The following is a 50,869-nucleotide window of genomic DNA, read 5'->3' on the forward strand; positions in this document are numbered from 1 at the left end:
GCTGGGCGACCTCCTGCACCTCACGGCGCGCGGTGTCGGTGTCGGCGAGGATCTGGCGGGCCAGCGGAAGCAGCGCCTCCCCCGCGTCGGTGAGGGCGATGTGGCCGCGCGCGCGGTGGAACAGCTCGGCGCCCAGCTCCCGCTCCAGCGCCCTGATCTGCTGGGACAGCGACGGCTGGGCGACATGGAGCCGCTGCGCGGCGCGGGTGAAGTGGCGGGTGTCCGCGACGGCGGCGAAATACCGGAGCTGCTGCAGCTGCACGCAGCGATAATAGGCATGGGCTATGGAATCCAGCCACAGCATGTCTTGGACTGATCACCCGGCCGCTGCCTAGCGTCAAGGACATGGCACTGGCGACACGGACGGACACGGGCCACGACCGGCGGCCCGGCCAGAAGCGGAAGCCGCCGCGGAAGCCGTCCTTCATCGGCTCCGTGTGGCGGTCGACCATCGGCAAGAAGGCCGTGATGGCCGTCACCGGGCTGATCATGCTGGCCTATCTGGTGGCCCACATGCTGGGCAACCTGAAGGTCTTCTTCGGTCCCGGCGACCTCAACGGCTACGCGCACTGGCTGCGCACCCTCGGCGAGCCGTTCCTCCCGTACGAGGGGTTCCTGTGGCTGGCCCGGATCGGGCTGCTGGCCTCCGTCGTGCTGCACGGGGTGGCCGCGTACCAGCTCAGCCGCCGGGATCTGGCGGCCCGGCCGCGCGGTTACGCACACCAGCGGCGGCGGGCGAGCTACGCGACCCGCACGATGCGCTGGGGCGGGGTGATCCTCGGGCTGTTCATCGTCTGGCACATCCTGGACCTGACGACGCTCACGGTGAACGAGCGCGCCGAGCCCGGCCATCCGTACGAGAACGTCGTGGCGACCTTCTCCACCTGGTACGGCAACACCGTCTACATCGTGGCGATGCTCGCCCTCGGCCTGCACATCCGGCACGGCTTCTGGAGCGCCGCCCAGACCCTCGGGGCGGGCCGGCCGCGCCGCGACCGGGCCCTCAAACGGGCAGCGAACGCCCTGGCCGCCATCCTGACCTGCGGCTTCATCGCCGTACCCGTCGGCGTGATGACTGGAGTGGTGAGCTGAGATGAACGCGTACACGGACTATGCGACCGGTGAGCCGATCGCCGACACCAAGGCCCCGGACGGACCCGTGGAGCAGCGCTGGGACCGCCGCCGCTTCGAGGCGAAGCTGGTCAACCCGGCCAACCGCCGCAAGTACACGGTCATCGTGGTCGGTACGGGGCTGGCGGGCGGGGCGGCCGGGGCGACGCTGGCCGAACAGGGCTATCACGTGGTGCAGTTCTGCTACCAGGACTCGCCGCGCCGGGCGCACTCCATCGCCGCCCAGGGCGGGATCAACGCCGCCAAGAACTACCGCAACGACGGCGATTCCATCCGCCGCCTGTTCTACGACACCGTCAAGGGCGGCGACTTCCGCGCCCGCGAGTCGAACGTCCACCGGCTCGCCCAGGTGTCGGTGGAGATCATCGACCAGTGCGTGGCGCAGGGCGTGCCGTTCGCCCGTGAGTACGGCGGTCTGCTGGACACCCGCTCGTTCGGCGGCGTCCAGGTCTCCCGTACCTTCTACGCCCGCGGCCAGACCGGTCAGCAGCTGCTGCTCGGCGCGTATCAGGCGCTCAGCCGTCAGATCGCGGCCGGGAACGTGGAGATGCACGCGCGCACCGAGATGCTCGACCTGATCGTGGTCGGCGGGCGGGCCCGCGGCATCGTGGCCCGCGATCTGCTCACGGGCCGGATCTCCACCCACTTCGCGGACGCCGTGGTGCTGGCCTCCGGCGGCTACGGCAACGTGTTCTACCTGTCCACGAACGCCAAGAACTCCAACGCCACCGCGATCTGGCGGGCCCACCGGCGCGGCGCGTACTTCGCCAACCCCTGTTTCACCCAGATCCACCCCACGTGCATCCCGCGCTCCGGCGACCACCAGTCGAAGCTGACGCTGATGAGCGAGTCGCTGCGCAACGACGGCCGCATCTGGGTGCCGAAGGCGAAGGGCGACACGCGCCCGCCCGCCGAGATCCCGGAGGACGAGCGCGACTACTACCTGGAGCGCGTCTATCCGGCGTTCGGCAACCTGGTGCCGCGCGACATCGCCTCCCGGGCCGCGAAGAACGTGTGCGACGAGGGACGCGGGGTGGGCCCCGGCGGACAGGGCGTCTATCTGGACTTCGCGGACGCCATCGGACGGATGGGCCGGGCGGCGGTCGAGGAGAAGTACGGCAACCTCTTCGAGATGTACCAGCTGATCACTGCGGAGAACCCGTACGAGGTGCCGATGCGCATCTACCCCGCCCTCCACTACACGATGGGCGGACTGTGGGTGGACTACGACCTGCAGACCACGGTGCCCGGGCTGTTCGCGATCGGCGAGGCCAACTTCTCCGACCACGGCGCCAACCGGCTCGGCGCCTCCGCCCTGATGCAGGGCCTGGCCGACGGCTACTTCGTCCTCCCGGCCACCATCAACGACTATCTCGCCCGCCATCCGCACGACGAGGTCGACCCGGCCCATCCGGCCGTGACCGAGGCCGTGGTGGCGGTGACCGACCGGCTGCGGCGGCTGCTGGAGAACGACGGCGACCGCACCCCGGACTCCTTCCACCGGGAGCTGGGCGAGCTGCTGTGGGACGAGTGCGGCATGGCCCGCACCGAGACCGGGCTGCGCAAGGCGTTGGACCGCATCCCGGCGCTGCGCGAGGAGTTCTGGCGGCGGATCAAGGTGCCGGGCAGTGGCGAGCAGCTGAACCAGTCGCTGGAGAAGGCGAACCGGATCGTCGACTATCTGGAACTGGCCGAGCTGATGTGCCTGGACGCGCTGCACCGCACCGAGTCCTGCGGCGGCCACTTCCGTGAGGAGAGCCAGACCCCGGACGGCGAGGCGGCCCGCGACGACGAGGCGTTCTCGTACGTGGCGGCCTGGCAGTTCCGTGGCACGGGCAACGCTCCCGTGCTGCACCGCGAGGACCTGGTCTTCGCCGATGTCCACCCCACCCAGCGGAGTTACGCATGAGGCTCACCCTGCGGATCTGGCGCCAGCGCGGCCCCGAGCAGCCGGGCGCCATGACCGCTTACGAGATCGAGGACATCTCGCCCGAGATGTCCTTCCTGGAAATGCTCGACACGCTCAACGAGCGGCTGATCCTGCGCGGGGAGGAGCCCGTCGCGTTCGACCACGACTGCCGCGAGGGCATCTGCGGGGCGTGCGGCATGGTGATCAACGGGCAGGCGCACGGCCCGGAGCGCACCACCACCTGTCAGCTGCACATGCGGCACTTCCACGACGGCGACACCATCGACGTGGAGCCGTGGCGCGCCGCCGCCTTCCCGGTGGTCAAGGATCTGGTGGTGGACCGGTCGGCGTTCGACCGGATCATCGGATCGGGTGGTTTCATCTCCGCCCCGACCGGGAGTGCTCCGGACGCGCACGCCACGCCCGTGCCGAAGCCGGTCGCGGACACCGCGTTCGAACACGCGGAGTGCATCGGGTGCGGGGCGTGCGTGGCGGCCTGCCCCAATGGTTCGGCGATGTTGTTCACCTCGGCGAAGGTGACGCATCTGAACGTGCTGCCGCAGGGGCAGCCCGAGCGCGAGTCCCGGGTGCTGGACATGGTCGGCACGATGGACGAGGAGGGCTTCGGCGGCTGCACCAACACCGGTGAGTGCGCGGTGGCCTGCCCGAAGGGCATCCCGCTCCAGTCGATCTCGACCATGAACCGGGAGTTCCTGCGAGCGAGCCTCAAGAACGGCGGCCACGGGGCTCGTTGAGGAGCCGGTCCCGAAAAGGGAGAACGGGACACGCGCCCGGCAGCGGCCTCCGGCGGGGCCGTTGCCGGGCGACACGTGTGTTACGGGTGGGCGGCCAGGGCCTTCGTCCCCGGGGCGCAGGCGTCGAGCAGCGCGGCCCGCTCCTCCTCGGGCAGCTTCAGCGCGTTACCGCGCCGGCCGCTGTCGAGCAGCGCGGTCGCCGCGTCCAGCCAGGCCGGGAGCGGTTCCACACCGATGAATTCGGCGAGCCGGACGAGTTCCTTCTCCGGCTCGTCGAGCAGGGTCTCGAAGGACATCGCGGTGCGCTGGGAGGCCGGGACCTCTTCCAGCTTCGCCAGACCGTCGATGATCGTCTCGGACCACAGGGTGCCGAACGCGGCGAGCGGGATGGGGCGTTCGGTCACCAGGGCGGGGTCGTACCGCTCGGTCAGCAGCGGGGCGAGGTCGGGCGGGAGCTGGGCCGCGTGGGCCGGGGTCAGCAGGTGCGGCGAGTCCAGGCCGCAGCGGTCCGCCATCTCCCTCAGCAGCGGAATCATGCGGAAGCTGTAGTGGCGGCTCATGGAGACGGCGCAGTCCGGGCCCTCGCGGTAGAGGTGGAGGTAGCGCGCCTCGGGGAAGCACCGGCGCATCTCCGGCACCCGGCCGATGGACAGACCGGTCCGCTCCACGACGGCGCCGGGGTTGCCGAACCGGGCGGCGAGGGTGGCGAACAGGGCCCGCCAGTGGTCCGCCGGGGCGCGGGTGGGCCAGGCCGTGACCAAGGGCTCCAGCTCGTCCAGAAGGGCGTCGGGGTCATCGGTCAGATGCGGCAGGACCATGACGCTGATGGCGGGGATACCGGTGGTCTCGGCGTCGTACCGCCGCCTGGACAGTCTGGGGTAGAGGAACTCGGGTGTCGTCGCCCCATTCTTGATCATGCTGTTGGTCACCGGATTGGGGCGACGGAGATACCCCCAGAACTCCGGTCCGCTCAGGGGCGCCTCGCTCAGCAGTTCGGGGTTGGGAATACTGGCGAACAATTCACTGATACTCAGCACGTCCGGGTGAAGATTGACGACCTGAGACATGGCCGTCGAGCCACATCGGCCGGTCCCGACGATGAACGTCAAGTTCTGGTTGACCACGCGTACTTTCCTCCCGTTCGGTCGAACTCCATTGGACACCATCGGCGCGGTCGGACCTGCGCGGTGTCCACTTAGTTGAAACACGCACAACGGGACACCGTGGGGCGTGAGTCGAGCACGAACTCCCCCGCACCTTCGCGCAACCTTCACATCCTCGAACAACGTTACCCCAGGTCACCCCGCTTCTACCTGCGAGGGGGCGCAAACCTAGATGTACGTCGCAGCTTCACAACCCCAGGAGACAGGAACGACCGTAATCGAACGCAATCACCCGTGGCACCTCCGTCATCTTTTCGTACCAACAGCACTGCTAGAGTTCCCATCCGGCAGCCCACCGGCGGGGGTTGGGGATTGACCCGCGAGCCGTCCGGGCCGACGACCACAGCGACGCGACGACGCCAGCGCGTCCACACCGCCGCAGCGGGTGCGATAGGGGAAAGGAACGGGGGCGCACCCAGCGGCAAGACATTTCCACATCGGGGGATAAAGCAATGGCACGCCGTGCACCGAACGGCGCGTTGCTTTCACCACCCCTGTGCAGAAGTTGAATTCGGGGAAGGTGTTTCTCAAGTGTTGGTGGAGCGCGACCAGGAGACAGACCGGCTCATGCGGCTCCTGTTCGGCGGCGCCCGCGAAGGAAACCGACTCGCTGTCATCAGCGGTGCGGTGGCCTCCGGAAAGACCGCGCTTCTGCACCAGGTGACGGATACCGCGAGAGCGCGTGACGTCCGGGTGCTGAACGCGGTGGCCTCCGCCTTCGAGCAGGAATTCCCGTACGCCGTCATCGAACAGCTCTACCAGGGCATGCCGGCCCGCCATCAGGACGACCGCCCCCGGCCGGGCCTCGACACACCGCACAGCCCGCACGGCCCCCACCAGGCCGATCTGCCGCTGCTCCAGGCCTTCCACCGGGCCCTGGACGAACTCACCGCCGACGCACCGCTGCTGATCGCCATCGACGACGTCCAGTACGCCGATGCGCCCTCCCTGCGCGCCCTCGCCTACGGCATCCGCCGCTGCCGCTCCGAGGCACTGTCCGTCGTGATGACCCGCGGATCGCTGACCGGGGCCGCCACCCCGGCCCTGGACGAACTGCTGCACCGGCCGAACGTGGGCCACGTACGGCTCGCGCCGCTCACCGTCGCGGGCGTCACCACCCTGCTGACCGAGGAACTGGGCCCCGCGGAGGCCGGGCGGCACGCCGCCGCGTTCCACGAACTGACCGGCGGCAACCTGCTGCTGCTGCGCGGCCTGCTGGACGACCGGTTCTCCCGGCTCACCTGCGATCCCCTCGACACCGCGCCCGGCACCGGCACCCCGGCGCCCGGCGAGCTGTTCCGGCAGGCGGCGCTGTCCTGCGTCTACCGCGGCGGCCCGGTCCACCACCGGGTCGCCCAGGGCACCGCCCTGCTGGGCGACGCCTCGTCCGTCCCCCTGCTGAGCAAGCTCGTCGCGGTCGAGGAGCGCCAGGTGCGGCAGGCCGTCGCGGCGCTCACCGAGGTCGGCATTCTCTACGACGCGCACTTCAGGAGCGAGGAGGTGCGCACCGTACTGCTGGACGACCTGCCCGCGGACGAACTCGGCACCCTGCACCACCGGGCCGCGCGGCTGCTGCACGAGGAGGGCGCCTGTCCCCTCCAGGTGGCCGGTCATCTGCTCCACCACGAACCGGCCGAGCCGGTCGAGGAGTGGATCCCCGACACCCTGCGCGACGCCGCCCGGCACGCGGTCGCCGCGGACCGCATGGAACTGGCCGTCAACTGCCTCCAGATGGCCCACCGATGTACCACCGATGAGCTGGAGACGCTCATCCTCCAGGTCACGATGGTGGAAGCCATGTGGGCGTTCAATCCGCTCTCCCAGCTGCGCCGCCTCCAGTCGCTGGCCGGTCCCGCCGGCAGCGGGCAGCTGCCGCCGGAGTACGCCATCCCGGTCCTCCTGCGGCTGCTGGCGCTCGGTCAGACGGCCGAAGCCGCCGCCGCCCTCGACCGGATCGACCGGGCCGCGACCCCCGGCTCGGAACTCGACACCACCCTGCGGACCATCGACCTCGCGCTGGCCACCACCTTCCCCGGCTCCCCCGCGCTGCGGCCCTACCTGCATCGGGCCGAGCCGGACGGCCCCGGCGCCGGCGGCCCGCCGGCGGCCGAGCAGACGCCCGAGTCGCCCCTGCTCACCGTGGGCAAGGCGCTGCGGACCGTGCTGCGCCACGGCGCCGACGACCGTGCCGTACAGGCCGTGGAGCGGGTGCTGGAGACCACCCGGCTCACCGACGCGACCCAGGCGACGGTGTACGTGGCGATGGAGACCCTCGTCTACGCGGACCGGCCCACCGCCACCACTTGGTGCGACCAGCTGATCGAGCAGTGCGAGCGGCGCGGCGCCAAGGGGGTGCTGGCCGCCTTCCTCGCCCTGCGGGCCCAGATCGCGGTGCGGGCCGGCCGGCTGCCGGACGCGGTGCGCCACGCGGAGCGGGCACTGGAGGAGCTTCCGGCCCGCGGCTGGGGTGTCTCCGTCGGCATGCCGCTCGCGATGCTGGTCAACGCGCACACCGCGATGGGCCACCACGACACCGCCGCCGAGATCCTGGCGCGGCCGGTGCCGGAGGAGATGTTCCAGAGCCGGTACGGGCTCCACTACCTGTACGCACGCGCCTGCCACCAGCTGGCCACCGGGCGCCAGCACGCCGCCCTCACCGGCTTCCGGGCCTGCGGCGAGAAGATGACCGCCTGGGGCCTGGACTCGCCCGCCGTGCTGCCCTGGCGGCTCGGCGCCGCCGAGACCTGGCTGACCCTCGGCAGCCAGGACCGGGCCGCGCGGCTGGCCCAGGAGCAGTTGGAGCTGACCGGCGACACGTCCTCGCGCGCCCGCGGCGCCGCGCTGCGCGTGCTGGCCGCCACCCGGCCGGTGGGCGAGCGGCCCGCCCTGCTCCAGCAGGCCGCGACGGTGCTCCAGGAGCGGGGCAGCTGGTACGAGATGGCGCGGGCGCTGGCCGATCTCGCGGAGACCCACAAGCACCTCGGCGACCTGGACACCAGCCGGCTGATGACCCGGCGCGCCCTGCGGCTCGCCGACGGGTGCGGCGCCGAGGAGCTGTCCCGCTCGCTGCAGCGCACCCCGGGCCGCTCGGCCCTGTCGGAGGCGGCGCGCACCGGCGAGGACACCTCCACGTTCTCCGAACTCTCCGACGCCGAGAGCCGGGTGGCCGCCCTCGCGGCCTCGGGCTACACCAACCGGGAGATCGCGGCCAAGCTCTACATCACGATCTCCACGGTGGAGCAGCACCTCACCCGGGTCTACCGGAAGATCAACATCAGTCAGCGGCGCGATCTGCCCGCGAGCCTCGATTTCGACGTCGCCCACACCGCCTGATATCCCCGCGATTCCGCACGGCCCCAAGAGGTTGTTTCCATGACGTCTGCGCCCGCGTCTCCCCTGACGATGCTGGTACCGGACTTTCCCTTTTCGTACGACAATTGGCTGACCCATCCAGCCGGTCTGGGCGCGGTGCCGGGTGAACGGCACGGCACCGAAGTCGCGGTCATCGGCGGCGGAATGTCCGGGATGACGGCGGCGTATGAACTTCTGCGCCTGGGACTGCGTCCGGTCGTCTACGAAGCGGAGCAATTGGGCGGCCGGATGCGTTCCACGCCCTTTCCCGGGAATCCGGGTTATGTGGCGGAAATGGGCGCCATGCGATTTCCCGTCTCCGCGACCGCGCTGTTCCACTACATCGGCACGCTCGGACTGGACACCCGGCCCTTCCCCAACCCCCTGGCGCCGTCCACCCCGAGCACCCTGATCGACCTGAACGGCGGGCGCCGCCGGGCCCGTACCCCCGACGACCTCCCGTCCGTCTACCAGGAGGTCGCCGACGCCTGGGAGAAGGCGCTCCAGGAGCGGGCCGAGCTGTCCACCGTGCGGGACGCCATCCAGCGGCGGGACACCGCCACGCTGAAGGCCGTCTGGGACCGGCTGGTCAGGGAGTTCGACGACCAGTCCTTCTACGGCTTCCTCGCCACCTCCTCCACCTTCCAGTCGTTCCGCCACCGGGAGATCTTCGGCCAGGTCGGCTTCGGCACCGGCGGCTGGGACACCGACTTCCCCAACTCGGTGCTGGAGATCCTGCGCGTCGTCGTCACCGACGCCGACGACCACCAGGTCGGCATCGTCGGCGGCTCCCAGCAGCTGCCGCGCGGCCTGTGGGAGCACGCCCCGGCCGCGCCCGCCCACTGGCCGGAGGGCACCTCGCTGGCGTCGCTGCACGGCGGCCGGCCGCGCCCCGCGGTCACCCGGCTGCGGCGGGCCGGGGACGGCGTCCGGGTACGGGACGAGAGCGGCGAGGAGCGCGAGTTCCCCGCGGTGGTCTTCAGCCCGCACGTCTGGACCCTGCTGAACCGGATCGACTGCGACCCGGAGCTGCTGCCCGCCCCACTGTGGACGGCGGTCGAGCGCACCCACTACATGGGCGCCTCCAAGCTGTTCGTCCTGGTCGACCGGCCGTTCTGGCGGGACACCGACCCGGCGACCGGCCAGGACGTGATGAGCATGACGCTCACCGACCGGATGCCGCGCGGGGTCTACCTGTTCGACGACGGGCCCGACCGGCCCGGGGTGATGTGCCTGTCGTACACCTGGAACGACGACTCGCTGAAGGTCGCCACCCTCTCGGCCGAGGACCGGCTGGAGCGGCTGCTGGGCCAGCTGGGCGCGATCTACCCGGACGTCGACATCCGCTCCCACATCGTCGCGGGGCCGCTGACCGTCACCTGGGAGACCGAGCCGCGCTTCATGGGCGCGTTCAAGTCCAACCTGCCCGGCCACTACCGCTACCAGCGGCGGCTGTTCACCCAGTTCATGCAGGAGGACATGGCGCCGGAGCAGCGCGGCTTCTTCCTGTGCGGGGACGACGTCTCCTGGACGGCCGGATTCGCCGAGGGGGCGGTGACCACGGCGCTCAACGCGGTGTGGGGGGTGCTCAACCACCTGGGCGGCGCCACGCACCCGGCCAACCCGGGCCCGGGCGACCGCTTCCACGACCTGGCCCCCATAGAGCTGCCGTACGACTAGGGGCTCCCCGGAAACGCCGAGGGGGCCGGTGCTCAGCACCGGCCCCCCTTGTCATGCTTGCCGCGCTGGTCGCGCGTGCCGTCAGCCTCGCGCGATCTCTTCCAGGCGGCGCTTGTCCGGCTTGCCGTTGCGGTTGAGCGGGAAGGCGTCCAGCACCTCGACCCGGTTGGGCTGCTCGTAGACCGGCAGCACCTCGCACAGCCGCTCGCGCCAGTACTTGGCGTCCCGCCCCTCGTCGTCCTCGACGAAGAAGACCAGCTGCACATCGCCGCGGCGGCGCTCGTCGGGGAGCGGCACGATCCGGGTGGAGATCCGGGCGACGGCGGCCTTGCGCTCGACCAGCTCGGGGTAGAGCAGATAGCCGTAGCGGTGCACCGCGAACTTCCGGCCCAGGACGAACAGGTTGTCGTCCTCGTCGAGGTAGCCCAGGTCGCCGGTGGCGTGCCAGCCGGTCGGCATGGCGTCGATGGTGCCGTCCTCGGCGAGGTGGCCCTCCAGCGCGTCCGGGGTGTCGACCTCGATCTCACCGGCCTGTCCGGGGGCGGCCGGGACGCCGGACTCGTCGATGACGCGCAGCTTGATGCCGTCCATGGCGCGGCCGCAGGAGACCGGGTTCTCCAGGGTGGCGAAGGCGATGTTGCCCAGCTCGGTGCTGCCGTAGCTGTCCAGCAGCGGCAGTCCGAACTCGGCGACGTAGCCGTCGGAGAGCGCGCCGTCGAGCGGTGCCGCGCCCGAGCAGAACATGCGGACCTGCTCCAGCCGCGCCCGCAGCGAGGGCTTCCGGCCGACCAGGTTGAGCATGGTGCGGTAGCTGGAGGGGGTGGCGTCGAGCACGGTCGCACCGGTCCGCCCGGCCATCTGCACGGCGCGGTCGAGGCGCTTGTAGGGGGCGATCACCAGGGAGCAGCGGGTGAGCCAGGCGATGAGCACCATGGACAGCCCGTACTGGTGGGCGAAGGGCAGCAGCGGGAGCAGGACGTCGTCCTCCCGGTGCCCCACCTGGGCGGCGTTGCGCTCCAGGTTGGTCAGGAACTTGCGGCCGGACTTGACGGCGCCCTTGGGCTCGCCGGTGGAGCCGGACGTCCACATGATGAGGCCGTCCTGCCGGTCGGCCCAGGCGTCGAAGGACAGCTCATGGGTGCTGAGCGGGCGTCCGGCGGCCGGGGCGATCAGCTCGTAGAGGTTCACCGCACGGGCGTCGTCGTGGATCGGGGAGTCGTCGTCGACGAAGGCGATCCCGGCGCCGGTGCGCCGGGCTATCCGCCGGGTCTCGTCCGGGTGCTCCTGCTGGTCGATCAGGACGATGGAGGCGCCGACGTGCATGAGGGCGAACAACACGCTCACGTAGGCGGCGGAGTTGCCCGCCTTGAGGATGACGCGGTCGCCCGGGGCGACCCCGTGCTCGCGGATCACATCGGCGACGCGGATGGCGTCCAGCTCGAAGTCGGCAAGGGTCTGCACCGAGTCGAGCGCGTAGATCTTCGCGGTCATCGAACGTACTCTTTCCTTTTCCCTGAGGAGTGCCTGAGGAGTACGGGCAGCCGCGGGCGTGGGGTGCCTAGGCGCCCTTGTCTTCGGCGCCGAGCTCCCACTCGGCGTCGACGGGGACTTGCGAGAGCAGCTGGTCGTGCACCAGGTTCACGACCTCTCTGCGGCTCGAATCGAGGTAGCCGCGGGAGCCGGGAAACACCTCGAGGTCGAACCGTCCGCTCGTACGCCGCCGCCAGGCCCGTACGCCGCGCAGCGGGGCCTTGGGGTCGCCCTCGCCGGCGAGGGCGACGATGCGGCAGCCGAGGGCCGGCGGGCCCAGGTCCATGTCCCAGTGCGCGGTCCGGCCGGAGACGAACAGGGTCAGCAGCGGCGTCCCGGTCTCCCGCTCCAGGCGCTCGGCCACGCGGTAGGCGAGGTCGGCCCCGGCCCGGTGGCCGAAGAAGGCGATCGGGCGGTCCATCCACTCGCCCAGCGCGCCGAAGATCCGGTCGACCAGCTCCGGGGAGCCGGTCAGCCGCTCGCCGTCCTCGCCGTCCTCGCCGTCCTCCACGCCGCTGTGGAGGGGGTATTGGATCGCCAGGACCTCCACGGTGGGCAGCAGGAGTTCGGACAGGGAGAGGTAGTACGCGGTGGAGTGGGCGGACTCCGGGAAGCAGATCAGCCGGAAACTGCTGGGAGTTTCCGTTTGCAATATCCGAATAAGGCCCACATCATCGGGCTTGACCTGGCTCAAGGAGTACATCCCCGCGATTGCACTGAGGGGGCCGGGCACGAGTGCACGGATGGGGCGTGTCGACCGTGTTCGATCGAGGCGCTGACTCCGTGAGGTTATGGCCCCGCTGTGGTGGTCACAACCCCTAGCAACCGCTATCCGGTGTACGTGTTATTTGCGGGGTACCACGGCATCCATAGGTGGCGCGGGGCACAACCGGGGACCCCCTTATGCCCCCTGACTTCTCCCCCTACCCCCTAACGTACGGGCGGGCTCCGACCTGGAGTCAAGCAGCCGTGTTAGACATGGCGAAAGCATGTTCTCCATAAGCCAATTAAATCGGTGCGACGACAGCGATGAACACAACACGTCCTATTGATTTCGCCGTCGTTGTCGACGGCTTGGTCAAGCAGTATCCGGGTCGGCCCGCCCCGGCGGTCGACGATCTCAGCTTCACCGTCAACCATGGCGAGGTCTTCGGGTTCCTCGGCCCCAACGGGGCGGGCAAGACCACCACGATCGGGATCCTGACCACCCGGGTCGCTCCCAGCGGCGGACGTGCGTTCGTACAGGGCGTCGATGTGGTGGCGAAGCCCGCGGTGGCACGGCAGTCCTTCGCCGTCGTCCCGCAGCGCAACAACCTCGACCGGTCCCTGACCATCCGTCAGAACCTTACCTTCCACGCCGGTTACCACGGTCTGTCCCGCGGCGAGCGCAACCGGCTCGCGGACGAGAGCCTGGAGTGGGTGGGCCTGGGCGACCATGCGAAGGCCCGGGCGGACCAGGTCTCCGGCGGCCAGGCGCAGCGCGTGATGATCGCGCGGGCCCTGATGCACCGCCCCCGGGTGCTGTTCCTCGACGAACCGGCCACCGGCCTGGACCCGCAGTCGCAGCTGTTCGTGCGCGACCGGGTCGCCGAACTCAAGCTGCGCGGCGTCACGGTGGTCATCACCACGCACGACATGGACGAGGCGGCCAAGCTGTGTGACCGGATCGGGATCGTGGACCACGGCAAGCTGCTCGCCCTGGACACCCCGGAGGCGCTGACGAGCAGGCTCAGCAACACCGCGCTGTCGGTCACGGTGCAGCCGCCGCCCAGCGGGCTCGACGGGGTACTCGGCATGGTGCGCGGCCTCGGGGTGGTCGAGCGGGTCGAGGTGATCCAGCAGGACGACAAGGACCTGGTCGAGTCCATCCTCGGCGGCGGAGCCGCGGAAGGCAGCGACGGCAGCGCCCGGTTGAAGGTCTACAGCGATGCCCCCTCCTCGGTGCTCCTTCCCACCTGCCTCAAGGTCCTGACCGACGCCGGCTGCGAGATCAAGGACCTGAGCGTGAGCCAGGCGAGCCTGGAAGACGTCTTCGTCGAGCTGACAGGGAAAGAGCTGCGATGACCACCTCCACACGACCCACGCCCGACGGAGAGGCGAACTCCGGCGGCAAGGCCGCGGGAGACACGTCCACCGGCCGCCGGGACGGCGAGCACCCGCGCGTCGACCGCCGCCCCGGCGCGGGCACGGTGATCGACGGCACGGTGGTCTCCGAGAAGAGCGGCGGTGGCAAGGGCGGCGCCGGGAAGAGCGACATCGGCGACACCCTGACCCTGACCGTCACACCGCCCAAGCCGGGCGCGCAGGGCTCCGGCAAGCGGACCGGGCCCACGGGTCCCACCAATCCCGCGGCCGCCGCGAAGGCACCGGCTCCGGCCCCCGGGCCCGCCGCGGCCCCCGCCCCCGCTCCGGCGCCCGCTCCGGCCGGGGCCGTCGCCGTACGGGAGCCCGCTGCCGGCCCGGCCACCGCCGCGTCGGCCACCCTCGCCGTGCCGGAGCAGCACTCCGGTCCCTCCACGGAGATCGTGCCCGCGAGGTCCGCGAAGGGGTCCGGCGGGCGTCACCGGCGGCGCGCCAACCGGTGGCGGACGTTCTTCTTCATCCTGTGGCGGGACGTCTTCGTCACCGGCCGGGAGATGGGCCCGTTCCTGGGCCAGGTCATCGTGGAGCCGTTCTTCATGCTGTTCGTCTTCGGCAAGGTGCTCGGCGAGATCGGCTTCACCCAGCCCGGCTTCCAGCAGGTGCTGCTGCCCGGTGTGGTGGCGCTCAACAGCTTCCTGGTGGCCCTGCAGAACACCGCCCTGCCGCTGGCCATCGACTTCTCCTGGACCAAGGAGATCGAGGACCGGCTGCTCGCCCCCATCCCGGTCTCGCTGGTCGCGGTGGAGAAGGCGGTCTTCGGCGCGATGCGCGGTCTGATCGGCTCCCTGGTCATGATCCCGATCGGTCTGGCGCTGCTGGACGACGTCTCCTGGCCGCTGTCGAAAATGCCGGAGACGCTGGGCATCCTCAGCCTCGGCGGCCTGGTCGGCGGCTGCGTCGGCCTCACCCTGGGCACCCTGGCGCCCGCGCGCCACATCTCCATCGTCTTCGCCATGACGCTCACCCCGATCATGTTCACCGGGGCCACGCAGTTCCCGTGGCGGAGCCTGGACGGCGTCCGCTGGTTCCAGATCCTGTGCACCTTCAACCCGCTGACCTACATCACCGAGGCGATGCGCGGGCTGCTGCTGACCCCCGGGCCCAAGACACCGGAGTCGATCCCGCTGTGGATCTGCTTCTCCGCCATCGCGGCGGCCATCCTGATCTACGGGTTCATCGGCATCCGCGGCTTCAACAAGCGGGCGCAGGACTGAGCGCCGACCGTACCGAGAACGAAGGCACGACAGCATGACGGCATCCGAGCGGATGGCATCCGCGCAGACGGCTCCCGAGCAGACGGCTTCCGGGCGGACGGCTTCCGGGCGGACGGCTTCCGGGCGGACGAAGAAGGCCATCGTCTTCCCGGGCATGGGACCCTCCGGCTTCTCCGAGGTGGGCAGGTTCCTCACGCTCGACCCGTTCGCCCGCAAGCGGCTGGCCGAGGCCGACGAAGCCCTCGGCTACTCGGTCTTCGACCGGCTCCGCGACTCGGAGGACGACTACTCCGAGGCGACCCAGATCGCCTTCCTGGTCAACTCGATGGCGTCGGCGGACCGGGCCGAGCAGGAGCACGGGCTCGTCCCGGACCTGTGCGTCGGGCCCAGCTTCGGGCAGAAGGCGGCCGCGGCGTACGTCGGTTCGCTCCCCTTCCCCGAGGTGGTGCGGCTCACCGCGGAGCTGGCGCGCTGTGAGCACGCGTACTTCACGGAGGAGTACCAGGACGCGGTCACCCACACCTTCGTCCGCACCCCGCAGGAGAAGCTGACCGGGATCCTCGACGAGCTGGGCGAGCGCGGCGAGTGGTACGACTACTCCGGCTATCTCGACGACGGCTTCTTCATGGTGTCGCTGCGCGAGAAGGAGCTGGAGGGCTTCAAGCAGAGCATCAGCCGGGCCGGCGGGTACTCGATGTACACCATGGTCCCGGCGGTGCACGCGCCCGCGTTCGCGGAGCTGCGGCGCCGGGCCGCGGAGGAGATCCTGCCGCGATACGAGATCCTCGACCCGAAGCTGCCCGTGGTCGCCGACCAGGACGGCTCCCTGGTGACGACGGCCGACGAGCTGCGCACGATGCTGCTGGACACCTTCGACCTGCCGATCCACTGGCCCAAGGTCGTGGACGCGCTCAAGAACGCCGGGGTGTCCACGATGTACATCACCGGGCCCGACAACCTCTTCCACCGGCTGGACCGCACCAAGTCCACCTTCGAGGTGGTGACGGTGGGCCCGGGCAAGCGGCAGCGCCCCCCGCGCAAGCGCTGACCACTTCCGTACGGAGAAACGGGCCGGGCCCCGCACCCTGGAGGGGGTGCGGGGCCCGGCCCCTTCGCGTACGCGCCCGTCAGCCGGACAGCCAGTCCCGGACGGCCCGCGCCGTCGTCCCGGCGTGCTCCTCCATCATCGTGAAGTGGTTGCCCGGCACGTCGATCGCGGTGTGCGGCAGCTCCCAGTACGACCGCCAGTCGCCGTCGCGGGACCAGTCGAAGAGCCGTTCCCCGGCCCGGACCAGCAGCGTCGGCGTCTTGACCTCGGTGGGCCGCCACTCGCCGAACAGCCGGAAGTACGCGCCCATGGCCAGCAGCCGGGTGTCGTCCACCGGCACATGGCTCGCGCTCCGCTCGTCCACCCCGGCGCTCAGCCCCGGCTGGAGGCCCACCGCCGCGTCCCGGTCGTGCGAGTAGATGTCCAGCAGGACGACCGCCTCCGGGAACACCCCGGTGGACTCCAGCCGCGTGGCCACCTCGTGCGCCAGCACACCGCCCGAGGAGTGCCCCAGCAGCACGAACGGCGCCCCGTCGGTCTGTCGCAGCACCGCCTCGGCCTGCGCCTCGATCACCGCCTCCGGGTTCGCCGGAAGCCGCTCCCCGGCGACGAAACCGGGGTTGCCCAGCGCCCAGACGTCCTGCTCGCCGCGGAATCCGGCGGCGAACCGCGCGTACTGGTGCGGGCCGCCGATCGACAGGATCGAGGAGAAGCACACCACGGCGGGCCGTGTCTCACCGCGCGACAGCCGCACCGGCGCGGGCGCCTTGCGCAGCTCAGCGGCGCTGCCGAACGAGGGCCGGAACCGGGAGACGTCCATCAGCAGCCGCGTGAACTCCTCCTGCCGGCCCAGCTGCCCGGCCTCCCGCATCATCGCGCCGAACACGTCCGACGGCTCCGCGACCGACGCGTCGTCGTGCGGTGTGCCCGTACCGCCGTCGGCGGCCATCTCGGGCGCCAGGGCCTCCAGCAGCTGCCGGGCGACCCGCGCGGGCGTCGGGTGGTCGAAGAGCAGTGTCGGGGGCAGCCGCAGCCCGCTGGCGGCGTTGATCCGGTTGCGCAGTTCGACCGCGGTGAGCGAGTCGAAGCCCAGCTCCAGGAAGCCGCGGGTGGCGCCCACGGCGTCCGCGTCCGCGAACCCGAGGACGGCGGCGGCCTGCGTACGGACCACCTCCAGCAGGACGTTCTCCCGCTCCGCCGCGCCCAGCCCGGCCAGCCGCCGCGCCAGCGACGGCCCACCGGCGTCGGCCGGTGCGCCGGAGGCGGTGCGCCGCCGGGCCGGGGTGCGGACCAGGCCGCGGAACACGGCGGGCAGCGCCCCCTCGGCGGCCTGCTCCCGCAGCGGCGCGGTGTCCAGGTGGAGCGGTACGAGCACCGCCTCACCGCCGACCGCGCACGCCGCGTCGAACAGCTCCAGGCCGTCCCGCGAGGACAGCGGCGCCATCCCGGAGCGGGCCATGCGCCGCACATCCGCGTCCGCCATGTCGCCGGTCATCGCGCTGCGCTGCTCCCACAGGCCCCAGGCCAGCGAGAGCGCGGGCAGCCCGGCGGCGCGGCGGTGCGCGGCGAGGGCGTCCAGGAAGACGTTGGCCGCCGCGTAGTTGGCCTGCCCCGGCGCGCCGAAGGTGCCGGCTGCGGAGGAGAACAGCACGAACGCCCTGAGGCCGAGGTCGCTCGTCAGCTCGTGCAGGTGGTGCGCCGCGTCCGCCTTCGGCCGGAGGACCGTGTCGATCCGGTCCGGGGTGAGCGCGGACACCAGCCCGTCGTCCAGCACACCGGCGGTGTGCACGACGGCGGTCAGCGGATGCGCCGGGTCCACCTCGGCCAGCAGCCGCGCCAGCGCCTCACGGTCGGCCACGTCGCACGCCGCGACGCTCACCGTGGCTCCCTGCCCGGTCAGTTCGGCGGCCAGCTCCGGCATGCCCTCGGCCCGCTGTCCGCGGCGGCCGGCCAGCAGCAGATGCCGTACGCCGCGCTCGGCCACCAGATGGCGGGCGAGCTGCCCGCCGAGGACACCGGTGGCGCCGGTGATCAGGACCGTGCCGTCCGGGTCGAACTCCGGCAGCGTCTCCTCCGGCTCCGGATCGGTGGCGACCCTGGCCAGGCGGGGCGCGTGGAGGGCGCCCTCGCGGACGGCGAGCTGCGGCTCGCCGCTCGCGACGGCCGCCACCAGCCCGTCGGCCGAGGCCTCGTCGTGGTCCAGGTCGAGCAGCAGGAAGCGGTCCGGGTTCTCGGTCTGGGCGGTGCGGATCAGCCCCCATACGGGCGCGTGCACCAGGCCGGACACCTCGGCGTCCGGGGACGTGGCGACCGCCCTGCGGGTGACGAACGCCAACCGCGCCCCGGCGAAGACCTCCTCCGCGAGCCACGCCTGCGCGCTCTCCAGCGCGGCGTGCGCGGCCAGCCGAGCCCCCTCCGCCAGATGGGCGCCGCCGTCCCCGGCGGGGCCGGTGAGCGGGAGGAGGACCACGTCGGGCCGGGGTCCGCCCCCGGCCACCACGGCCGCCAGCTCGGCCAGACCGGGGAAGACGGCGCAGTCGGCGCCGGTGGACTCAAGCGCGGTGACGAGCCCGAAGGCGTCCGTGCCGTCGCTCGCGGCCTGCCGGCCGACCAGGGCCCAGCGGGTGGCCGCGGGGGCCGCCGAGGGCGTCGGCACCGGCACCCACTCCAGCCGGAACAGCGAGTCGTGGTACGTCACCTGGGCCGCGCGCAGCTGCTCCGGCGCGACACGCCGCAGCACCAGGGAGTCCACCGACGCGACCGCGCCGCCGTTCTCGTCCGCGACCGTCAATGCCACCGCGTCCGGCCCGGCCGGTGCGATCCGTACGCGCAGCGCCGTGGCGCCCGCCGCGTGGAGGGCCACACCGCTCCAGGAGAACGGCAGCCGTACGCCCTCGGCCTCCGTGCCCAGGAAGTCGCCCAGCGCCACGCCGTGCAGCGCGGCGTCCAGCAGCGCCGGGTGGAGCCCGAACAGCGCCGCGTCGGCGTGCTGCTTCCCCGGCAGCCGGAGTTCGGCGAACACCTCCTCGCCGCGCCGCCAGGCGGCCGTCAGCCCCTGGAACGCCGGGCCGTAGCCGAAGCCGCCCGCCGCGAACCGCTCGTACAGGTCGTCCACGTCGAGCGCGACCGCGTCGGCGGGCGGCCAGACGGACAGCCCCTCGGCGGGCTCGCCCCGTGTTCCGGCCACGAGCACACCGCTGGCGTTGCGGCTCCAGGGCTGGGTGGCGAGATCCCCCTGGTCGGCGGCGGGCTCCGGGCGGGAGTGGACCTCCAGCGTCCGGCGCCCCTCCGCGTCGGGGGCGCCGACGGTCAGCCGCAGCTGGACCCCGCCACGCTCGGGCAGGATCAGCGGCGTCTCCAGGGTCAGCTCCTCCAGCACACCGTGGCCGACCTGGTCACCGGCCCGGATCGCCAGCTCCACGAAGGCCGTCCCCGGGAGCAGCACCGTGCCGGACACGGCGTGGTCGGCGAGCCAGGGATGGGTCTGCAGGGACAGCCGCCCGGTGAGCAGGAAGCCGTCGGAGTCGGGGAGTTCGACGGCCGCTCCGAGAAGGGGATGCCCGGCCGCGCCGAGCCCGGCGGAGGCGACGTCGCCCACCGAGAGGGGCACCTCGATCCAGTAGCGCTCGTGCTGGAAGGCGTACGTGGGCAGCTCGACGCGCTGCGCGCCGGTGCCGTCGTACACCGCGCTCCAATCGACCTGGACGCCGCGTGTCCACGCCTCACCGAGCGACGCCCAGAAGCGGTCCAACCCGCCCTCGTCGCGGCGCAGCGAGCCGATCGCCGCAGCGTCCAGACCGGCGTCCTCGGCCGTCTCCTGCACGGCCATCATCAGGACGGGGTGGGCGCTGGACTCGATGAACGCCCCGAAGCCCTCGTCGAGGAGGCGGCGTACCGCGCTCTCCAGCTCGACGGTACGGCGCAGGTTGGTGAACCAGTACGCGGCGTCCAGCTCCGGACCCTCGACCCACTCCCCCGTCACCGTCGACAGGAACGGCACCTGAGCGGCCTGCGGCCGCACCGGGGCGAGGAGCTTCAGCAGCTCATCGCGCAACAGCTCCACCTGGGCGGAGTGAGACGCGTAATCCACCGGCACCCGGCGCGCCCGGACCCCGTCCGCCTCGCACGAGCCGACCAGCTCATCGAGCGCGGCCGGCTCACCGGAGACCACCACGGCCGACGGACCGTTGACGGCCGCCACCGAAACGCGCTCCTCCCCCCACGCCGCGATCCGCTCCCGTACCTCGGACACCGGCAGCGCCACGGACACCATGCCGCCCTTACCCGCCAGCACCCGGCCAATCGCCTGACTGCGCAACGCCACCACACGCGCCGCGTCCCGCAGCGACAGAATCCCCGCCACACACGCGGCCGCGATCTCACCCTGCGAGTGGCCCACCACGGCGGCCGGTTCAACACCGAAGGAACGCCACAGCTCCGCCAGCGACACCATCACCGAGAACAGCACCGGCTGGACCACATCGACGCGCTCCAGCGACGGCGCACCCTCCGCGCCGCGCAGCACCTCCACCAACGACCAATCGGTGAACTCCGCGAGCGCCGCCGCGCACTCCTCGACCCGGGCGGCGAACACCGGGGAGGCGTCCATCAGCCCCACCGCCATGCCCGCCCACTGCGAGCCCTGCCCCGGGAACACGAAGGCCGTCTTCTCGGCCGTGCCCGTGCCCGTGCCCTGGACCAGGCGGGGTGCCGCCTCGCCCCGGGCCAGCGCGGTCAGGGTGGTGGTGAAGTCGTCGCGGTCCGTGCCGACCAGCACGGCGCGCTGGTCCAGGGGTGCGCGGGTGGTGGCCAGGGAGTAGCCGATGTCGACGGGGTGCGGCGCCGGTTCGCCGTGAAGGCGGTCCAGCAGCCGCTGGGCCTGGGCGCGCAGCGCCGCCTCGCTCTTCGCCGACACCACCCACGGCACCGCGCCCGGCCGCTGCTCCTGCCGCGCGTGCGGCTCCTGGGCGGGCGCCTGCTCGATGATGGTGTGCGCGTTGGTGCCGCTGATGCCGAACGAGGACACGGCGGCACGGCGCGGGCGGCCCGTGTCCGGCCACGTCCGCTGCTCGGTCAGCAGCGACACCGCGCCCGCCGACCAGTCCACATGGGCGGACGGCTCGTCCACGTGCAGGGTCTTCGGCAGGACGCCGTGCTCGATGGCCTTGACCATCTTGATGATCCCGGCGACACCGGCGGCGGCCTGGGTGTGACCGAAGTTGGACTTCACCGAGCCCAGCCACAGCGGCGTGTCCTCGGTGTGCTCCTGACCGTACGTGGCGAGCAGCGCCTGCGCCTCGATCGGATCGCCCAGCCGGGTGCCGGTGCCGTGCGCCTCGACGACGTCGACCTCGGTGGCGGAGAGCCGCGCCCCGGCCAGGGCCTGGCGGATGACGCGCTGCTGGGACGGGCCGTTGGGGGCGGTCAGGCCGTTGCTCGCGCCGTCCTGGTTGATGGCCGAGCCACGGACGACCGCGAGGACCGGGTGGCCGTTCTTGCGCGCGTCCGACAGCCGCTCCACCAGCAGCATGCCGACGCCCTCGCCCCAGGCCGTGCCGTCGGCGGCGTCGGCGAACGGCTTGCAGCGGCCGTCGGTCGCGAGGCCACGCTGCTTGCTGAACGCCACGAAGGTGCCGGGGGTCGCCATGACGGTCACGCCTCCGGCGAGCGCCAGCGAGCATTCGCCGTTGCGCAGCGCCTGCACCGCCATGTGCAGGGTGACCAAAGAGGAGGAGCACGCCGTGTCGACGGTGACGGCCGGGCCCTCCAGGCCGAAGGTGTACGACACCCGGCCCGAGGCGACACTGCCGGAGCTGGCGGTGCCCATATAGCCCTCGAGGCCGTCGGGCGCGCGGTGCAGCAGCGTGCCGTAGTCGTTGTACATCACGCCGGTGTAGACGCCGGTCCGGCTGCCGCGCACCGTCGCCGGGTCGATGCCCGCGCGCTCGAACGCCTCCCAGGTGGTCTCCAGCAGCAGCCGCTGCTGCGGGTCCATCGCGAGGGCTTCGCGTGGCGAGATCCCGAAGAAGACGGGGTCGAAGTGGTGGGCGTCGTGGAGGAAGCCGCCGTTGCGGGCGTAGCTGGTGCCCTGCTGGTCGGGGTCGTCGGCGTACAGCGACTCGATGTCCCAGCCACGGTCGGTGGGCATGTCGGTGATGGCGTCCGTGCCCTCGGTGACCAGCTTCCACAGGTCGTCGGGCGAGGCCACCCCGCCGGGGAAACGGCAGCTCATCGCGACGATGGCGATGGGGTCGTCGTGGTGGTGTGGGGTGACGGTGGCGGTGGGCGTCGCTGCGTCGGGCTCGCTGCCCCGGGCCTCGGTCTTGAGGTACGTGGCGAGGGCGGCGGGGGTCGGGTAGTCGAAGATCAGCGTGGCCGGGAGCCGGACGCCGGTGACCGCGGTGAGGCGGTTGCGCAGCTCGACGGCGGTGAGCGAGTCGAAGCCGACCTCGCTGAACGCCCGCTGCGGTTCCACCGCTTCGGGCCCCGCGTAGCCGAGTACGGCCGCCACCTGCGTACGGACCAGCGCGAGGACGATCGCCTCGGCCTCGGCGTCGGCCACCCCGGCCAGCTGCTGGGCGAGCGCGCCGTCCTGCGCGGCGGCGGCCGCTTGGGCCGCGCGGCGCGGGGGGACGCGGACCAGGCCGCGGAAGAGGGGCGGCAGCATCCCGACGCTCGCCTGGGTGCGGAGGGCCGCCATGTGGAGGGGCATGGGGACCAGCAGCGGTTCGTCCATGGGGTTCGCGGCGTCGAAGAGTTCGCGGCCCTGGTCGGCGGTGATGGGGGCGATGCCGCCGCGCTGGAGGCGGGCGAGTTCGGCCTCGTCCAGGTCCCCGGCCATGCCGCCGGGCTCGGCCCACAGGCCCCAGGCGAGGGAGGTGGCGGGGAGGCCGTGCGCTGTGCGGTGCTGGGCGAGGGCGTCGAGGAAGGCGTTCGCCGCCGCGTAGTTGCCCTGCCCGGCACCGCCGAAGACGCCTGCGGCTGAGCTGAACAGGATGAACGCGGCGAGGTCCTGATCCTGGGTCAGCTCGTGGAGGTTCCACGCCGCGTCCGCCTTCGGGCGGAGGGTCTTGGCCAGCCGGTCGGGCGTGAGGGAGGCGATCACGCCGTCGTCCAGCACGCCCGCGGTGTGGACGATGGCGGTGAGGGGGTGGGCGGTGGGAATTGCCGCCAGGGTTTCGGCCAGGGCGGTGCGGTCCGCCACGTCGCAGGCCGACCAGCTCACGTTGGCGCCCAACTCGGTCAGTTCGGCGGTCAGTTCCTGCGCGCCGGGGGCCCGGTCGCCACGGCGGCTGACCAGGAGGAGGCGGCGTACACCGCGCTCGGCCACCAAGTGGCGGGCGAACAGGCCACCCAGAGTGCCGGACGCGCCGGTCAGCAGGACCGTGCCCTCCGGGTCCCACTCGGGGGCTTCGTCCTGCGTCGACGCGGTGGCGCGGGCCAGTCGGGGGGCCCTCAGCTCGCCTTGCCGTACCGCGATTTCCTGCTCGCCGGATGCCAGGGCGGCCGGCAGTGCGTCGCGTGATGCCGCGTGGCTGTCCATGTCCACGAGCAGGATGCGGTCCGGGTTCTCCGACTGGGCGGAGCGGGTCAGGCCGCGGGCTGCGGCGTGAGCGAGGTCGGTGGCGGAGGTGAGGATGGCCAGGCGGGTGTTCGCGAAGCGGTCGTCGCCCAGCCACGTTTGCAGCAGGGTGAGGGCTTGGGCTGTGGCGTTGTGTGCGGCTTCGGCGGGCGAGGGCTTGTTCCCCACCCCGCCCCTTCCCGCAACCATGGGCTCCGCCCCTGGACCCCGGTCCTCAAGCGCCGGACGGGCTTGAGTTTCCGCAGCGTCCTCAAGCGACACCACCACGTACGCCGGAGCCTCCGCGCCCGCGTCCAGGGCGGCCGCCAGCGCCGCCAGGTCCGGGTGGGGGGTGTTGGGGCCCAGCGTCGTCCAGGCCGACGGGGGAACCGGCTCGGACGGGGGCGGGATCGGGGTCCAGTCCACCTGGAACAGGGCCTCGGACGCACCGCCCGCAGGCGGGGCGTCCAGCTGGTCCGGGGACACCGTACGCAGCGCCAGGCGGTCCACCGAGGCCACCGGTGCGCCCGTTACGTCGGCGAGCTGGAGCGACACCGTGCCGTTTCCGGCCGACGACAGGCGGACCCGTACCGTGTCCGCGCCCACCGAGTGGACGCGGACGCCGGTCCAGGAGAAGGGCAGTCCGCCCTGGCCCGGGGTCTCCGTCAGGTCGCTGAGGCCGATGGTGTGCAGCACCGCGTCCAGCAGGGCCGGGTGGAGGCCGAAGAGGGCGGCACCAGGTTCCGTGCCCTCGGGGAGCGCGACCTCGGCGTACACCTCGCCGTCGGACCGCCAGGCGGTCCGCAGGCCCTGGAAGGCCGGGCCGTAGGAGAATCCGGCCGCCTCCAGGCCCTCGTACAGCTCCTCGGTGTCGATGCGCTCCGCCCCGGCGGGCGGCCAGGCGCTCAGGTCGAACGGCGCGGTCGGCGCGGTCGGCGTGCTCTGCGCGAGCAGGCCCATGGCGTGGCGTACCCACGGCTCGTCGTCGGTGGCCGCGTCGGGGCGTGAGTGGAGTGCCAGGGTGCGGCGGCCGGTGTCGTCCTGGGCGCCCACGGCGATCTGGAGCCGGACCCCGCCCTGTTCGGGCAGGATCAGCGGGGCCTCCAGGGTGAGTTCGTCCACCAGGTCGCATCCGGCCTGCTCACCGGCGCGTACGGCCAGCTCGACGAACGCGGTGCCGGGCAGCAGCACCGTTCCCATGACGGCGTGATCCGCCAGCCACGGGTGGGTGTCCAGCGCGAGCCGCCCGGTGAACAGGAAACCCTCCGCGTCGGCCAGCGAGACGGCCGCGCCGAGCAGTGGGTGGTCGGCGGTGCCGAGGCCGACCGAGGAGACGTCGCCGTAGGCAGTGCCCGCGTCCAGCCAGTAGTGCTCGCGCTGGAAGGCGTACGTGGGCAGCTCGACGCGCTCCGCGCCCGTCCCCGCGTAGAACGCCTCCCAGTCGGGGGCGGTGCCCCGGGTGTGCAGGGTGGCCAGGGCGGTGGTCAGGGTCTCGGCCTCGGGGCGGCCCTTGCGGCAGACGGTGACGAACGCGGCGTCGTCGCCGGTCACGCACTCCTGCGCCATGGCGGTGAGCACACCGTCCGGGCCCAGCTCGACGTACGTCGTGACGCCCTGGGCCTCCAGGGCGCGGAGGCCGTCGAGGAAGCGGACGGCCTCGCGGACGTGGCGCACCCAGAAGTCGGCGGTGGCGATTTCCGTGGCGGGGGCGATGCCGCCGGTGAGGTGGGAGACGACCGGGATCTTCGGGGTGTCGTACGTCAGGCTCTCCGCGACCTTGCGGAACGCCTCCAGCATCGGGTCCATGAGCGGCGAGTGGAAGGCGTGGCTGACCGTGAGCCGCTTGGTCTTGCGGCCCCGCGCCTCGAAACCCGCCGCGATGGCGGCAGCCGCGTCCTCGTCGCCCGCGATGACCACGGACGTCGGGCCGTTCACGGCGGCGAGGCTCACGCGCTCGGTCAGCAGCGGCGTCACCTCGTCCTCGGACGCCTGGACGGCGATCATCGCGCCGCCGACGGGCAGTCGCTGCATCAGACGGCCGCGCGCGGCCACCAGCAGCGCGGCGTCGGGGAGCGACAACACGCCCGCGACATGGGCGGCGGCGATCTCGCCGATGGAGTGACCGGAGACGAAGTCCGGCTTCAGGCCCCACGATTCGACGAGGCGGAACAGGGCCACCTCGATGGCGAACAGCGCGGGCTGGGTGAAGCCGGTGCGGTCCAGCGCGGTGGCGTCGTCCCCGAACAGCACGTCCTTGAGGGGGCGTTCGAGCCGAGGGTCGAGCGTGGCGCACACCTCGTCCAGCGCGGCGGCGAAGGCCGGGTACGTGGCGTACAGCTCGCGGCCCATGCCGAGCCGCTGGCTGCCCTGGCCGGTGAACAGGAACGCCAGCTTGCCCCGGGTCTCCGCGCCCTGGACCAGCCCGGTGGCGGGCTCGCCCGCCGCGAGCGCGGCGAGCCGGTCGAGGAACGTCTCGCGGTCCCCGGCGACCACGGCCGCGCGGTCCTGGAGGGCGGCGCGGGTGGTGGCGAGGGCGTAGCCGACGGACAGCGGGTCCAGGTCGGGGCGCTCGGTGACGTACGTGTGCAGCCGGGCGGCCTGGGCGCGCAGCGCGTCCTCGCCCTTGCCGGACAGCAGCCAGGGGAGGAGGGGGAGGTCGCGGGGAGGGGTGGTGGCCTCGTCCTCGGCGGTGGTTTTGGCGGTGGCCTCATCGATGGCCTCGTCGGCCTCCGGGGCCGGGGGCTGCTCGATGATCAGGTGGGCGTTGGTGCCGCTGATGCCGAACGACGACACGGCGGCGCGGCGCGGGCGGCCGGTCTCCGGCCACGGGCGGCCCTCGGTGAGCAGCGAGACCGCCCCCGCCGACCAGTCGATGTGCGGCGACGGCTCGTCCACGTGCAGGGTCCTCGGCACGTAGCCGTGCTCGATGGCCTTGACCATCTTGATGATCCCGGCGACACCGGCGGCGGCCTGGGTGTGGCCGACGTTGGACTTGATGGAGCCGAGCAGCAGCGGCCGTTCGGCGGGCTTCTCCTTGCCGTACGTGGCGAGCAGCGCCTGCGCCTCGATGGGGTCGCCCAACGTGGTGCCCGTGCCGTGCGCCTCGACGACGTCGATCTGGTCGGCCGTCAGCCGGGCGCTGGCCAGCGCCTGGCGGATGACGCGCTGCTGCGACGGGCCGTTGGGGGCGGTCAGGCCGTTGCTCGCGCCGTCCTGGTTGGTGGCCGAGCCACGGACGACGGCCAGCACCCGGTGGCCGTTCTTCCGGGCGTCCGACAGCTTCTCCACCAGCAGCATGCCCGCGCCCTCGGACCAGCCGGTGCCGTCGGCTGCCGCCGCGAACGACTTGCAGCGGCCGTCGAAGGACAGCCCGCGCTGGCGGCTGAACTCGGTGAACGTGTCGGGCGTCGACATCACGGTGACGCCACCGGCCAGGGCAAGCGAGCATTCGCCGTTGCGCAGCGCCTGCATGGCCAGATGCAGGGTGACCAGGGAGGAGGAGCACGCCGTGTCGACGGTGAGCGCCGGGCCCTCCAGGCCGAAGGTGTACGCCACCCGGCCGGAGGCGATGCTGCTGGAGCCGCCGGTGCCCAGGTAGCCCTCGACACCGGGCGGTACGGCGCGCAGCCGCGAGGCGTAGTCGTGGTACATGACGCCCGCGAAGACGCCGGTCCTGCTGCCGCGTACGGAGGTGGCGTCGATGCCCGCGCGCTCGAACGCCTCCCAGGTGGTCTCCAGCAGCAGCCGCTGCTGGGGGTCCATGGCCAGGGCCTCGCGCGGGCTGATGCCGAAGAACGCCGGGTCGAAGTAGTTGGCGTCGTGGAGGAAACCACCCTCCCGGACATAGCTCGTGCCCGCGCCGTCCGGGTCGTCGTCGAAGAGCCGCCCCATGTCCCAGCCACGGTCCGTGGGGAACTCGGAAATGCCGTCCCCGCCCTCGGACACCAGCCGCCACAGGTCCTCGGGCGACTCGACGCCGCCCGGGTAGCGGCAGCTCATCCCGACGATCGCGATGGGCTCCTGGTCCTCCGACTCCACCTCCTGGAGGCGTCGGCGGGTCTCGTGCAGGTCGGCGGTGACCCGCTTGAGAAAGTAACGGAGCTTTTCCTCATTCATACGTGCGTTCCCTCTCGAGGAATCCGGAAGGTCGGGTCACTTCGCGTCGGCCACGGTCACTTCGGGAGATCCCTTCAGGAGATCCCGAATTCCTTGCCGATGAAGTCGAAGAGGTCGTCGTCCGTGGCGGACTCGATCTCGTCGGCGACGCCGGCGCCGTCTTCCGGTCCTCGGTCGTCATTCCATTGCGCGAGCAGGGCTTGGAGCCGCGCGGTGATCCTGCTCCGGTCCTCGTCGTCCGGGGCGGCCTCGGCCAGGGACTTTTCGAGCCCGTCGAGTTCGGCGAGCAGCGAGGTGACCCCCGTCGTCGCCTCGTCCGGCAGGATCTCGCCCCGCAGGTACTGGACCAGTGCGTTCGGTGTGGGGTAGTCGAAGACCAGCGTCGCCGGGAGCCGGACTCCGGTGGTCGCGTTCAGACGGTTGCGCAGCTCGACGGCGGTGAGCGAGTCGAAGCCGACCTCGCTGAACGAGCGGGCCGGGTCGACCGTCTCCGGGCCCGGGTAGCCGAGTACGGCCGCCACCTGGGTGCAGACCAGCTCCAGCACGACCTCGTCCCGCTCGGGCTCGGACAGCCCGGCGAGGCGGGCCCGCAGCTCGTCGGCCCCACCGGCTGCCCCGGCGGCCCCGGCGGCTCCCGCCGCCCGGCGGGCGGGGGTCGCCCGTACCAGGCCGCGGAAGAGCGGCGGCAGCATGCCCACGCTCGCCTGGGTGCGGAGGGCCGCCATGTCGAGGGGCATGGGGACCAGCAGCGGTTCGTCCATGGGGTTCGCGGCGTCGAACAGCTCCAGGCCGCTGTCGGCCGTGAGTACGCCGATACCGCCGCGGCGGATGCGGACGATCTCCGTCTCGTCCAGCTCGCCGCCCATGCCTCCGGCCACCGTCCACAGGCCCCAGGCGAGGGAAGTGGCGGGGAGGCCGTGCGCTGTGCGGTGCTGGGCGAGGGCGTCGAGGAACGCGTTCGCCGCCGCGTAGTTGCCCTGCCCGGCACCGCCGAAGACGCCTGCGGCTGAGCTGAACAGGATGAACGCCGTCAGGTTCTGGTCCTGGGTCAGCTCGTGGAGGTTCCACGCCGCGTCCGCCTTCGGACGGAGGGTCTTGGCCAGCCGGTCGGGCGTGAGGGAGGCGATCACGCCGTCGTCCAGCACGCCCGCGGTGTGGACGATGGCGGTGAGGGGGTTGGCGGTGGGGATTGCCGCCAGGGTTTCGGCCAGGGCGGCGCGGTCCGCCACGTCGCAGGCCGACCAGCTCACGCTGGCGCCCAACTCGGTCAGTTCGGCGGTCAGTTCCTGCGCGCCGGGGGCCCGGTCGCCGCGGCGGCTGACCAGGAGGAGGCGGCGTACACCGCGCTCGGCCACCAGATGGCGGGCGAACAGACCACCCAGAGTGCCGGACGCCCCGGTCAGCAGGACCGTGCCCTCCGGGTTCCACTCCGGGACCACGTCCTGCGTCGACGCGGCGGCGCGGGCCAGGCGAGGGGCCCTCAGCTCGCCGTCGCGTACGGCCACGTGTGGCTCGTCCGTCGCGACGGCCGTCGCCAGCGTCTTCAGCGAGGTGTCGTGGTCGTCGGTCTCGACCAGGACCAGACGGTCCGGGTTCTCCGCCTGGGCGGAGCGGATCAGGCCGCGGGCTGCTGCCTGGGCCAGGTCGGTGGCGGAGGTGAGGACGACCAGGCGGGTGTTCGCGAAGCGGTCGTCGCCCAGCCACGTTTGCAGCAGGGTGAGGGCTTGGGTTGTGGCGTTGTGTGCGGCTTCGGCGGGCGAGGGCTTGTTCCCCACCCCGCCCCTTCCCGCAACCATGGGCTCCGCCCCTGGACCCCGGTCCTCAAACGCCGGACAGGCTGCATGTGCCGCGCCGTCCGAGTGCGGGACCGGACGCCCTTCGGGCGTGTCCTCAAACGCCGGACGGGCTTGAGTTGCCGCACCGTCCACGGATTGCTCCCCGTGACTCTGATCCCCAAGCGCCGGAGATGCCGCGCCCAGGTGGGCTTGGTTCGCTGCCAGCGACACCACCACGTACGCCGGGGCCTCCTTGCCCTCGTCCAGGGCGGCTGCCAGTGCTGGCAGGTCCTCGTACATGGTCAGGCCCAGGGTGTTTGTGCCCAGGGCCGCCCAGCGCTCCGGGGTCGGGTCGATCGGGGCTGCCGGGATCGGGGTCCAGTCCAGGCGGAACAGGGCGTCGGACGCGCCGCCCGGGCGGGCGGCGGCCAGCTGGTCCGGGGACACCGTACGCAGCGCCAGGCCCTCGACCGACGCCACCGGGGCGCCCGTCGCGTCCGCCAGCTGGAGCGACACCGTGCCCGTGGTCGTGCCCGCGAGCCGTACGCGGAGCGTGGAGGCGCCGACGGCGTGCAGGGACACGCCCGTCCACGAGAACGGCAGTCGGCCCTGGCCGCCGCCCTCCTCTGCGGCGGCCAGCCCGAGGGCGTGCAGCGCCGCGTCCAGCAGTGCCGGGTGCAGGCCGAAGGTCTTGGCGTCGGCCTCGGCGCCCTCCGGGAGCCGGACCTCGGCGAACACCTCGTCCTCGCGCCGCCAGGCCGCTTCCAGGCCCTGGAAGACCGGGCCGTAGTCGAAGCCCGAGCCGGACAGGCCCTCGTACAGGCCCTCGACCGGGATCTGCTCGGCGTCCACCGGCGGCCAGGCGGTCAGGTCGAACGACGCCGCCGTGTCCTCCGCCACCAGCGCGCCCGTCGCGTGCCGCAGCCACGGCTCGTCGGCCGGGGCGCCCTCGGCGCGGGAGTGCATCGTCAGCGCGCGGCGACCGGTGGCGTCGGGGGCCGCGAGCGACAGGCGGAGCTGGACGGCGCCCCGCTCGGGCACGATCAGCGGCGCCTCCAGGGTGAGTTCGTCCAGCCGGTCGCAACCCGCGTGTTCCCCGGCGCGCAGCGCCAGCTCCACGAACGCCGTGCCGGGCAGCAGCACCGTGCCCATCACGGCGTGGTCGGCCAGCCACGGCTGGGCCTGGAGGGACAGCCGTCCGGTGAAGGCGAAACCGTCCGCGTCGGGCAGCTCCACGGCCGCGCCGAGCAGCGGATGGCCCGCCGCGTGCAGACCGATCGCGGTGGCGTCGCCGCCCGTGGGTCCGGCGTCCAGCCAGAACCGGCGGCGCTGGAACGCGTACGTCGGCAGCTCCACCCGGTGCGCGCCGTACGGGGCGTACAGCGCCTCGAAGTCCACGGCGACGCCCCGGACGTGGGCCTGGCCGAGCGCGGTGAGCAGCGTCTCGGGCTCCGGGCGGCCACCGCGCAGGGTGGCGGCGAAGGAGTGGCCGTCGCCGGTCACGCAGTCCTGCGCCATGGCGGTGAGCACACCCTCCGGGCCCAGCTCGACGTACGTGGTGACGCCCTGGGCCTCCAGAGCACGCGCGCCGTCGAGGAAGCGGACAGCCTCGCGGACGTGGCGCACCCAGAAGTCGGGCGTCGTGATGTCGTCTGCGGACACCACCGCGCCGGTGAGGCTGGAGATGACCGGGATGCGCGGCGCCTCGTACGTCAGCTCCTCCGCGACCTGGCGGAACGCGTCCAGCATGCCGTCCATGTGCGGCGAGTGGAACGCGTGGCTGACGGTGAGGCGCTTGGTCTTGCGGCCCTCCGCCTCGAACGACTCCGCTACCTCGACAGCCGCGTCCTCGTCGCCCGCGACCACGACCGAGGTCGGGCCGTTGACGGCGGCGAGGCTCACTCGCTTGCTCAAGCGCGGCGTCACCTCGTCCTCGGACGCCTGGACGGCGATCATCGCGCCACCGGCGGGCAGTCGCTGCATCAGACGGCCACGGGCGGCGACCAGCTTCGCCGCGTCGGCGAGCGAGAGCACACCCGCCACGTGCGCGGCGGCCAGTTCGCCGATCGAGTGGCCGGAGAGGAAGTCGGGCCGCAGACCCCAGGCTTCGACCAGCCGGAACAGCGCCACCTCGACCGCGAACAGCGCGGGCTGGGTGTAACCGGTCTGGTCGAGCACCGAGGCGTCGTCCCCGAACAGCACCGTCTTCAGCGGCGTTTCCAGGTGCGGGTCCAGCGCGTCGCACACCGCGTCCAGCGCCTCCGCGAACACCGGATAGGCGTCATACAGCTCGCGGCCCATGCCGAGCCGTTGGCTGCCCTGGCCGGTGAACAGGAACGCCACCTTGCCCTCGGCCACCGCGTCCGCCACCAGCCCGGGCGCGGTGCGGCCCTCGGCGAGGGCGTCCAGAGCGGCCAGGAAGCCGTCGCGGTCCCGGGCGACGAGCGCCGCCCGGTGGTCGAAGGAGGCGCGGCCGGTGGCCAGGGAGTAGCCGAGGTCCACGAGGGCGGCCTCGGGGTGGTCCGTCACATGGGTGCGGAGCCGGGCGCCCTGGGCGCTCAGCGCCTCCGGGGACTTGGCGGAGAGCACCCACGGCAGCGCCCCGGTCCGCGGGTTCTCCGGCTGGGTCTCCTCGACGACGGCCGGGGCCTGCTCGATGATGGCGTGCGCGTTGGTGCCGCTCATGCCGAAGGAGGAGATGCCCGCGCGGCGCGGGCGGCCGGTCTCCGGCCACTCCCTCGCCTCGGCGAGCAGCGACACGGCGCCCGCCGACCAGTCCACGTGCGGCGACGGCTCGTCGATGTGCAGCGACCGCGGAAGCACACCGTGCCGCATCGCCAGCACCATCTTGATGATGCCCGCGACACCGGCGGCGGCCTGCGTGTGGCCGAAGTTGGACTTGATGGAGCCCAGCCACAGCGGCTGGTCGGCGGTCTTCTCCTTGCCGTACGTGGCCAGCAGCGCCTGCGCCTCGATCGGGTCGCCGAGCGTGGTCCCCGTACCGTGCGCCTCGACCGCGTCCACCTCGGCGGCGGACAGCCCGGCGTTCGCCAGCGCCTGGCGGATGACGCGCTGCTGCGACGGGCCGTTCGGCGCCGTCAGACCGTTCGACGCACCGTCCTGGTTGACCGCCGTGCCACGCACCACGGCCAGCACCTGGTGGCCGTGCCTGCGGGCGTCCGACAGCCGCTCGACGAGCACCATGCCGACGCCCTCGCCCCAGGCCGTGCCGTCGGCCGCCGCCGCGAACGGCTTGCAGCGGCCGTCCGTGGCCAGGCCGCGCTGGCGGCTGAACTCGGTGAACACGGCGGGCGTGGTGATGATGGTGACACCGCCCGCCAGCGCCAGGGTGCATTCGCCGTTGCGCAGCGCTTGCGCCGCGAGGTGCAGCGCGACCAGCGACGACGAGCACGCCGTGTCGACGGTGACGGCCGGGCCCTCGAAGCCGAAGGTGTACGAGACGCGGCCGGAGGCGATGCTGCTGGAGCCGCCGGTGCCGAGGTAGCCCTCGACGCCCTCGGGGACGGTGTGCAGCCGCGACACGTAGTCGTTGTGCATCTGGCCGACGAAGACGCCGACCTCCTTGCCGCGCAGCGTGCCGGGGTCGATGCCCGCGCGCTCGAACGACTCCCACGAGGTCTCCAGCAGCAGCCGCTGCTGCGGGTCCATGGCCAGGGCCTCGCGCGGGTTGATGCCGAAGAACTCCGGGTCGAAGTGGTGGGCGTCGTAGGTGAACCCGCCCTCGCGGGCGTACGAGGTGCCGGGCCGGTCCGGGTCGGGGTCGTAGAACGCCTCGATGTCCCAGCCCCGGTCGCCGGGCAGCCCGGAGATGCCGTCGCGGCCCTCGGCCAGCAGCTCCCACAGGTCCTCGGGGGTGCGGACGTCGCCGGGGAAGCGGCAGCTCATGGCGACGATGGCGATCGGGTCGTCCTCGTCGGCGGCGGCCCCCGCACCGGCCCGGGTCTGTGCCGTGACGGCCGCGGCCGCCTCGGAGCCGAGGAGTTCGTCCCGCAGGTACGCGGCGAGCGCGGTGGGCGTCGGGTAGTCGAAGACGAGCGTGGCGGGCAGCCGCAGCCCGGCGGCGCCGCCGAGGCGGTTGCGGAACTCCACGGCGGTCAGCGAGTCGAAGCCGAGGTCCCGGAAGGCCCGGGCCGCGTCCACCGCGTCCGGCGAGTCGTGGCCGAGGACCACGGCCACCTGGGCGCGCACCAGGTCGAGCAGCATCTGGTCGCGCTCGGCCGGGTCCAGCCGGACCAGCCGCTCCACCAGCGACGAACCGTCGCTCGCGGCACCGGACTCGGCGGTGCGGCGGGTCGTTCCGCCGCGCACCAGGCCGCGCAGCAGCGGCGGCACCATGGACACGGGCGCGCCCGTGAGCGGCGCCAGGTCGAGCTGCATGGGCACCAGGAACGCGTCGCCCACCTGCTGCGCGGCGTCGAACAGGGCCAGGCCCTCGTCGGAGGACAGGCCCAGCACGCCCGAGCGGCTCATGCGGGACTTGTCGGTGGCCTCCAGCTCGCCGGTCATGCCGCTGGCCTCGGCCCACAGGCCCCAGGCGAGGGAGGTGGCGGGCAGGCCCTGGGCCTGGCGGTGGCGGGCGAGCGCGTCCAGGAAGGAGTTGGCCGCCGCGTAGTTGGCCTGGCCCGGGCCGCCGAACGTACCGGCGGCCGAGGAGAACAGCACGAACGCGGCCAGGTCCGCATCGCGGGTCAGCTCGTGCAGGTTGACCGCCGCGTCCACCTTGGGCCGCAGCACCTTCTCCAGCCGCTCGGCCGTCAGCGAGCCGATCACCCCGTCGTCCAGCACACCGGCCGTGTGCACCACGGCGGTCAGCGGATGCTCACGGGGGATACCGGCCAGGACGGCGGCGAGCTGGTCGCGGTCGGCCGCGTCGCAGGCGGCGACGGTGACCTCGGCGCCCAACGCGCGCAGCTCAGCGGCGAGTTCGGCAGCACCCGTGGCCTGTTCGCCGCGCCGGCTGGTCAGCAGCAGGTGCCGGGCGCCGCGCTCGGTCACCGCGTGCCGGGCCACGAGGCCGCCCAGGGTGCCGGTGCCGCCGGTGATCAGCACCGTGCCGTCCGGGTTCCACGCGGCGGGCACGGTGAGGACGACCTTGCCGATGTGGCGGGCCTGGCTGAGGTAGCGGAACGCGTCCGGGGCCTGCCGCAGATCCCATGCGGTGATCGGCAGAGCCCGCAGCGCGCCCTGCTCGAACAGCTCCAGCAGTTCGCACAGCATCGCCTGGATGCGGTCCAGGCCCGCCTCGGTCAGGTCGAACGCCTGGTAGGAGACGCCCGGGTAGGCGGCCGCGACGTCCTCCGGCGCCCGGACGTCCGTCTTGCCCATCTCGACGAACCGGCCGCCGCGCGGCAGCAGCCGCAGGGAGGCGTCCACGAACTCCCGGGCCAGCGAGTCCAGTACGACATCCACGCCGCGTCCGCCGCTGGCCTCGCGGAACGTCTCCTCGAAGGCCAGGTCGCGGGAGGACGCGATGCGGTCGTCGGCCAGGCCGAGGCCGCGCAGGGTGTCCCACTTGCCGGGGCCGGCGGTGGCGTACACGTCCGCACCCCAGTGGCGGGCCAGCTGCACGGCGGCCATGCCGACACCACCGGCGGCGGCGTGCACGAGCAGCGACTCCCCGCCCCTCAGGTCCGCCAGGTCGCGCAGCGCGTAGTACGCCGTCATGAAGACGATCGGCACCGACGCGGCCTGGGCGTACGACCACCCTTGGGGCATCGGCGCGACCATGCGGCGGTCCACGACCACCAGCGGCCCGAACCCGCCGGGCAGCATGCCCATCACCGGGTCGCCGGGCGCCAGATCGGTGACACCGGGGCCGGTTTCGAGGACCACACCGGCGCCCTCACTGCCCATCAGTCCCGCGTCGCCCGGGTACATGCCCAGCGCGTTCAGTACGTCGCGGAAGTTCACACCGGCGGCCCGCACCGCGACCCGCACCTGACCGGCCTCCAGCGGCGCGGCGGCCTCCGGGCTCGGCAGCAAGGTCAGGTTCTCCAGCGTGCCCTTGTCCTGGATGTCCAGGCGCCACGCCTGCTCACCGGCCGGCGGCACCATCGGCCCGTCGGCGGCGACGCGCGCCAGCCGGGGCGCGTGGACGGCGCCACGGCGCAGCACGAACTGCGGCTCGCCGGAGGCCAGCGCGGCGCCCAGCACCTCGTACGACGCGTCGGTGCCGTCGAGGTCCGCCAGCACCAGCCGGTCGGGGTTCTCCGACTGCGCCGAGCGCACCAGACCCCACACCGGGGTGTGCGCCAGGTCGTGCGTCCCGGCGTCACCGGCGGTGGCCACCGCGCCCCGGGTCACCAGGACCAGCTGCGAGGCGGCGAACCGCTCGTCGGCCAGCCACTCCCGTACGAGGGCCAGCGCCTCCTGGGTGGCGGTGTGCACCGAACCCGTCACATCGCCGTCGGCGGCGCGCGGGTCGAGGTACGCGAGAACGAACTCCGGCGCCGCCCCGGATGCGCCCAGCGCGGCCAGATCGGCGTGGACCGTCGCACCGGAGGTCAGCGCGGCGGGCGCGCCACTGCCGAGCACCGCCCACGGTGCGGTGCCTTCCGCGGCCACGGACACGGTGGCCCAGTCCAGCCGGTACAGCGACTCGTGGTACGCGGCGGGGCGGGCGCCCGCGAGCTGCCCGGCCGCGACCGGGCGCAGCACCAGTTGCTCCACGGACGCCACCGGGGCACCGGTGGCGTCGGCCAGCTCCAGCGCCACCGCGCCCGCCCCGGCCGGGGTCAGCCGCACCCGGAGCGCACCGGCGCCCACCGCGTGCAGCGACACCCCGCCCCAGGAGAACGGCAGCCTGCCCTGCTCATCGCCATCGGGCCGCGCGAACGTGCTGTGCAGCGCGGCGTCCAGCAGCGCCGGGTGCAGCCCGAACGCCTTGGCGTCGGCCTCGGCGCCCTCGGGCAGCCGGACCTCGGCGAACACCTCGTCGCCGCGCAGCCAGGCCGCCTCAAGGCCCTGGAAGACCGGCCCGTACGCGAACCCGCCCTGCGCCAGGTGTTCGTAGAGCCCGTCGACGCCGGCGGGCTCGGCGCCCGGCGGCGGCCACGCCGTCAGGTCGAACGACGGCTGCGGGGCGCCCGCCACCAGCACACCGCTGGCGTGCCGGATCCACGGCACCTCGGCGGGCGCGTCCTGGGCCCGCGAGTACAGCTCCAGCGTGCGGTGCCCGGCGGCCTGCGGCGCTCCGACCATGATCTGCAACTGCACCGCGCCGCGCTCGGGGAGCACCAGCGGCGCCTCGATGGTCAGCTCGTCCAGCCGGTCGCAGCCCACCTGGTCACCGGCGCGGATGGCCAGCTCCACGAAGGCGGTGCCGGGCAGCAGGACCGTGCCCATCACGGCGTGGTCGGCGAGCCACGGGTGGCTGTCGAGGGAGAGCCTGCCGGTGAGCAGGAAGCCGTCGGAGTCGGCCAGCGGCACGGCCGCACCCAGCAGCGGATGGTCGGCCCGGCCCAGACCCGCCGACTCCACGTCGCCCACGAAGCCCGCCGGGGACGTCAGCCAGAAGCGGCGGTGCTGGAAGGCGTAGGTGGGCAAGTCGACGCGGGACGCACCGGTCCCCGCGAAGTACGCCGCCCAGTCCGGCGCCACGCCACGGACGTGCATCCGGGCGAGGGCGGCGGTGACGGTCTCGGCCTCGGGCCGGTCCTTGCGGCAGGTGGCGGCGAACGCGGCGTCGTCACCCGTCACGCAGTCCTGGGCCATGGCGGTGAGCACACCGTCCGGGCCGAGTTCGAGGTAGGTGGTGACGCCCCGCGCTTCGAGGGTGCGGATGCCATCGAGGAAGCGGACGGCTTCGCGGACGTGGCGGACCCAGAAGTCGGGGGTGGTGATGTCCTCGGCGGAGACGATGTCCCCGGTGAGGTTGGAGACGATCGGGATGCGGGGAGCCTCGTACGACAGCCCCTGCGCGACCTCGCGGAACGCGTCCAGCATCCCGTCCATGCGCGGCGAGTGGAAGGCGTGGCTGACGGTGAGGCGCTTGGTCTTGACGCCCTGCGCCTCAAAGCCCGCCGCAATCTCCAGGGCCGCGTCCTCGTCACCCGCGATGACCACGGAGGTGGGCCCGTTGAGGGCGGCGATCGAGACGCGCTCGGTGAGCAGCGGCGTCACCTCGTCCTCGGCGGCTTGGACGGCGATCATCGCGCCACCGGCCGGAAGCTCCTGCATGAGACGGCCGCGCGCCGCCACCAGCTTCGCCGCGTCCGCGAGCGAGAGCACACCCGCCACATGCGCGGCGGCCAGCTCACCGATCGAGTGGCCGGAGAGGAAGTCCGGGCGCAGACCCCACGCCTCGACCAGCCGGAACAGCGCCACCTCGATCGCGAACAGCGCGGGCTGGGTGTAACCAGTCTGGTCGAGCGCCGAGGCGTCGTCCCCGAACAGGACCGTCTTCAGGGGCGTTTCGAGGTGCGGGTCCAGCGCGTCGCACACCGTGTCCAGCGCCTCCGCGAACACCGGGTAGGCGTCATACAGCTCACGGCCCATCCCCAGTCGCTGGCTGCCCTGACCGGTGAACAGGAACGCCACCTTGCCGTCCGCCACCGAGCCCTCGACCAGCGCCGCGGCGGACTCGCCGCGCGCCAGCGCCTCCAGGCCCGCGACCAGCGCGGCCCGGTCCTCGCCGACCACCACCGCACGGTGGTCCAGCGCGGCACGCGTCACCGCGAGCGAGTAGCCGAGGTCGGTCAGCGGCAGCTCGGGCCGTTCCTCCACGTGGGCGAGCAGCCGTACGGCCTGGGCGCGCAGCGCGTCGGCGGACTTGCCGGACAGCGCCCACGGCAGCACGCCGGGCTGCCGGTCCCCCGGCTCGGTCTCCTCGTCGACGGCCGGCGCCTGCTCGATGATGGCGTGGGCGTTCGTACCGCTGACGCCGAAGGAGGAGATGCCCGCGCGGCGCGGGTGACCGGTCTCCGGCCACTCCCTCGCCTCGGCGAGCAGCGACACGGCGCCCGCCTCCCAGTCGACGTGCGGCGAGGGCTCGTCGATGTGCAGCGACCGCGGAAGCACACCGTGCCGCATCGCCAGCACCATCTTGATGATGCCCGCGACACCGGCGGCGGCCTGCGTGTGGCCGATGTTCGACTTGATGGAGCCGAGGTACAGCGGCTGGTCGGCGGTCTTCTCCTTGCCGTACGTGGCCAGCAGCGCCTGCGCCTCGATCGGGTCGCCCAGCGTGGTCCCCGTACCGTGCGCCTCCACCGCGTCCACCTCGGCGGCGGAGAGGCCCGCACCGGCCAGGGCCTGGCGGATGACGCGCTGCTGCGACGGGCCGTTGGGCGCCGTCAGACCGTTCGACGCACCATCCTGGTTGACCGCCGTGCCACGCACCACGGCCAGCACCTGGTGACCGTGTCGACGCGCGTCCGACAGCCGCTCCACCAGCAGCATGCCGACGCCCTCGGCCCAGCCGGTGCCGTCCGCTTCCGCGGAGAACGACTTGCAGCGGCCGCTGGCGGACAGACCGCCCTGGCGGCTGAAGTCGATGAAGGTGTCCGGGGTGGACATGACGGTGACGCCGCCCGCGAGCGCCATGGTGCACTCGCCGCTGCGCAGCGCCTGCGCCGCCAGGTGCAGCGCCACCAGGGACGACGAGCACGCGGTGTCGATGGTGACGGCCGGGCCTTCGAGCCCGAAGGTGTACGCGACGCGGCCCGAGGCGACACTGCCCGCCGTGCCGGTGCCGAGGTAGCCCTCGAGGCCCTCGGGGAGGGCGGTCAGCCGGGAGAGGTAGTCGTGGTACATGACGCCGGTGAAGACGCCGGTCCGGCTGCCGCGCACGGCCGCCGGGTCGATGCCCGCGCGCTCGAACGCCTCCCAGGAGGACTCCAGCAGCAGCCGCTGGTGCGGGTCCATGGCGAGGGCTTCGCGCGGGTTGATGCCGAAGAAGTCCGGGTCGAACTCGCCCGCGTCGTAGAGGAATCCGCCCTCGATGGTGGCGCTCGTGCCCGTCTGCGCCGGGTCGTCGCCGAGCAGCCCGTCCAGCTGCCAGCCCCGGTCGGTGGGGAAGCCGGAGATGGCGTCGGTGCCGCCCATGACGAGCTGCCACAGCTCCTCGGGGCTGGTCACGCCGCCCGGGTAGCGGCAGCTCATGCCGACGATGGCGATCGGCTCGTCGTCGGCGACGACGGTGGTCGTCGCGGGTGTGGCGGCGCCCTCGTCGGCCTGGTCGCCGAGGATTTCGGTGCGCAGGAAACCGGCGAGCGCGGTGGGCGTGGGGTAGTCGAAGACGAGGGTGGCCGGGAGCCGTACGCCCGTGACGGCGCCGAGGCGGTTGCGCAGTTCGACGGCGGTGAGCGAGTCGAAGCCCAGCTCCTTGAAGGCGCGGCCCGCGCCGACCGCCTCCGGGCCCGCGTAGCCGAGGACGGCGGCGACCTGGCCGCAGACGACCTCCAGCAGCAGCCGGTCGCGTTCGGGGACGGACAGCCCGAGGAGCCGTTCCGCGAGTCCGCCGCCGTCCGCGGCGCCCGGCTCGGCGGTGCGGCGGGCCGGTCCGCCGCGCACCAGGCCGCGCAGCAGCGCGGGGACCATGCGGGCGTCGGCGTGGCGCAGCGGCGCCAGGTCCAGGTGCATGGGGACGAGCGCGGGGTCGCCGACGGCGAGCGCGGTGTCCAGCAGGGCCAGGCCCTCGTCGGAGGAGAGGGCGGTGACTCCGGCGCGGGTGATGCGCTGGATGTCGGTGTCGTCCAGGTCGCCGGTCATGCCGCTGCGCTCGGCCCACAGGCCCCAGGCGAGGGCGGTCGCGGGGAGCCCTTGGGCGCGGCGGCGCTGGGCGAGGGCATCGAGGAAGGCGTTGGCGGCCGCGTAGTTGGCCTGCCCGGGGCCGCCGAGCGTTCCGGCGGCGGCGGAGAACAGGACGAACGCGGACAGGTCCAGATCGCGGGTCAGCTCGTGCAGGTTCACCGCCGCGTCCACCTTGGGCGGCAGGACGCGGTCGACGCGCTCGGCGGTGAGCGAGCCGATGACGCCGTCGTCCAGCACACCGGCGGTGTGGACCACGGCGGTCAGGGGGTGTTCCGCGGGTACGGCGGCCAGTACCTCGGCCAGCGCGGCGCGGTCGGCCACGTCGCAGGCGGCGAGGGTGACCTCGGCGCCGGACGCGCGCAGTTCGGCGACGAGGTCGGCGGCGCCATGCGCGTCGGCGCCGCGCCTGCTGAGCAGCAGCAGGTGGCGTACGCCGTGCTCGGCGACCAGGTGGCGGGCGACGAGGCCGCCCAGGGTGCCGGTGGCGCCGGTGACCAGGGCGGTGCCCTCGGGGTCGAGGGCGGGGGCGGTGTGGGCGGCGTCGGAGGCGACCTTCGCCAGGCGCGGTACGACGACGGACCCGGCGCGGATCGCGAGCTGTGACTCGCCGGTGGCCAGGGCCGGGGCGAGGGCGTGGTACGAGGCGTCGCCGCCGTCGATGTCGACGAGGGTGAAGCGGTCGGGGTTCTCGGACTGCGCGGAGCGCAGCAGGCCCCACAGCGGGGCGTGCGCCAGGTCCTCGGTGTCGGCGTCGGCGGCGGTGGCGACGCCGCCACGGGTGGCGATCACCAGCCGGGAGCCCTCGAAGCGGTCGTCGGCGAGCCAGCCCTGGACCAGTTCGAGCACGCGGTGCAGGGCGTCGCGTACGGCGGCCCGCACCGAAAGCCCGTGGTCCTGGGCGAAGAACGGCGCGATGACGGCCTGCGGCACCGGGGCGCCGCCGGTCACGGCCTCGCCGAGCGCGGTCAGGTCGGCGTAACCGGCGGCGGTGGGCAGCGCGGCGGCGAGTTCCGGGCTGTCGTCGCCCAGCAGCGCCCACTGCCCGGCCACGACGGTGGTGGTGGAGGGCACCGGCGCGGGCGTCCACTCGACGCGGAACAGCCCGTCGTAGAAGGCGCCGCGCGCGGACGTCACCTGCTCGGGCGAGACCGGGCGCAGCAGCAGCGCGTCGACGGAGGCGACGGGTGCGCCGCTCTCGTCGGTCACCAGGACGGCCACGGTGTCCTGGCCCGCGGGCGACAGCCGGACGCGCAGCGCGGAGGCGCCGACGGCGTGCAGCCGGACGCCGCTCCAGGAGAACGGGAGGCGGCCGTGTCCGGTGTCCTCCAGCAGGGAGCCGATGCCGACGGCGTGCAGGGCCGCGTCCAGCAGCGCCGGGTGCAGCCCGAACAGGTCGGCCTCGGCGCGGGCGCTGTCGGGGAGGCGGACCTCGGCGTAGACGTGGTCGCCGTGCTGCCAGGCGGCCCCCAGGCCCTGGAACACCGGGCCGTAGGCGAATCCGCTTGTCGTGAGCCAGTCGTACAGCCCGTCGACGGGTACCTCGGTGGCGCCGGCCGGGGGCCAGGTGGTGAGGGTGTCGTCGGGGGTGGTGGCGCCGGTGGCGAGCACCCCGGTGGCGTGGCGGGTCCACTCGCCCTCGCCCCAGGTGCCGTCGGCGGCCTCTTCGAGCCGCGAGTGCAGGGTCAGGGAGCGGCGGCCGGTGTCGTCCGGCGCGCCGACGGACACCTGGACCTGCACCCCGCCCTGCGGGGGCAGGACGAGCGGCGCTTCGAGGGTCAGCTCCTCCAGGACGTCCGCGCCGACGTGGTCACCGGCGCGGATGGCCAGTTCGACGAAGGCGGTGCCGGGCAGCAGCACGGTGTCCATGACGGCGTGGTCGGCGAGCCACGGGTGGGTCTGGAGGGAGAGTCTGCCGGTGAACAGGAATCCGGCGGCGTCGGCGAGCGACACGGCGGCGCCGAGCAGCGGGTGGTCGGCGGAGCCGAGCCCGGCGGCGGTGACGTCGCCGGTCCAGGGCCCGGCGGGCTCGGGCCAGTACAGCTCGCGCTGGAAGGCGTACGTGGGCAGCTCGACGCGGCGGGCGCCGGAGCCGGCGAACACCGCCGCCCAGTCGACGGCCACGCCGTGCACATGGGCCTGGGCGAGCGCGTCGGTCAGGGCGGTGGCCTCGGGGCGGTCGCCGCGCAGGACGGGCACGAAGGCGGCGCCGTCGGCGGTGGCGCAGTCCTGCGCCATGGCGGTGAGCACCCCGTCGGGGCCGAGCTCGACGAAGGTGGCGACGCCGTACTCTTCGAGCGTGCGGATGCCGTCGGTGAAGCGGACGGCCTGCCGGACGTGGCGGACCCAGTAGTCGGGCGAGCAGATCTCGTCGGCGGAGACGGACGCGCCGGTGAGGTTGGAGATGACGGGGATGACCGGCGGCGCGTAGGTGACGCTCCGCGCGACCTCGCGGAACGCCTCCAGCATCCCGTCCATGTGCGGCGAGTGGAACGCGTGGCTGACGGTGAGCCGCTTGGTCTTACGGCCCCGCGCCTCGAACGACGCGGCTATTTCCGCGGCCGCGTCCTCGTCACCGGCGATGACGACCGAGGTGGGCCCGTTGAGCGCGGCGATCGACACACGGTCGTCGAGCAGCGGCGTCACCTCGTCCTCGGACGCCTGGACGGCGATCATCGCGCCGCCGCCCGGAAGTTCCTGCATCAGGCGGCCACGGGCGGCGACCAGCCGGCAGGCGTCGGCGAGCGACAGCACGCCCGCCACATGGGCGGCCGCCAGCTCGCCGATGGAGTGGCCGACGAGGAAGTCGGGCTTCACGCCCCACGTTTCCAGCAGCCGGAACAGCGCCACTTCGAGGGCGAACAGGGCGGGCTGGGTGTACACCGTCTGGTCCAGCAGCTCCTTGCCACCACCGAACATGACGTCACGCAGCGGCCGTTCGAGGTGGCCGTCGAATTCGGCGCACACCTCGTCCAGCGCCCGCGCGAAGGCCGGTACGGCCGCGTACAGCTCACGGCCCATGCCGACGCGCTGGCTGCCCTGCCCGGTGAACAGGAACGCGACCTTGCCCTCGCCGGCCTCGCCCCGGATGAGCCCGCTCGCCGGGCCGTCCTCGGCGAGCGCGGCCAGCCCGCGCAGCAGGTCCTCCCGGCCGCCGTCGCCCGCGATGACCACGGCCCGGTGGTCCAGCGCGGCGCGGGTGGTGGCCAGGGAGTGGGCGAGGTCGACCAGGCCGAGGCCCGGGTCGTCCTGTACGTGGGCGGCGAGCCGCGCGGCCTGGGCGCGCAGCGCCGGTGCGCTCTGCCCGGACACCAGCAGCGGCAGCCGCCCGCCGAGCCCGGACCACTCGCCCGTGGCCGTCTCCGGCCGGCGGTCCTCGGCGGGCGCCTGCTCGATGACGGTGTGGGCGTTCGTACCGCTGACGCCGAACGAGGAGATGCCCGCGCGGCGCGGCTGCCCGGTCTCCGGCCACGGCGTGTTCTCGGTGAGCAGCGACACCGCGCCCGCCGACCAGTCGACGTCGCCGGAGGGCGCGTCGACGTGCAGTGTCCTGGGCAGCACGCCGTGCTCGATGGCCTTGACCATCTTGATGATTCCGGCGACACCGGCCGCGGCCTGGGTGTGCCCGAAGTTGGACTTGACGGAGCCGAGCCACAGCGGGCGGCCCTCGGGCCGGTTCTGCCCGTACGTGGCGAGCAGGGCCTGCGCCTCGATGGGGTCGCCGAGCGACGTCCCCGTACCGTGCGCCTCGACGGCGTCGACCTGGGCCGGGGTGAGGCGGCCGTCGGTGAGCGCCTGGCGGATGACGCGCTGCTGGGACGGGCCGTTGGGCGCCGTGAGCCCGTTGCTCGCGCCGTCCTGGTTGATGGCGGAGCCGCGCACGAGGGCGAGCACTTGGTGGCCGTGTCGACGGGCGTCCGACAGCCGCTCCACGAGCAGCATGCCGACGCCCTCGCCCCAGCCGGTGCCGTCCGCGCCGTCGGCGAACGCCTTGCAGCGGCCGTCGGGCGCGAGGCCCCGCTGACGGCTGAAGTTGATGAAGGCGCGCGGGCTGTTCATGACCGTGACACCACCGGTCAGCGCCATCGAGCATTCGCCGTTGCGCAGCGCCTGCACGGCCAGGTGCAGCGCCACCAGCGACGCGGAGCACGCCGTGTCGACGGTGAGCGCCGGGCCCTCCAGGCCGAAGGTGTAGGAGACGCGGCCGGAGATGACGCTCGCCGCGTTGCCGGTCAGCAGGTACTGCTCGACGCCCTGCGGCAGCCGGTGCATCAGCTCCGGGTAGTCCTGGCCGTTGGTGCCGATGAAGACACCGGCCTTGCTGCCGCGCAGCGTGGCCGGGTCGATCCCGGCCCGCTCGAACGCCTCCCAGGAGGTTTCCAGCAGCAGCCGCTGCTGCGGGTCCATGCCGAGGGTCTCGCGCGGGCTGATCCCGAAGAACCCGGCGTCGAACTCGCCCGCGCCCTCGAGGAATCCGCCCTTGTCGGTGTAGCTGGTGCCCTGCTGGTCCGGGTCGGCGTCGAACAGCGACGAGACGTCCCAGCCGCGGTCCGTGGGGAAGTCCGTGATGGCGTCGCCGCCACCGGCCACGAGCTGCCACAGCTCCTCCGGAGACGTGACGCCTCCGGGGAACCGGCAGCTCATGCCGACGATCGCGATCGGCTCAGGCTCCTGCGACTCGACCTCGCGAAGACGCTGCCGCGTCTGATGCAGATCGGCAGTTACCCGCTTGAGGTAGTCGAGGATCTTGTCCTGATCCGCCATTGGAGTCTCACCCATGCTTCTCGTCACAAACCTTGCGCCCGCGGACCCATCGATCCTTAGATTCCGAGTTCTTTCTCGATGAAGTCGAAGACCTCATCCTGCGTCGCCTGCTGCAGCTTCTCCGTCACCGTGCCGGCGCCGCCGTCGGCCGTCCCGGCACCGGCCGTACGGGGCTCCGCCCACTTCGCCGCGAGGTCCCGCAGCCGGGCCGCGATGTCGTCCCGCGCCTCGCTCCGCGGGTCGAGGACGGACAGCACCGACTCCAGCGCGTCCAGCTCCGCGAGCCCCGGCGCGGCCGCCGCACCGCCGTCGCCGACGAGCCGGCCGCACAGGAACTCGGCCAGCGACGCCGGGGTCGGATAGTCGAAGACCAGCGTGGCGGGCAGCTTCTGCCCGGTGGCGACGCCCAGCCGGTTGCGCAGCTCCAGCGCGATCAGCGAGTCGAAGCCCAGCTCCTTGAACGCCCGCTGCGCGCCGACCTCGTCGGTCGTCGGGTGGCCCAGCGCCGCGGCGGCGTTGGTGCGTACGACCTCCAGGACCACGAGGGACTGTTCGGCCCGGGAGATCCCGGCCAGCCGCTGCCGCAGCGCGTCCGCCGGGGAGCCGTCCGCGGCCGCCGCCGGGTCGCCGCCCGGGACGCCGGTGCCGGTCTCCCGCAGTCGCCGTACCTCCGGCAGGTCGCCGATGAGCGGGCTGGGGCGAACGGCCGTGTAGCCCTGGGCGAAGCGTTCCCACTGGATGTCGGCGACGGCCAGCACCGTGTCGGCGTGGTCCAGCGCCCGCTGGAGCGCCGTGATCGCCGCGTGCGGGTCCATCGCCGGGACACCGCCCCGGTCCAGCCGCTCGCCGATGGCCCCGCCGGCGGCGAGTCCCGTCTCGCCCCAGCGGCCCCAGGCCACGGAGGTGGCGGGCAGGCCGTCGGCGCGGCGCTGCTCGGCGAGCGCGTCGAGGTAGGCGTTGGCCGCCGCGTAGTTGCCCTGCCCGGCGTCGCCGAGGGTGCCCGCGATGCCGGAGAACAGCACGAACGCGGACAGCTCCAGGTCGCGGGTCAGCTCGTGCAGATGGCGCGCCGCGTCGGCCTTCGGGCCGAGGACGGTCGCGAACCGCTGCGGCGTGAGCGCGTCCAGTACGCCGTCGTCGAGCACACCCGCGGCGTGCATGACGGCGGTGAGCGGCTGCTCGGCCGGGATCGCGGCGAGCAGCGCCTCGATCGCCTTCCGGTCGGCCACATCGCACGCGGCGATGGTGACCCGGGCGCCGAGCGCGGTCAGTTCGTCGCGCAGCTCGGCCGCGCCCGGCGCCTCCGGGCCCCGGCGGCTGGTGAGCACCAGGTGCTCGGCGCCACTGCGGGCCAGCCAGCGCGCCACATGGGCGCCCAGCGCCCCCGTACCGCCGGTGACCAGGGTGGTCCCGGACGGCTTCCAGGACCGTACGGCGGGCGCCCCGGCCAGCGGGGCGTGGACGAGCCTGCGGGCGAACACGCCCGCCGCCCGCACCGCGAGCTGGTCCTCGCCGTCGGCCCCGGCGAGCACGTTCACCAGACGGGACAGCGCCCGGTCGTCAGGCGTTTCCGGCAGGTCGACCAGACCGCCCCAGCGCTCCGGGTACTCCAGTGCGGCGGTCCGGCCCAGCCCCCATACGAGGGCCTGCTCGGGGGATTCCGGCCGGTCCGTGCCGCTGACGCACACCGCGCCACGGGTGGCGCACCACAGCGGCGCCTCCACTCCGGCGTCGCCCAGCGCCTGGATCAGCGCGGCGGTGCCGGCCAGCCCGGCGCCCACGCCGTCCGTGCCGGGCGCGGTCCGCTCGTCGAGGGCGAGCAGCGACAGCACACCGGAGACGGTTGCGGCGCCGGCCAGCTCCTCGCGCACCAGACGGGTCAGCGACTCGCGGTCGGCTTCCACCATCGGGGTGATCTGCCGTACGTCGGCGCCGCGTTCGGCGAGCGTACGGACCATACCGAGCGTCCAGTCGTCGGTGACGGCGGTCCCGGGCACGGCCAGCAGCCAGGTCCCGGACAGCCGGGGGGCTTGGCGCTCGGTGCGGGAGGTCCACGTCACGCGGTAGCGCCAGCCGTCCACGGTGGACTGCTCGCGGGCCTGCTTGCGCCAGGACGCCAACGCGGGCAGGACGGCGCCGAGCGAGGACCGCTCGGTGTCGTCGTCGCACGCGAGGGTGTCGGCCAGCTTCTCCAGGTCCTCGCGCTCGACGGCCTCCCAGAAGCGGGCGTCGACGGCGTCGGACGTCGCCGCCGGGGCGTCCGCCACGGCTTCGGGGCCTTGCGGCCAGTAGTGCTGGTGCTGGAAGGCGTACGTGGGCAGCTCGACGCGCTGCGCGCCGGTGCCGTCGTACACCGCGTGCCAGTCGACGTCGACGCCGCGTGTCCACGCCTCGCCCAGCGACGTCCAGAAGCGGTCGAGGCCGCCCTCGTCGCGGCGCAGCGAACCGATGGCGGCCGCCTCGCGGCCTGCGTCCTCGGCCGTCTCCTGCACGCCCATCGCCAGCACCGGGTGGGCACTGGACTCGATGAACACGCTCATGCCCTCGTCGAGCAGGCGCCGGATGGCGCTCTCCAGCTCGACGGTGCGGCGCAGGTTGGTGAACCAGTACGCGGCGTCCAGCTCCGGACCCTCGACCCACTCCCCCGTCACCGTCGACAGGAACGGCACCTGAGCGGGCTGCGGCCGCACCGGGGCGAGAAGCTTCAGCAGCTCATCGCGCAACAGATCCACCTGGGCGGAGTGCGAGGCGTAATCCACCGGGACGCGGCGCGCCCGGACCCCGTCCGCCTCGCACGAGGCGACCAGCTCATCGAGCGCGGCCGGCTCACCGGAGACCACCACGGCCGACGGACCGTTGACGGCCGCCACCGAAACGCGCTCCTCACCCCACGCCGCGATCCGCTCCCGTACCTCGGACACCGGCAGCGCCACGGACACCATGCCGCCCTTGCCCGCCAGCACCCGGCCAATCGCCTGGCTGCGCAACGCCACCACACGCGCCGCGTCCCGCAGCGACAGAATCCCCGCCACGCACGCGGCCGCGATCTCACCCTGCGAGTGGCCGACCACCGCCGACGGCCGCACCCCCAGCGAACGCCACAGCTCCGCCAGGGACACCATCACCGAGAACAGCACCGGCTGAACGACGTCCACCCGCTCCAGAGACGGCGCGCCCTCCGCGCCTCGCAGCACCTCCACCAACGACCAGTCGGTGAATTCGGCGAGTGCGTCGGCACACTCATCAATACGGGCAGAGAACACCGGTGAAGCATCCAACAGCCCCACGGCCATGCCTACCCATTGTGACCCCTGTCCGGGGAACACGAATGTGGCGTTGCCCCCGATTGAGGCCCCCTGCACCAGGTTGGGCAGCACCTGCCCCCTAGCGAGGGCGTCCAAACCGCGGGCGAAGTCATCCCTTTCCGAGCCCACCAGCACCGCGCGCCGGCCGAAGGCGGCACGCGTGGTGGCCAGCGAGTGGCCGACGTCGGCCATGTGCCATGTCGGGGTGGCGTCGAGGTGGGCCAGCAGCTTGGCGGCCTGGGCGCGCAGCGCCGCCTCGTTCCTGCCCGAGAGCACCCACGGCAGCACGCCGTCGTTCTCGGGCCGCGTCTCCGGCTGGGCCTCCGGCTCGTCGGCGGGGGCCTGTTCCAGGATGGCGTGGGCGTTGGTGCCGCTGAACCCGAACGAGGACACGGCGGCGCGGCGTGGGCGGCCGGTCTCCGGCCACGGCCGGGCCTCGGTCAGCAGCTCGATGTCGCCCGCCGACCAGTCCACGTGCGGGGTGGGTTCGGCGATGTGCAGCGATTCGGGCAGGACGCCGTGCCGCATGGCGAGCACGGTCTTCATCACGCCCGCGACACCGGCGGCCGCCTGGGCGTGGCCGATGTTGGACTTGATGGAGCCGAGCAGCAGGGGACGCCCCTCGGGCCGGTCCTGGCCGTAGGTGGCGAGCAGCGCCTGCGCCTCGATCGGGTCGCCCAGCGTCGTCCCGGTGCCGTGCGCCTCGACGACGTCGACCTCGCCGGTGCCCAGGCGGGCGTTGGCGAGGGCCTGCCGGATGACGCGCTGCTGGGACGGGCCGTTGGGCGCCGTCAGACCGTTGCTCGCACCGTCCTGGTTGACGGCCGAGCCGCGCACGACCGCGAGCACCGGGTGGCCGTTCTTGCGCGCGTCCGACAGCCGCTCGACCAGCAGCATGCCGACGCCCTCGGCCGGGCTGAAGCCGTCGGCGTCCGACGAGAACACCTTGCTGCGGCCGTCGGAGGACAGTCCGCGCTGGCGGCTGAACTCGATGAACGTGCCGGGCGTCGCCATGACGGTCACGCCGCCCGCGAGCGCCAGCGAGCATTCGCCGTTGCGCAGCGCCTGGACGGCCAGGTGCAGCGCCACCAGCGACGCCGAGCAGGCGGTGTCGACGGTGACGGCGGGCCCTTCCAGGCCGAAGGTGTACGAGAGGCGGCCGGAGACGACGCTGGCGGCGCTGCCGGTGGCGAGGTGGCCCTCGTAGCCCTCGGTGGTGTCGCGCATGAGGATCGAGTAGTCGGAGCCGTTGGTGCCGACGAAGACACCGGACGGGCTGCCGTGCAGCGTGGCCGGGTCGATGCCCGCCCGCTCGAACGCCTCCCAGGAGGTTTCCAGCAGCAGACGCTGCTGCGGGTCCATCGCCATGGCCTCACGCGGCGAGATCCCGAAGAACGCGGGGTCGAACTCGGCGGCCCCGGTGAGGAATCCGCCCTCGCGGGTGTAGCTGGTGCCCTGCGCGTCCGGGTCCGGGTTGTAGAGGGAGTCGATGTCCCAGCCACGGTCGCCGGGGAACTCCGACAGCGCGTCGCCACCGGCGTCGAGCAGCTGCCACAGCTCCTCCGGGGTGCGGACGCCGCCCGGGAAGCGGCAGCTCATGGCGACGATGGCGATGGGCTCGTCATCGGCGGACGCCGCCGCGACCGGCTGCGTGGCCACGGCCGTCCGCTGACCACCGGACAGCTCGGTGCGCAGATGGCGCGCGAGCACCGTGGGGGTCGGGTAGTCGAAGATCAGCGTCGGCGGCAGTTTGAGCCCGCCGGCGGCGCCGACGCGGTTGCGGAGTTCGACGGCGGTCAGCGAGTCGAAGCCCAGGTCCTTGAAAGCCCGGCCCGGCTCGACGTCGTCGGCGCCCGCGTAGCCCAGCACGGCCGCCACGGCGGTCCGTACCAGCTCCAGCACCAGCCGCTCCTGCTCGGCCTCCGACGCCCCGGCGAGCCGCTGCGCGAACGCCGCACCGTCGGCGCCCTCCGCCTCGGCGTCGCCGCTCATGTCGGCGATGACGTCCCGCGCCTCGGGCAGGTCGTGCAGCAGCGGACGCGAGCGGCCGGAGGTGAAGGCGAGGACGAAACGCTTCCACTCCATGTCGACGATCGTCAGCACCGACTCGTCGCGGTCCAGGGCGTGCTGGAGCGCGGTGACGGCCGCGCCGGGCGCCATCTCGATGACGCCGTGGCGGCGCATCCGGTCGCCCACGCCGCCCTCGGCCATGCCACCCTCGCCCCACGGCCCCCAGGCCAGCGAGGTGGCGGGCAGGCCCTGGGCGCGCCGCCACTCGGCGAAGGCGTCGAGGAACGCGTTGCCCGGCGCGTAGTTGCCCTGGCCGGGTGCGCCGAAGGTGGCCGCGAAGGACGAGAACAGCACGAACGCGGACAGGTCCAGGTCGCGGGTCAGCTCGTGCAGATGCCGGGTGGCGTCGACCTTGACCTTCAGCACCCGGTCGATCTGCTCCGGGGCCAGCCCCTCGATCACCCCGTCGTCCAGCACGGCGGCCGTGTGCACGACGGCGGTCAGCGGGTGCGCGGCGGGGACGGCGGCGAGCAAGGCCTCGACCTGCGCGCGGTCGGCCACATCGCACGCGGCGATGGTGACCCGGGCGCCGAGCGCGGTCAGTTCGTCGCGCAGCTCGGCCGCGCCCGGCGCCTCCGGGCCCCG

The 50,869-nt window shown here is 73.1% G+C and carries 15 protein-coding genes (1 of these 15 only partly in view); 8 read left to right on the forward strand and 7 right to left on the reverse strand.

The features are described from left to right. Positions 1–262, reverse strand: partial view of a LysR substrate-binding domain-containing protein gene (locus ABZ562_RS21405; protein ID WP_361481851.1) — the beginning only. 674 nt of this gene lie to the left of the window's left edge; the window shows 262 of its 936 coding nt (coding positions 1–262); its start codon is at positions 260–262; its stop codon lies off the left edge, out of view. 83 nt (positions 263–345) lie between these two features. Between ABZ562_RS21405 and ABZ562_RS21410 the strand changes: the two genes are divergently transcribed. The 3 genes from ABZ562_RS21410 to ABZ562_RS21420 are packed head-to-tail and all read left to right on the forward strand — an operon-like array spanning position 346 to position 3,795. Then, positions 346–1,092, forward strand: a complete 747-nt coding sequence (locus tag ABZ562_RS21410; RefSeq protein WP_361481854.1) for a succinate dehydrogenase cytochrome b subunit — start codon at positions 346–348, stop codon at positions 1,090–1,092. A gap of 1 nt (position 1,093) precedes the next feature. Further along, the gene (locus tag ABZ562_RS21415; RefSeq protein WP_361481857.1) at positions 1,094–3,040 is read left to right on the forward strand and encodes a fumarate reductase/succinate dehydrogenase flavoprotein subunit; all 1,947 of its coding nucleotides are present in this window, start codon (positions 1,094–1,096) and stop codon (positions 3,038–3,040) included. Next, a complete protein-coding gene (locus tag ABZ562_RS21420; RefSeq protein ID WP_361481860.1) occupies positions 3,037–3,795 on the forward strand; it encodes a succinate dehydrogenase/fumarate reductase iron-sulfur subunit in 759 nt (252 codons plus the stop codon). The genes ABZ562_RS21415 and ABZ562_RS21420 overlap by 4 nt, the downstream gene beginning before the upstream one ends. An 80-nt stretch (positions 3,796–3,875) precedes the next feature. Here ABZ562_RS21420 and ABZ562_RS21425 read toward each other — a convergent pair whose 3' ends face one another. After that, a complete protein-coding gene (locus ABZ562_RS21425) occupies positions 3,876–4,961 on the reverse strand; it encodes a sulfotransferase (protein WP_361481863.1) in 1,086 nt (361 codons plus the stop codon). 534 nt (positions 4,962–5,495) lie between these two features. Between ABZ562_RS21425 and ABZ562_RS21430 the strand changes: the two genes are divergently transcribed. Both ABZ562_RS21430 and ABZ562_RS21435 read left to right on the forward strand, forming a co-directional pair. Further along, positions 5,496–8,291: an AAA family ATPase gene (locus tag ABZ562_RS21430; protein ID WP_361481915.1), complete on the forward strand. Its 2,796-nt coding sequence runs from the start codon at positions 5,496–5,498 to the stop codon at positions 8,289–8,291. Positions 8,292–8,330: 39 nt separating this feature from the next. Continuing rightward, the gene (locus ABZ562_RS21435) at positions 8,331–9,989 is read left to right on the forward strand and encodes an NAD(P)/FAD-dependent oxidoreductase (protein WP_361481866.1); all 1,659 of its coding nucleotides are present in this window, start codon (positions 8,331–8,333) and stop codon (positions 9,987–9,989) included. Positions 9,990–10,070: 81 nt separating this feature from the next. On the opposite strand, the gene ABZ562_RS21440 is transcribed toward ABZ562_RS21435, so the two are convergent. Continuing rightward, the gene (locus tag ABZ562_RS21440; RefSeq protein WP_361481869.1) at positions 10,071–11,480 is read right to left on the reverse strand and encodes a class I adenylate-forming enzyme family protein; all 1,410 of its coding nucleotides are present in this window, start codon (positions 11,478–11,480) and stop codon (positions 10,071–10,073) included. Between the two features lie 67 nt (positions 11,481–11,547). Continuing rightward, positions 11,548–12,171: a thioesterase domain-containing protein gene (locus tag ABZ562_RS21445; RefSeq protein WP_361481872.1), complete on the reverse strand. Its 624-nt coding sequence runs from the start codon at positions 12,169–12,171 to the stop codon at positions 11,548–11,550. Between the two features lie 377 nt (positions 12,172–12,548). On the opposite strand from ABZ562_RS21445, the gene ABZ562_RS21450 reads away from it, so the two are divergent. The 3 genes from ABZ562_RS21450 (at position 12,549) to ABZ562_RS21460 (ending at position 15,923) form a co-directional block, all read left to right on the forward strand. Further along, complete coding sequence (locus ABZ562_RS21450; protein ID WP_361481875.1) at positions 12,549–13,583, forward strand: ATP-binding cassette domain-containing protein; 1,035 nt, start codon at positions 12,549–12,551, stop codon at positions 13,581–13,583. Next, the gene (locus tag ABZ562_RS21455) at positions 13,580–14,875 is read left to right on the forward strand and encodes an ABC transporter permease (RefSeq protein WP_361481878.1); all 1,296 of its coding nucleotides are present in this window, start codon (positions 13,580–13,582) and stop codon (positions 14,873–14,875) included. Before ABZ562_RS21450 ends, ABZ562_RS21455 begins: the two co-directional genes overlap by 4 nt. 154 nt (positions 14,876–15,029) lie before the next feature. Further along, entirely contained in the window at positions 15,030–15,923 is an 894-nt protein-coding gene (locus ABZ562_RS21460) for an ACP S-malonyltransferase (protein ID WP_361481918.1), read from the forward strand. A gap of 79 nt (positions 15,924–16,002) precedes the next feature. On the opposite strand, the gene ABZ562_RS21465 is transcribed toward ABZ562_RS21460, so the two are convergent. The 3 genes from ABZ562_RS21465 to ABZ562_RS21475 all read right to left on the reverse strand — a co-directional run. Continuing rightward, positions 16,003–27,600 (reverse strand): type I polyketide synthase, encoded by an 11,598-nt coding sequence (locus tag ABZ562_RS21465; protein WP_361481881.1) that lies wholly within the window; start codon positions 27,598–27,600, stop codon positions 16,003–16,005. Positions 27,601–27,674: 74 nt separating this feature from the next. Further along, positions 27,675–44,924, reverse strand: coding sequence for an SDR family NAD(P)-dependent oxidoreductase (locus tag ABZ562_RS21470; protein WP_361481884.1), 17,250 nt, complete (start codon positions 44,922–44,924; stop codon positions 27,675–27,677). 41 nt (positions 44,925–44,965) lie between these two features. Next, a partial coding sequence (locus tag ABZ562_RS21475) for a type I polyketide synthase (protein WP_361481886.1) occupies positions 44,966–50,869 on the reverse strand: 5,904 nt, incomplete at its 5' end.

This window comes from Streptomyces sp. NPDC019937 (assembly GCF_040631655.1).
Taxonomy (GTDB): Bacteria; Actinomycetota; Actinomycetes; order Streptomycetales; family Streptomycetaceae; genus Streptomyces.

Bases quoted from the DNA above. Each gene is read 5' to 3' on its own strand.
- ABZ562_RS21410 (WP_361481854.1), top strand. From the start codon at position 346: ATGGCACTGGCGACACGGACGGACACGGGCCACGACCGGCGGCCCGGC.
- ABZ562_RS21435 (WP_361481866.1), top strand. From the start codon at position 8,331: ATGACGTCTGCGCCCGCGTCTCCCCTGACGATGCTGGTACCGGACTTT.
- ABZ562_RS21415 (WP_361481857.1), top strand. From the start codon at position 1,094: ATGAACGCGTACACGGACTATGCGACCGGTGAGCCGATCGCCGACACC.
- ABZ562_RS21455 (WP_361481878.1), top strand. From the start codon at position 13,580: ATGACCACCTCCACACGACCCACGCCCGACGGAGAGGCGAACTCCGGC.
- ABZ562_RS21420 (WP_361481860.1), top strand. From the start codon at position 3,037: ATGAGGCTCACCCTGCGGATCTGGCGCCAGCGCGGCCCCGAGCAGCCG.
- ABZ562_RS21440 (WP_361481869.1), bottom strand. From the start codon at position 11,480: ATGACCGCGAAGATCTACGCGCTCGACTCGGTGCAGACCCTTGCCGAC.
- ABZ562_RS21465 (WP_361481881.1), bottom strand. From the start codon at position 27,600: ATGAATGAGGAAAAGCTCCGTTACTTTCTCAAGCGGGTCACCGCCGAC.
- ABZ562_RS21470 (WP_361481884.1), bottom strand. From the start codon at position 44,924: ATGGGTGAGACTCCAATGGCGGATCAGGACAAGATCCTCGACTACCTC.
- ABZ562_RS21425 (WP_361481863.1), bottom strand. From the start codon at position 4,961: ATGGTGTCCAATGGAGTTCGACCGAACGGGAGGAAAGTACGCGTGGTC.
- ABZ562_RS21460 (WP_361481918.1), top strand. From the start codon at position 15,030: ATGGGACCCTCCGGCTTCTCCGAGGTGGGCAGGTTCCTCACGCTCGAC.
- ABZ562_RS21450 (WP_361481875.1), top strand. From the start codon at position 12,549: ATGAACACAACACGTCCTATTGATTTCGCCGTCGTTGTCGACGGCTTG.